The organism is Fluviispira sanaruensis, from assembly GCF_004295685.1.
Taxonomy (GTDB): domain Bacteria; phylum Bdellovibrionota_B; class Oligoflexia; order Silvanigrellales; family Silvanigrellaceae; genus Silvanigrella; species Silvanigrella sanaruensis.
On the sequence record NZ_AP019368.1, the window covers coordinates 834,973 to 892,643 of the forward strand.

A 57,671-nucleotide genomic window follows, 5' to 3' on the forward strand; every position below is an offset into this window, starting at 1 on the left:
TAAGCAATAAAATTATCATTGGATAATTTATATCTGCCGGATTTGCTTTCTCTGGATAACCAGCTTGTTTAAGTGCATTGTCAAACGTTTGTGGCGCAAAATTTCTGATTTCTGTCATACCAATCTTTGTTTTTAACACGTCATCACTTATTGTTTGTGTATCGTAATTATATCCTTTTTTTGCAAGATACTCTTTCAGATCTTTGCATTCTTTTTGGCAATTTTTTGTTTGGATAACAATGGGTGCATTTTGAATTGCTAAATCTAATGCAGGGTTACCAAACATTGTGATACCTTTGAAAATTGGAATATAAGTGAGAGCAGCAATTATGCAGGCACTCAACATGACTTTTTTTCTTCCAATTCTATCGGATAATCTTCCGAAGAAAATAAAAAAAGGAGTTGCTATGATGAGTGAAATTCCAATTATGATATATGCATATTGGAAATCAATCTTTAAGGTATTTTGTAAGAAGAAGAGAGCATAAAATTGTCCTGTATACCAAATGACTCCTTGACCTGCGGTCGCTCCAAATAAGGCCAATAAAACTAATTTTAAATTTGGAATTTTAGTAAAACTGTCTCTTAGAGGTGATTTTGAAAGTTTGCCAATGCTTTTCATTTTTAAAAATAAGGGTGATTCATTTAATTTTAATCTGATATAAACAGAAATAATGAGAAGAATTACTGAGATTAAAAATGGAATTCTCCAACCCCAACTTTTAAACTCGGACTCTCCTAATGACAGACGACAGGTTAAAATAACACTTAAGGATAATAAAAATCCTAAAGTCGCCGTCGTTTGAATCCAGCTGGTATAATAACCTCTGTTGTTTTTTTCAGAATGTTCGGCAACATAGGTGGCGGCTCCGCCATATTCCCCTCCAAGGGCAAGGCCTTGAGCAAGGCGCAATGTTGTTAACAAAATGGGAGCTAAAATACCGATGTCTTCGTAAGTGGGTAATAAGCCGACGAATGCAGTTGAAAGCCCCATAACAATAATGGTGATTAAAAATGTATATTTTCTACCGACAAGATCACCGACTCTGCCAAAGAAAAGAGCTCCAAAGGGTCTCACGGCAAAGCCTGCACCGAAAGTCGCAAGGCTTGCAAGAAATGCGGCTGTGTCATTACCTTTGGGAAAGAATAATCCACTAAAAAAAACGGCAAGACTTCCATATAAATAAAAATCATACCATTCAAAGACTGTTCCGAGTGAAGATGCTGTAATAACCATTCGGTCTGATTTTTTCATTTTTCTCCCCCAACGAAAGTTCTTTAATGATTATATACTATTCGACAAAAGTTCTTATACAGACAAGAAATGGTCAAAATTTAGGCAATTAAATATATTAAGAAAGTTAAATAGGCAAAAATTTTAAAAAGTAGATCATATGATCATTCCAAGCATTCATCTTCGAAGGCATTCAAAACCAGTTGAAGCAAGTACTATTCGAATTGACAAATAGATACCCAAAATGTAGATTCTGCTTGAAATGGTTTTTCATTTGAATTATTTTTTATATTAAATCTTATATATAGGTTGATTAAAAGTGAAAATTAAAAAGAAATTAGTTACAGTCAGTTTTATTTTATTTTTGCAGTCGTGTACTACATCTCGCCCTGAAATTAATAAAGCACAAATATTTCCTTTAAATAACTATAGCCAAAATATACAACGTTTTATTAACCCAAATTCTCCAGATTATAATATTCCACTTATTTCAAATAACGTAATTTTAGAAAAAGAAAACGCATATAAGGAACATTTTTTTGGGGAGCAATCCCCTTGGTCTGATTCCTTTGTCAGCGGTATACTAAATAAACAGAATACTGATAGTATTTATAGTGTTGAAAAATTTTTATTTCAAAAATATAGAGAAAACTGTGATACTGATAATCCAAAAAGTTTTGCAACTAATTTAAAACCATACACCTGCGATTGGTTTGATAATCAAATTCTAAGAAATATGGATCTAAATCAATTTGAGCAAAAATTGTTTTTTTACAAAAATAACAGAGCTATAGCAACAAACAATATCAGCGCAAGAACTTTTCCAACCAATTCACCTCTTTTTTATGATTATAGACTAGCAGGTGAGGGTTATCCTTTTGATATGTTGCAAGTTAGTTCTATTTGGGTAGGAACGCCTTTGTATATTGTTGGAAAATCGAAGGATAAAGAATGGTCACTTGTCCTCACAAATTCTGGTTTTGTTACTTGGGTGCCTAGTAATAAAATAGCTTTAGCTTCAGAAAAATTTATTTTTGAGTATCAAGAGAATGTAAAGAAACACGGTTTGCGCGTTGTAACTCAACCTCATAGTCCTATAATTAATAATTCTGGAAAAATTGAGCTGCGTGCTTATACGGGTAGCCTATTTCCTGGACAACAGCAAGAAGAAACAAACAAAGTATTTTTTCCAATTTCACTTGAAAATGGATATGCAAAATTTATTACTGCTAAAATTAATGAGGATAAAGTTTCAATCTTTCCTCTATCATCATCACCTAAAAACTTTGTAAATGTAATTCAGCCTCTGCTTGGGAGGCCTTATGGCTGGGGAGGATTATATTATTATAATGATTGCTCGCAGGAGTTAAGAAATATTTTTTCTGTTTTTGGTATATGGCTACCACGTAATTCAGCCTATCAGTATCAAGAAGGTAAAATGATTGATTTAAGTAATTATAGCACTCAAGAACGACTGGAAGCTCTCTCAAAATTAGGGCGAAAATTCGTTACTTTAGTTTATATCAAAGGTCACATAATGCTGTACATTGGAAATTTTAATAATGCTCCTTTGGTACATAATAATATTTGGGGACTTAAACCGGCAGACAATTCATACCGATCTATTATTGGACAATCTTCTTTAATCCCTTTATTGAGTTCTTATCCTGAAAATCCAGAATTAATATCAATTGCAGACGATAAATACCGTCCTAAGTTTATTATTACATATTTAGACGAACTCCCTAATAATGGCGATTCTGTTGCAAAGGTATTAAAGTAGTAAAATTGTCTCTGTTGCAAATTTTTCTTGGATTATTATTGGGGGTTCTACTTAATGATTTCAGCAACAGTTACTATATCTGGGATAGAGCTTCATCACATGTGTAAAAATGGCAATTTAAATTTAAAAGCCATTTGCCTATTTGGAAGCAATTTTGCTCCCTTGCAGGTTAATTGCGTCTGAAATATACTTTTTGAAATTCCATTCTAAGCTCCTTTGTTACTTTGATTTTTTTGCAACAGAACCTTCAAAATTAATCCTAAATAAAAAAAATTCTGTTTATATCAATTGCAAAATGTCTTATTTGGAAAGACGCTTTCAATTATTTTTAAAACATCAAGGAAAAAATAAATTAAGTTATTTAAAAATGTAAAGCATATGTTTTATCGTACTCACCTTCTTTTTTCCACTGAGCTAAAAATTTATTAAAATTTTCTATAAGAGTTGTTGCGTCTTGACGAGCTGCAACACCAAAATATTCGTCTTGCACATCGGTTTTTTTCGACTCCATCAATTTAGGAAATTTCTTTACAAGTATAATTGAGTGATTTGAATCTGTGACAATGATATCGATTTTTTTGTTTCTAAGTGCATTTATTATATCTGAAGTTTCATTGTATTTAAAAATGGTTGCATTTTTTAGATTTTTGGCAACATAGAAATCACTTGTATAACCAACTTTAACCCCTATTTTATATTTCTTATCGTTGAAATCTAGAATATTTTTAATATTTTTTAAAGCGGAATTTCCTTTTAAATACATATAACTTAAACCATCTTTAAAATATGGGTCGCTGAATAAGACAGATTTTTTTCTATCTTCAGTGATTGTCATTCCAGAAAAAATGAGGTCACATTTTTTTGTTATTAAAGCTGGAATTATTCCATCGAAACTATAATTGATAACCTCAAGTTTTGACTTCATAAATTTTGCAAAGTTTTTTGCTAAATCAATATCGAACCCTTCCCATCCATCTTTTGTATATACAGAGAAAGGAATAAATCCTCCTGAAGTACAAACCTTTAGAATTTTATCTTCATTGTTAGCAGCTTCATTTGCATTGCATGAAAATGAAAATAATAGACTTATAAGCGAAACAAAAGAAGCAATTTTAGCACATTTCAAATATGACATTTTTTATCCTTTTTTGTTAATAATTTGTAATGATGTGTAAATATGTGGAGAAATTTTTTCACATTCTTCCTTATTTAATTGGTGTAAATATTTATTATTTTCATAGCTATAAATAACAAGCTTTCCTATTATTTCGTGTGCCTGGCGAAATGCAATGCCCTTGTTTACGAGTTGCTCTAAGAGGTGGGTTGACCAGACATAACTGTTTTCGGTAGATTTCAACATAGCATCTTTTTGAAAATGCACTGTATTTAAAAAGTCGTTAAAAATATCTAAACAGTTTTTGATAGTTTCTACGGTGTCAAATAATCCTTCTTTGTCTTCTTGGAGATCTTTATTATAGCCAAGTGGAAGCGCTTTCATAACTGTTAAAATGCCCATAAGATTGCCATAGATTCTTCCAGTTTTACCTCTAATTAGTTCAGGTATATCCGGATTTTTTTTGTTTGGCATAAGCGAAGAACCTGTTGCATACGCGTCATCTAATTTTATGAAATTAAATTCTTCCGTTGCCCAAATTATCATATCTTCAGAAAATCTGGATAAATGAGTTATAATAATACTTGCAGAGCTCATAAATTCGATAATAAAATCTCTATCGCTTACAGCATCTATTGTATTTTCGATGATACCTGTAAAACCAAGTTTTTTGGCTGTGTACTCCCTGTCTATTGGCAAAGTAGTGCCTGCAAGTGCTCCTGCTCCTAAAGGTGAAAAATTCATTCTTTCATAGCAATCCGAAAGGCGAGAAGCATCTCTCAGGAACATACTTTGATATGCTTTAAAATAACTGCTTAAAGTGATCGGTTGGGCTTTTTGTAGATGAGTGTAGCCTGGAAGAATTGTGTCTTTATGAATGATAGAAAGATCTTCTAGTGAGTTTATCAAAGAATTTAATGTGATTTTTATTTTTTCAATCTCGTGTTTTAAATAGAGTCTTAGATCCAAGGCAACCTGATCATTTCTGCTTCTTCCAGTATGCAGTTTCTTTGCAATTTCGCCAATTTCTTTAAGTAAGCAGAGTTCAATATTCATATGAATGTCTTCTGCTTCTGGGCTAAATTCAATTTCATTTTTAAGTATTTTTGCGCTTATCTTCTTTAAACCATTAATAATAGAATGAGACTCAAATTCGGAAATTATACCTTGTTTTGCAAGCATTTCTGCATGAACTTGGCTGCCTAAAATGTCGAACTGAGCAAGTTTTTTATCAAATGAAATGGACTCATTAAAGTAAACTGCTTTTTGTGCAAGAGGTTTTTTAAATCTTCCTCCCCAGACGGGGGATGCATTTGTATTCATAGTTCAATCCTTTTTTTATTTTGAGGAGATTGAGTCAATTTTTTTAAAGCAAAACAGATTCTAAGAAACGTTGACGGTAAAAATGAATAAAAATCCATTTTTATGGATTTTTATGTAGTAACGAAAATTTTAGATAAGTGCAAGTTTTTATGCAAAAATTAATAAATTCAATTTTCTTAGTGCAATGAAATAAAAAAAGTATATAGATTCTAGTATATTGTATAGGTGGGAGAAAATGCTCTCGAGTGGCAGTCATTTCTCTTTTCTTTTAATTTGAGAAATGTTTTACTTAATGAGAATAGGTGAAACTGATGGGTTAGAAAGACTAAGTTATGAAAAATACAGGAAAAAAAGATGATGAGGTGATTTTGGATTTAATTCGTTCGGAAAAAATTGCCCATCAACAGGAACTCGTGGCAAAGCTTAAAAAATTGGGTTTATCCATTCCCCAATCCACATTATCCAGAAAGCTTAAAAAGCTAGGAGTTGTAAAGGTTCAAAATTGTTATAAAATATTGAATTCTAGCACAAAAACTCTTGTTCCTATTTTTGAAATAAAGGTGTCTCCACCCAATATTTTAATCCTCCACACATTGCCAGGACATGCGAATTCATTGGCTTTTCAACTGGATCAAAAAATTATGCACGGAACAAATAATATAGTGAAAAGCCGCTATGATTCACTCATGGGAACGATTGCAGGGGATGACACAGTCCTGGTTATTTCTGACGGGACAAAGAAAGGACTCGAAAAACTTCTCGAGGAAATTGAAATGGATTTCGAGGTAGAGCGCTTTCATGGAGAGACAAATTAACTTATTCTCTTCTTTTTCTTTTCATTAGGTATTCTGGTGGTTCGGCAGTTTTGGGATTGTCTGGCCATGCGTGCCTGGGATATCTACGCGATAATTCTTTTTTTACTTCAACATACCCTCGCTCCCAAAATCCTGCTAAATCCGTTGTTACTTGGACAGCCTGCATATTAGGGGCAAGTAAATGAACGACAAGTGGAACAGTTCCATTGCAGATTCTAGGTGTTTGTAAAGTACCAAAAAAATCCTGCAAGCGAGAAGCAACCCAAGGTGGTTTGTCTTCTTCATAATTAATTTTTACTTTGCGGCCTTTACCAATTATAATATGATTAGGAAATAAATCGTTTAGTAATCTTTTCGTTTCATGTGGTAAAAGATCATCTAAATACTCATCAAGATCTTTTTCTAGTATTTCATTATAACTTCTTTTATTTTCACAAATATGACATAATAAAAGCTCAAAATCTTCTTCTAAAAAATGGGCTGCATCGAGAGAATATCCAGCAGTTTTTGCAAGTGCTATACGCTTTGCTAAATAACGTAAATCTTTATCATCTTCAAAAGGCTTGGGCCAACTCAATGACAACTCTTTTAAAAGGATTTCTTCATACTTAGCTGTATGTTGTCTAATGGGACGCTCTTCTAAAATGAGTTTGCCATAATAAGTTTTTTTAGCAGCTCTCACTCTTTGCGCATTATCATCCCAAGTATATTCTTCATTCTCTTTGATAAAATATTCAGGTGCAGCAATAAGTATATCAGGATCAATCCCATGGCAAATTCTAACTTGGGTTGATTGTGCTTGTGACAAAGCTTGGGCAGATTCCTCTGCTTCAATTGCAATTAAAAATTCTGAATCTTGCACGATGCTTGAAGGTGATAAAATAGCTCCACCGCCTAGACATAAATTTAACTCTTTTTTTCCAGAATGATTTAAATTATTCCTGACCTGGCATACTCTATCTGGATATCCTGCCAATAAAATCAAACTTAAATCATTGTTACTTATATCTTTAAAACAATCTGTAAATTTAACTTTTGCAATTTGACAGATATGTCTAATAGACACCTCTATTTTTTTAATCCTAGCAATATCAAAATGACTGTTTGGAGATAATTTTTTAACTTTTTTTAAAAAATAATTTATTAAGATATTAAATTGAAATTCAAGGTCAGATACTCCAATATCAGTAGAGGAAATACCATTTTTTATGATAGAACCTTCATTGATAATTGAAACTATCACAATTGCTTGAGGTAGAATATTTTTACTTGCAGCTTCATATAATATTCTACCAAGCCTTGGGTGCAATGGGTATTTAGCGATTTCAGAACCTATTTCTGTTAAGTTATTGGAAGCATCAAAAGCAGAGAGAAAATTTAACAGTTGACTGCATGATTGCATGATATTTTGTGGAGGTGGATCGAACCACGGAAAAGAAAATGGTTCATTTAATTTATGCAAACTGAGTTTTTTTTCTAATATTTTAATTTCAAGGAGCGACTGGGTCAGATCCACTCTTTGAATTTCTGCCTTTTGAAAAGCGGGACGCATTTGAAAATCAAGCAAAGTAAAAAGTCTTTTTACACATCCGCTTTGCGTACGCCCTGCTCGACCGGCACGCTGAATACACGACGATTGACTGATGGGGAGAGTGTCCAGAGTTGGTAGGCCACTCCAACTTGCATGGCCCGCAATTTTAGCGAAACCAGTATCGACAACCCCAGTGACTCCATCTAGAGTAATAGAAGTTTCAGCGACGTTTGTAGATAAAATTATTTTTCGTCTCTCTGTTAGCTGAAAAACCTTTTGTTGATCATGCGGAGCGAGATCTGCTTTAAGTTGCAAAATAATTGCGTTGTATTTATGCGCAAGTTCTTCAATATTTTCTTGAGTTTTTTGTATCTCATAAGATCCTGTTAAAAAGACTAAAATATCGCCCGGACATTTTGGATCAATTAATAAACTTTCCACAGCATTAAAGATTAAAATAGGCAATTTTTTGTGCGCTGAATTTGGATCTAAATGTTGAATTTCGAGTGGATGGGTTCTGCCAATTGAAGTATGTGTCTTTGCATTCGGTAAATAATTTTGCAGGCCATAAGTATCAAGCGTTGCAGACATCACAATGAGTTTGAGATCGGGGCGAAGACTTTGCTGCAATAATTTAACGAGCATAAGTGCAAGATCTGTATGAGTATGTCTCTCATGAAATTCATCAATAATCACACAAGAGATATTTTTCAATTCAGGATCTTCTAAAATTAGACGAGAGAATATTCCACCTGTTATATATTTTACTTTGGTTGCTTGAGATTCTCGTTTGTCATAGCGTACTTGGTAGCCAATTGTCTCACCACATTCTTCTCCCAGCTCTTGCGCTACTCTTTCAGCGGAAAGGCGTGCAGCAAGTCTGCGTGGCTCAAGCACTAAAATAGTTTTATTTGTACGATTTAACAGGGCAGCGGGAATACGTGTGGTTTTTCCTGCTCCTGGGGTTGCCTGAATGATCAAAGTGTTTTCATTTTGAAAATCGGACACGATTGCAGGCAATATTTCATCGATAGGTAGAGATAATTTTTTTACAGACATAATTAATAACCCTAAACTGGAGAACGCAATCTATAAAATAAATCTTCAGAATTTTTTGCGGTTATCTCTGCCAGTTCTTCAGGTTTTAAATTTCGTAGTTTTGCTATGAATTCACAAGTATGAAGAATATGGGCCGGTTCATTGGTTTTTCCGCGCAACGGGACGGGGGATAAGTAAGGACTATCCGTTTCAATTAATATTTTGTCATGTGGAACATATTTTGCAACTTCATGAAGTTCAGAGGCATTTTTAAAAGTAACAATACCAGAAAATGACAAATAAAAATTTTCAGAAAGATAATCTTTTGCTTGCTCTAAAGTCCCAGTGAAACAATGAATAACGCCTTTTAATCCTTTTTGAGAATATTTTTTAATTCTTGAATAGACTTCATTGTGCGTTTCTCGCATGTGAACAACTATAGGTAAATTAGTATCAAGAGCAATTTGTAAAAAGTACTCAAAACACTCAATCTGTTTGTCTATCGGCGAAAGAGTGTAATGGCTATCTAGTCCAATTTCGCCAATGCCGACTATTTTTTTATTTGTTAATGCGACAGGACGTACTTTTTCAGCTTCTTCAATTGAAAATTCTTTTGCATCATGTGGCTGAATGCCAAGAGTAGCATATAATATATCAGATGTTTTAACTTGTTCTTGCGCTAAAATTATAGTTTGTGGATTGTAAGCAATATTTATTATTTTTTTCACTCCACAAGCTTTTGCACGCTCAATAATTTCTGGTAAATTATTTTTTAGTTTATCTGATACCAAGTGACAATGTGTGTCAATTAAATGCATGAATAATAAATCCTTTACTCAAAGGCAGCAATACCTGTGAGATGTTGTCCTACGATCAAGAGATGAATATCATTTGTGCCTTCATATGTATAAACTGACTCTAAATTACACATATGACGCATGCAATGGTATTCACCGCTGATACCATTTGCTCCTAAAATGTCCCGAGTGGTTCTAGCACAGTCTAGGGCAATTTGTACGTTATTTTGTTTACCCATGCTAATTTGAGCAGGTTTTACTTTTTTATTTTGCTTAAGTTTTGCAAGCTGCAGAGCAACTAAATTGCCTTTGGCAATTTCTGTCGACATAAGAGCTAATTTTCTTTGAATCAGTTGGAAAGATGCTAAAGGTTTTTTAAACATAATCCGTTCTTTGGTATAATGAATGGCTTCATTTAAGCAGTCTTCCGCTGCGCCAAGAACACCAAAGACAATGCCAAAACGTGCTTGGTTTAAGCACATCAATGCATTTTTTAATCCTTCCGTTTTTTCTAATAGATTCTCATTGGGTATTTGACAGTTATCAAAAAAGAGTGAGCCTGTTTTTGAAGCTCGTAGACTTAATTTATTTTTGATTTCAGGCGCTGAAAAACCTTTCGTGCCCTTTTCAACTAAAAAACCTCTTATTCCTTCATCCGTTTGTGCCCATACAATAGCAATATCTGCTATCGGTGCATTGGTGATCCAGGTTTTTGAACCATTGAGCACCCATGAGTCGCCAGATTTTTTTGCAAAAGTTTTCATACCTGCAGGATCAGAGCCAAAATCGGGTTCAGTTAAACCAAAGCAGCCGATAGTATCTCCAGTTGCCATTTTGGGAAGGAAATACTTTTTTTGTTCTTCAGATCCGAATGCGTAAATGGCATACATAGCAAGACTACTTTGTACACTTGCAAAACTTCTAAGCCCACTGTCTCCTCGTTCAAGTTCTTTCATTATGAGACCATATGAAATTTCATCAAGCCCTGCACAGCCATAGCCATGTAAGTTTGAACCGAGTAATCCGAGTTTGCCCATTTCTTTGATTATTTCTTTTGGAAAGTGCGCGTTTTCAAAATTTTCAGTGATATTTGGCATAAAAACATTTTGAACAAATTTATGGACTGTTTCTTTAATTAATAATTGTGATTCATCTAAATCTTGGAATGTATTTAAAAAATCTGTTGCAAGTGTATCCATGAAATCATCCTTTAAAATTTATTTTCTTAAACTTTCATACGCAAATATGACTTCTTCTTCATTAAATAATTTTACAGAAGTCTTTCCTAGATTTTTTGCTAATGAAAGAATATATGCGACTCCGGAATCTACATCTGAAGGAAAAATAGCATCTTGTTCAATACAATAAGATAAAATTCCCCACAACTGATTCACTTCATTTTTGGGATAATGCTTTTTATCTTTAATTTCTTCTCTTAAGCGAAAGCCATTTTGTTTTAAAAATGCATCAAGTAATTTTGAAGTTTTAACCATAACAGAACGTGAGATTCGGACAATGCGATGAACAAGTGAGGAAAATAAAAGTTGTAGACATTCAGAAAGATCTGATTCATTTAAATTCGAATTGTCTATGTCGAAACGATGGGTGGAGCAGACTTCTATTAAGTCGAAAATTTGACCTAAAACACGCACCCAATTGAGCATGAGAGCTTGAGCAACAAATTTCGAGCCAACGGATTTGACATGGGGTTTTCCAACAACGGTTTTGACATAAGTTGACGAGCAGTGGAGCAATCTTGGGGGACACATTATTGCCCAAGTTTGAATTTTAGGATTGATGGCTTGGTTAGAAAAGTACAAGTTAAATTCGGCTTCGAAATCTGAAGTTGAGCGCAGACCACGGATAAGATGTTCTATAGCATTTTCTTTGGCATAATCGGCAACCAGACCTTCTTGCGATGTGACAATAACCCTATCGCCTATATGGAAAGGAGGATCGAGTGCCCACCAATCTGAAAATGGATCGATGGAATGGGCTATCACACGTGCTCTGACTTCGGGTTTTAAGAGACTTTGTTTTGCTGGGTTGATTGCTGAAACAACATGTACGCAGTCAAAAACTTCAAGGGCAGAATCGAGTACAAATTGATGTCCATACGTCCAGGGGTCAAAGGATCCAGCATATACAGAAGATTTCATAATATTCTCTTCATTTTTAAATTCACGTTCAAAACAAGACAAAAATAAAGATTTGTCTTGATATGCCAAAGATGTGGCATGAGAAACCGCCGTAGGAATTAAACCCCGTCTTGCATAATTGAGCAAGGATTCAAAATAAAATATCATGGGTCAGAAAGCAAATTTAATTGAGACAAGATAAAGGTGATATATGAAAAAAATTCTTTTTTTTGAAAATAGCTCTTCATTGCAGAAAGCATTGAAAATTTTATTTTCAAATTCAGATGTATATCTGTTACATTTTGCTGAAAATAGAGAAAAATTCGAAACATGTTTAAAAGAGTCAATTTATGATTTAATAGTTTCACATATAGATCAAATATTTACGGATGGAAAAATAAATATAAAAAAGAAGAATTGGACGCATGAGAATATATTATTGATGTATGAAAACGGTGATGATATCTCTCAATTACAAAAAGATGGTTACGTTAATTTTATTGAGAAACCATTTAGTGGCGTTGATTTTAAGAATAAAGTAAATTTTTTACTTGCTATAGATGATATTATATCAACAAAAGAGTTTACAGCTTCGTCAAAAGATGTTGAAGGTTATATCAAAGAAAAAGTAGATAAATGGCTAATAGAAGTGGCTCCACAGTATGCAAAAGAAGTTATAAGAGAAGAAATATTAAAATTGATAAATTAACATGAGGTTAAAAAATATTTTTAACTCGATCTTTTATTTTTTAACTGCTATTTGAAATCTTATTGCATAATTATTTATTTGCGGATATTTTTAACAGTCCTGTTATTTATTTAAAACAAGTATAATTGCCAATCCTAAGGAAGAGCTTTAAGTTTTGTGAATTTAAAAAAAAGACATCAATTCGAGTATCTCTTTCTCCAGTATTTTCTTAAAGCGGAAATATTCATCTCGATGACTCTTATACGCAAAAATATTTTACAAGATATTCAGGAACTTTTATGGTTAGAAAATAAAGGAATTAAAGTTTACCCAAATTACAACAGATAAAAGTGAATTTATAGAATTGTTATATAATTTATTGAATGAAAAATACCAAGAAGAAGGCAGGAAGGAAATTTAATCTTTAAAATTATTCGGAGAGTATTCAACTGCATTGATACTATTTGATATTGAGAGGGTTAAAAATTTAAATTCATCTGTAAAAGATAATTCATTTTGTTTTTGGGGACATAAAAATTGTAAACAATTATTCTAGAGAAATTTCTCGCGTAAAAAGAAATCACTATATCTCTTCTTTATATTTAAGCATTCAGGGTAATGAGATTTTGCTCTTTGTTAATAATAATTAATCTTCTAAGCATTTTCTTAGATTCCCTTCATATTCCTTAAGAAGTTTTTCTGCTTGTTTTAGATCTTTTTTCTTAATATAAACGCAAGCTAGTTTTGCGTTTCCTTTGCATTTTAAAAGGGCTGTATGCGCTGTTTCATAGTCAACTTTACAAATATCTGAAACAATGTGAATGCTTCGATTGGTCAGTTTTTCATTTGTCGTCACAAGATCGACCATATAAGAATCGTAGACTCGATTTAAATGAATCATAAGGGTTGATGTAAACATATTGAGGAGAATTTTCTGAGCTGTACCTGCTTTCATGCGAGTTGATCCTGCAATAATTTCAGGTCCTGTATCAACGAAAAGTTTAATTTGTGCTTCCTTAAGCAGTGGAGAATGAGCTGTCGAAGCAATACCAATTGTAAATGAGCCGGCCAAATTTGCTTGCCGTAAAACACCTAATGTGTAAGGTGTCCTTCCACTCGCAGATAAGCAGATGACGATATCTTTACGATTTAATTTTAATTTTTTTGTTTCTTTTTCTCCATTGTCAATATCATCTTCTGCATCTTCAAGAGCTTCTGTGAGTGCTTTATGGCCACCGGCTATTAAGAATATTGTTTTTTCTTTCGGCCACGAAAAGGTTGGAAAAAGCTCTGAACACTCTTGTGCGGCTATTCGTCCAGAAGATCCTGCTCCAGCAAAAATAATTCGACCACCACCTTTGATGAGAGGCAGCGCTTTTGTAATTGCAACTTCCAAATCGCTCAATACATTTTCAATAATTGAAACTGCATTGAGTTGTGATTCTAAAATACATTGAAGGATATCTTTTGTTTCCCATAAGTCTATTTTATTATATCGATCTGATTTCTTTTCCGTATTCATATTTGTTACTTTACTATTTTAAATGTTTTTTTATTTTTCCGTTTTGCTGTATTCTCTCCATCAAGTTCAAGAATATACCTTCTCATTTGGATAGACAATTCATCCATAAAGTTTTGCGTAGCCAAAATACTTTTTTGAACTTTTTCATTGCCAAAAAGTTCAACCATTTGTCGAATAAACTCATCTGCAAAAGCGGTTTGTAGAAGTAAAAGACCTGAAATTTCTGTTATGAAAAGATCTTCGTGTACTTTAAAAGCTTTCAACACAGATTGTAGGTGATTTACTGAAATTGTTTGCCTCGAAGCTTCTTCATTAACTGAAAACCAAATAGACCAATTCCTTTGATCGGTCTGTTTGTGATAGGAAAGACACACCTGCATGTTCTCTTCATTTGAAAAAGTGAGGTAGGCCTTGTCATCGAGCGACATTCGTTCAAACACTTCAAGAATGTTGTGAATTTCTGGAGCCATGAAGTGCCTTCTTTTCTGCTGAATTTAAACTGCTTATCAGCGCTTCACGAATGGTTTGGCGTAAAAACTCTTTTGTAATCTCAATGGCGTCTTGAATAATTGATAAGTCTTCTTTTGTATAGGTATCTGTAGTGATATCAGAGTTTATGCAGCGGAAACATTGTTCTTGAATATTATATAAATAAGTCAATTTACTTGTATAAAGTTCATAACGTAAATCATAGGTTAAGTCGCTGTCATCGATGGGAGCGCAAATTTCCCCAGCAAGCTCTCTATAGAGCTCATAGGAAACATCCACTTTGATTGACGTTGTGCTGTTCTTCACCTCTAAAAACTCCTTGAATATCTAATACTTGTCCTCGCGATCCTTTTTGTGTTGAGGATATGTTTTAACTTCTTTTTAGATATCGGATTTTGCAGGGGCAGCTTTAGAAGAGAGTTTGCGGAATATAGTTTTTCAGAAAGCTTGTGCGGTGGATGGGACTGATACCACACTCTTGAATAATGGCTAGGTGCTTAGGAGTGCCGTAGCCTTTGTGGTTAGCAAAACCATAAATTGGATAAAAAGTATCTTGAGTTTCCATGCAGCTATCGCGATAAACTTTTGCTAATATACTTGAAAAGCCAACGCTGACAAACAGATCATCTGCTTTGATCACAGTAATTTGCATATTGTGAATATAACGTGAAGGAACTTTAATAGAATGGTTACCGTCCATTAATAAAATTGCTTGGCTAAAAATATTATTTTTATCTTTTATATTTAATTTCGTTACATGAAATAAAAGCTCAAGAGCACGTGAAGCAGCCAATTGGACTGAGTTCCAAATATTAAACTCATCCACTTCCTGCGAATTTACTTCTCCCAAAGCAAATGAAATACATTCAAAATCTGTTGAATTTTGCGAATTAAAGAGTTTTAATTCATTTTGAGTGCAATTTATATCTATCTTTTTATTTATAGTAGACTTATATATATTAAAAGGAGATGTAGGAGAATTATTATCTATTGGTAACGTAATTAAGGAATAATTATATTCTTTAATTATTTTTTCAAAACAGATTTTTCGTTTTTTTTCAGAGAGTTTTTTGCTATCTCGAATTTGTGCAAGCCATTCCTGTTCTTTAAAATGAATATTTTTATAAACATTTTTGCGCACCCACAGGCTTGCACAACTTACGACCGAACCTGCAACACAGCCGCGTCCAACTTCATCGATGGCTATTATTGCTGAAAATTCTTCCTTTGGCTCGAACTCACTGGAAAGAATTTTCAACAAAATATTTTCGTTTTTAAAACGTGTCGGAGTGAAAGTCATCGTGATTTTCAATTTGCTTCACTGTCATGCAATGCTTCGATTTGATTTAAAATCACTTTTTTAGGTTGGTTGCCAACGAGTTCTGCAACTTTTTGACCATCTTTAACAAATGCTAAAAAAGGGATGTTTCGGATGTTAAACTTTGCTGCAAGTTGTGGATTTTCTTCAACATTTACCTTGCAAACTTTAATTTTTTCAGGGTGTTCTTTTGCGATTTGCTCTAAAACGGGAGCAAGCGCAAGGCAAGGACCACACCAGTCAGCCCAAAAGTCGACGAGTACAGGAATTTTGCTTTCAAGGACTTCTGTTTGGAAGTTTTTATCGGTGATTTTTGATACTAAGTCGGACATGAATTACCCTTTCAGAAATTGGTTCAAAACATTTGAGAACCATACCCATAAGTTGTATCGGTTGGCGTAATTGGTCAAGAGGGAAAATTCCTCTATTCTAAATCGGCATGCCGATGTTCAACATTTACAAAAGGGAGCCGTTCCCGAAAAATACGTGCGAGCTCCTCGGAAATAGCGACACTCCGATGTTTTCCTCCTGTGCAGCCGATTCCGATTGAAAAATAATGTTTCCCTTCTTCCAAATAATTAGGATACATAAATTGAATTAATTCAACAACTTTATCGACAAAAAGAGGAACCCGTTCGTCTGAAAAAACATAATTTTTTACTGCAGGCTCAAGTCCTGTGAGTTCACGTAAATGAATTTCATAGTGCGGATTTTTAAAACAGCGAACGTCAAAAATTGTATCGAGATCTGTTGGTGTTCCATATTTAAAGCCAAAGGAGACTATATTTAGCAATAGATGTTTTTTATAATCAGAAATTGCAAAATGATTGTGAAGAAATTTTTTGAGATTTTGCGATGACATATTAGAGGTGTCTAGCATCTGATTGGCAAGATTTTTTATTGGTTCTAACGTAACTGCATCCAGTTTAATAGCCTCTAATAAGCTTAAATTTGGAGCATTTGCGTTTAAAGGATGCTGTCTGCGCGTTTCACGAAAACGTTTGATAACAATTTCATCAGATGCTTTTAAATAAAGTATTTGTAAATCACAAATAGTTGATAAAATTTCATAAATTTCTTGAAATGTATTTGGGATATCCGTGTCGCGGGAGTCAAGTGCGAGGGCTATGTATGGATTTTTAATCTTGTCTGATTTGATTGAATCTGTAAACGCTTTTAACAAGACGGAAGGTAAATTATCGATACAATAATATCCCATATCCTCGAGAGCATGGATTGCAATTGTTTTCCCCGAACCCGCAAGCCCAGAAATAATAACTAAACTTTTTTTATTTTGAGATTCAGTTAAATGAATTTCATTCATTTACCCCTCCAAGATTTGTAACACTTCAGCTAAACTCTTCGCCGATTTGAGCTTAAATCTTACCCGATCAATGCGCATAGTTCTGCATATATCAGCCATGATTTTTAAGGAAGAAATATATGGTTTTTTGGGGTTTTTAGGTGAAAGAATAACGAAAAATAGATAAGAAGGTTCGGAGTCGAGTGAGCTAAACTCTATGCCATGCGGGGCTAGAAAAAAATAAAGTTCAGTGTCAACTATTTTATTTAAAGAAGTATGCGGTATTGCAACTCCGAGATCCACACCTGTGCTTGCTTTCGCCTCTCTTTCTGAAAGACCTATAAATATTTCTTCTTCTTTAAGATTTTTTTTTACTTGAGAAATTTTAAAGGAAATTTCCTTTATCACGTCTTCTTTGTTGCGAGCTTCTAGGTAGAGCGGAGTTGATTGCTCTTTAATTAAATTGCGAAGTAATTCACTTGCCATGTTAAATTCACCTGCTTAACGAAGAAGTGCTTAAGAAAGGTGACCTCAAAGAAGTCGTACTGTTGATAGGTAAAAAATTCAATTCTGTCAATCCGAAGACGTGTGCTTAAAACATATTATATGATTTTTGATATTAAAAAAGAGGGTCAGTAAAACTGAACCCTCAATTTTAGATTTTGCTGAAAAGTTACTTTAACTGACTTTACGCACATGATCCTCAAAGTCAGAGACAAAATGAGTTTCAAATTTATCAAAAATATTTTCTGATTTTTGACTTCTAATTTTGCGTAATCTTAAATTTGTTGCACTGTAGTCTGACATTTCGCTCACTGAAGAAAATTCAGCACGTTTGTGTCGTGCTTTTTTAGTAACCTTTCTAAGAGAAGATTCTAACTTAGTGAGAACTTTATCAATACAATAACCGATATCGTTAGAATTTGCATTCACACATGTACTGAGTTTACCGGCAATAACAGATATTTTAACATGATGCTCAATTCCGTCTACACTAAAAAATGCTCGAACAGATGTTGTATTTGCTGAAAACTTTTCTATGCAATCTAGAATTTTTTCTTCAACATAGGATTGGATTAATTTTGATTTTGGGAAATTGACAAACTGCACGTCGACTCTCATGTAACCTCCTCTTTGGGATTTGGTAGGACATTTAAAATTTATCGGAAATTACCCGTCAAAAGTTAAGGACTACAGCAAGATATTGAACAATAAATGGTTTCAATATCTTGCTGAAAGCTAGCATGTAATGGATCGGAAGTCAAGTCTTTTTGGCTAAACGGTCAAAACCTTTGGATTCTTTTGGCTGAGGAAAGAATTCCTAAAGATTCTCTGTATTTAGAGATAGTGCGGCGAGCGATTTTAATGTTTTTTTCCATGAACATCTTTTCAACAATTTCTTGATCTGAAAGAGGTTTTGATTTGTCTTCATTTCTAATAAAATCAGCCACATGCTGTTTAATCGATTCATTTGCCAACTCTTTACCCGCATTGTTCTCGACTGAGGCGTTAAAAAAATACTTCAATTCAAAAATTCCTCGGGGTGAATAAAGATATTTACCTGATGTTGCTCGTGAAATTGTGCTTTCATGTAAAGTCAATTCTTGTGCCACTGTTTTTAGAGTCATTGGGGTGAGGAAATCAACTCCATATTCAAAAAAACTTTTCTGATATTTAAGAATTGTGTCAACAACTTTTAAAATAGTTTTATCTCTTTCTTCAAGAGATCTTACGAGCCATTTAGCTGATTTAATATTTTCAGAAATATATTTATACGTTTCCTTATTATTTTTTCTATCCATGCTTTCTTTAATTTCTTTGATCAGTTTTGTATATTTTTTTGAAAGTTTGAGTCTAGGTAAATCGTTTTCATTTAAACTACAAATCCACTCATTATCTCTTTTATAGACAAAAACATCCGGGATTATAATCTGATTTGTTTGAGTACCAAATTGCCTCGCAGGTCTTGGATCTAAATTTGCTTTTATAAAACGAAATGATTCTTTAACTTCTTCTAAAGTCAATTTTTCATTTTTGGCAATTTTTTGAAAATTCTGTTTTTGAAACTCTTCCCAGTATTCTGTAAGTATTTTTTCGACAATTTTTGATTTTTTCTCGAGTTTATTATACTGAAGCAATAGGCATTCTTGTAGATCTCGTGCGCCCACACCAGCGGGTTCGCATTTTTGTATAATTTCAAGAGCAAAAATAAGATCATCTTCATGGATAGAATGGTTTTCTGCTATAACGTTTAATTTTGTATTGAAAAATCCATTGTCATCAATATATTGAAGTACTATATGAATACATTCCTTTTCATAGGGGCTGAGACGTTGAGTGGATATTTGATTTTCAATAAAATCATGGATGGAGTTGACAGAGGAATTGTCCGGAAACTCTTTTCTTTGATTCGCTGAAGAAATTTCTTCAGATCTATTTATATCATTAAATTTTTCGAGAAAATCACTTTGATTAAATGATTTTTGCAAGGCATATTTCAATTCTTCATAATGATTTTTTTGTTCTCTTTTACTGGAATTTGAAATATCAACAAGACAAGGATTCTTTTCTAATTCTTCATTGACAAACTTTTCAAGCTCAATTCTTCCTAAAGTTAAAATTGTTATCGAATTTTTTAACTCAGCTGAAAGTGAAATTCTTTGTGATGTTTTAAGTCCTTGTTTGATTTCAAGCGCCATTCAATTACTCCGCTACCCAATTAGGTGCAATATATGTTCTGGAAGCCGATTTGCTTGTGCAAGTACAGCAGTTCCTGCAGCAACAAGAATTTTATTTTGGGTAAAACGCGCACTTTCGGAGCCATAATCAACATCCCGAATACGTGACTGTGCTGCGCTCAAATTTTCACTCCCTACATCGATTGATGCGATTGTTGAGTTCAATCGGCTTTGCAAAGCGCCAAACGTTGCACGTGCCTTAGTAATCTTTAGCATAGAGTCATCTAAATTTGAAAATATTTTTTCTGTGTCACTTCCGCCTAATTCATCTCCGCTTTCTCCTTCGATATTTAGTTCCTTTAAATTTGAAAGCGATTCATTTAATTCACTTAGATCTTCAAATTTTAACTTTATGGTTTCATTTTCATTATTTGTCGAACCATCAGCTTTTCTAAAATTAACTCCAACTTGTATAGCTATATCTTTTTGTCCCTCTTCTGAAAAAAGACTTTTGCCATTAAATTCAGTTTGATCTTTTATACGATTAATTTCCGAACCAAGTTCTTGAAATTCTTTATTAAGGTAACTTCTTTCTGTAGAACTGACAGTATCGCTCGCTGCTTGTGTGGTTAATTCACGCATGCGTATAATTAAATTATTGAGCTCACTTAATCCACCTTCACCTGTTTGAAGAAAAGAAATCCCATCCGAAGCATTTCTCTTAGCTTGAGCAAAGCCTCTTATTTTTGCCCGCATTGTTTCTGATATTGCAAGTCCTGCAGCATCATCCGATGATTTATTAATTCTTAACCCAGAAGCTAACTTTTCTATGCTATCGCTTAATTGTTCTTCATTTTCATTTAAGCGTCTTTGTGCAATCAAGCTTTCAATATTTGATTTAATTCTTAATCCCATGGCTTTAATTCCTTATAATTCATTTTTTTAATTAACGAAGGAGTGATAAAGCCATTTCTGGGCGCTGATTTGCTTGAGATAAAACAGCAAGTCCTGCTTGACTCAGAATGCGGCTTTGCGTCATTTTTGCTGTTTCTTCAGCAAAATCTGCGTCACGAATGCGGCTATTTGCTGCCATCATATTTTCAGTTGAAACAGAAATATTGCTTATAGCGCTGTTTAAACGTGATTGTGTTGCACCAAGAGTTGCGCGGGTATTTGCAACCATATAAAGACCAGCATCAATTATGCTTAAGTTTTCTGCGATTTTTTCTCTATCATCACCTGCTAAAGATGATTCTTTAATTCCTAATGTTTCACTGGTAATTCCCTCTGGAGCATCACCGAGTTGTAACTTTAAAATATCATTAGCTGTTCCGTTATATCCGACTTGTAAAATAACTCCATTTTCAGAAGTTTGAGGCCCTAACAATTTTCGTCCATTAAATTCTGTAGTGTCTGAAATACGATCAATTTCTTCCATTAAATTTTGATATTCTTTATCAAGAAAACCTCTTTCTTGCATACCAACAGTGTCCGAAGCGGACTGCACAGTGAGTTCTCTCATTCTTATTAAGATATTGCTAGTTTCATTAAGACCACCTTCAGCAACTTGGACAAGAGATACTCCATCATTAGCGTTGCGTTTTGCTTGCATTAAGCCTCTTGTTTTTGCTCTTAATCCTTCAGATATTGCAAGTCCAGCAGCATCATCAGATGATTTATTTATTCTTAAACCAGATGATAATTTTTCCATGCTTGAATTCATATCTGCATTATTATTGGAAAGAAATCTTTGTGCGGAAAGTGATTCTACGTTGGTGCGAATGCGAAGTCCCATGACTTTTCCTCCTTGATGGTCCAAGATTTGTGTGTTTGAGACACAAACGACCGTTCGCAATACCAACCTTGGTACTTTGCGAACTTATAGGTCATTCCTCTGTAATCCGTGAGGTTTCCGTGACCTATGAGGGAAATATCGAGGGTATTTACAGGAACTTAATAGGTATTTTTATATAAATTAAAAAATATATATTAATTATAGTAATAACAATGATTTATATTTTTGTAGTCTTAAGGAGTTCATTTATAATTTGTTTGCTTGAGATAAGGAAGGGAATGAAATAACTAAGCGTTTTTACTTGAACTTACAAACTTCTTGTAAAATTCTTGACTTTATATCAATGATCTGGTTCTCTTTGCCATGTTCTAGTGTGTTTTTTACGTGAAATTCAGGGGTATTATAATGAACCGTCTTGACTCGATTAGTTTTGGTAAAATTGTGCAAATACGTGAACACCTTCTCAAACTTCAAGCGGGCGGAAAAAAAGTATACCGTCTTGAATCTGGTGATCCAAGTTTTTCAATAGCTCCACATATCACAGATGCAATTAATAAAGCTCTTAAAGATGGTAAAACTCATTATATTCCGAATGATGGTATTCCAGATTTGCGTAAAGCTCTTGCGCAAAAATTACATTTTCAAAATAATATTAAAGTAACAGAAAATGATATTTACGTTACAAATGGTGCAATGCATGCATTATTTGTTGTCTTTCAGTGTATGCTAGCGCAAGGCGATGAAGTTATTGTTCCTGAACCTCTATGGACAGAAATTGGTGACAATATACGTCTTGCTGGCGGTGTTACAGTATCTGTTCCTCTCACTAGAGAGAAAAATTATCAATATTCATATGAAGATATTTTAAATAAAATTACACCTAAAACAAAAGCAATATTTGTAAACTCTCCACAAAATCCATCGGGAGCGATTGTTCCAAAAGAAGAACTGAGAAAAATTGCCAATCTAGCTGCTGAACGTGGACTTTGGTTAGTTGCAGATGAAGCATATGAAGATCTTGTCTATGAAGGAGAACACTATTCTCCAGCAAGTGGACTTCATGGTTATGATAAAGCTGTTTCTCTCTATTCCTTTTCAAAAACTCATGCGATGAGCGGATTAAGAGTTGGTTATATCGTAACTACCAATCCTATTTTAAAAGAGCGCATTCCAAAGTTGTTACGTTGTACAGTCAACGGGATTAATAGCATTTCTCAATGGGGAGCATTGGCAGCTGTGACAGGTCCACGTGACCATTTAAATTATATGCTATCCGAATACAAAATCCGTCGTGAAATTATGTACAATGCTGCTGCAGCTATTCCAGGTTTAATTCCATTTAAACCACAAGGAGCATTTTATTTATGGTGCGACGTTGAACCTGTATTATTAGAAAAATTAAAAATCAAATCGGTTTCTCAGCTTTCAGACTTTTTAGCTGAATGTGGCATAGGCAGTGCTCCTGGCGATTGCTTTGGAGAAAGCTGTGCCAATGGTATTCGCTTTGCATTCAGTTGCAGCACTGAAATGGTCACAGAAGGTTCAGCAGCGCTTAAAGAATTTCTCACTCGCAGATAATTCCGCATAAAAAGCTTTATCGTTCGATAAAGCTTTTTTTCTATGTAAGTTAAATATTTTAAATTAAAATCAATTGATTTTTTCTATAGATATTATATCCTCAAGTTCAGTTGAATTTTTACCTTTAGGGTGTCATGAATAACTAATCTTTCCTTATAAATTTAATTACTTGCAAAATAAAAATAAATAATACAAAATGGAGAATATATGTCTTCACTTATTTGTGTACATGACCTAGCAAAAAGTTTCCCTGACGGAACTCTGCTTTTTCGCAATTTTAATTTTAATCTTGGTAAAGAAAAAGTGGGAATTATTGGGAAAAACGGCATTGGTAAAAGCACATTATTGAGAATTCTTGCTGGAGAAATGGAATACTCAGCAGGTTCTATTGTCATTGAAGGAAAATTATCCTATTTACCACAAAAAATACAAGATTTTTCAAAATTTTCAATTGCTCAAATACTGAACGTAGAAAAAAAATTAAACGCGCTGCAAAAAGCAGATATTGGAAAAGCTACAATAGATGATTTAAATGAAATTGATGATGATTGGGATTTTATGACTCATCTTCAAGCTATTTTAAAATCTCTTGAGCTTGAGGATATCGATCTACAACGGTTAGGTGAAAGCATAAGTGGAGGAGAGCTTATGCGTTTTTTATATGCTCGACTTCTCTTAGAAAATCCTGATATTATTCTTTTCGATGAACCGACAAATAATTTAGACAGTGCAGGGAAAAATCATTTCTATAAAGCATTGAGCTCTTCACGACTTGGGTACTTAATCGTAAGTCATGATCGTGAATTGTTAAATAAGATGGATCGCATTTTTGAAATTTCAAATCTTGGTCTAAGAACATATCAAGGCAATTATGATTTTTACTTAGAAGAGCGGAATAAAGAAAATGAAGCAGCTTTACATAAAGTTACATTTGCCGAGGAGAGATTTAAAAAACAAATTATAATGGAACATATTTTATCGGAGAAACAAGAAAAGAGAAATGCCCAAGGGAAAAAAAATATACCTAATTTGGGCTTGCCCAAAATTGTCTTGGGAAGAATGAAAGAGAATGCGCAAAATACCACATCGCGTTTAAAAGATATCCATGCAGATAAGACAAAGGAATACTCAGAAGCTGTTCAGAGGGAAAAGGCAGAGTTAAGGGATGAATTTAAAATAAAAATTGACATCAAAAAATCAAATATTCCAAGCACAAAAGAAATGATTATGTGCCAGAATTTGAATTATAGATTTTCAAATGCGAATCATTCGTTGTGGAAAGAAAATATCAACTTTGCAGTTATAGGCAATAAACGAGTCCATTTAACTGGCCGTAATGGATCTGGAAAATCAACTTTATTAAAATTAATCACTCAACAAATTTTCCCAAAAGTAGGTGATATTAAAATTGGTTCTTTAAAATTTGCCTTGCTGGATCAGGGGACTTCTTTTCTGCACGATGAACTGAGTATCTTGGAAAATTTACAAAAATTTGCCATGGAGCACTTTGTAGAGCATGAATTGCGAGTGAAAGCGGGACGATTTTTATTCTATGGCGATTCTGTTTTTAAAAAAGTAAAATATTTAAGCGGTGGTGAAAGAGTGAGGCTTGCTCTAGCTTGTTTATTGGCTATGAATAACGCTCCTGATATTTTTATTCTAGATGAACCGACCAATAATTTGGACATTGAATCGATAGAAATATTAACAGAATGTTTGAATAAATTTAGCGGAGTCTTATTCGTAGTCTCACATGATAAAAACTTTATATCTGACATAAAGATTAACATGGCTATCTCTTTGTGAATTCAAGGATTGAAATTTTATTTGTAGAATAATTTATTTATGAAGGAGGAAAGGTGTGGTCTAGGCATTTATATAAATAATTAATATTTTACTATCCTAAAATTCAATCTTTATCTTTTTTTAACTTCTTATAATATACTTATATCCTATATCTTGTAAAAATTTAATTTTATCGTTACTTACTTTGCCAACATATGCAATAGGCTCAGCTGTCTTTGGAATTAAATTTATTAAATTAACTAATAGACTGAAGTCTAGAGAAAAACTATGAGGATTAAAACCAAAAATAGGGAAGTATGGAGCATCTGTTTCAAGTACAGTTAAAAGTTCTTGTTTAGATAGAATAAGAAAAAAAATCGAGAAGTGGAAGTCACGGCCAATCTCGGTGAAATATTGAATTTTAAATTTATCAAAGCCTTTACAATATAATATAATACCATTAAATCCTAATAAAATTGACTCATAAATATCGTATTCGCTTGAATAAAAACCACTGCGTACGACAAAATTTTCATCGCTTTTGCAGATCATAAGATCTTTCCAGTCAGACGATAATTCTGATGTAAAAAGTGTAAAAATCTTTTCATCGATTGAGCTTTGAAAGCTTAAATTATTTATAGAAAAAAGTGGACGAAATTCAGAGTCAGGAATAATCTTTGGAATTATTTTACAATTTTGATTATTTAAAGAATCTTCTTCTAACATAATTTGGGCAAATGAATTTAAATTTTTTTTATTCATTGAATATATTTCGCATTGCTCTTTTAATTCAGTCAATGGTATATAATTTTCTTTTATTTTTGTTATGTTTTTTTGCTGTAAAATAAAAAAATCGAGCATTTATATCCTACTTTTGATTTTTCCATTTCTCTAACGTAGCTAAAGCATTTGCAGATGTTATGGAGTTTTTTGCAATTTCTATTCCCTCAAATATAGTATTGCATTTTTCAGCACACCAGAGAATAGCAGCTGTATTGATAATGACTGCATCCATAATGGCTGGATGCGCATCATTTTTGAGGACATCTAATAATATCTTTGTATTATATTCAATATCTTTACCAATGAGATCTTTTATTTTATGCGTTTTTATTCCAAACTCTGCCGGCTTTAAAACTTCATGAGTTATTTTTCCATTTTCAAGCTTGGCAATATAAGTAGCGCTACAAACGGAAATTTCATCTAAACCATCTTCTCCATGTGCAACTAATGCTCGTTTTCTCCCTAAGTTTTTTAAACAATTTATGATAAGTGGAAGAGAGTCTTTACTATAAACTCCAACAAGTTGTCCTGTTAATTTCATTGGATTTGCAAGGGGATAAACAAGATCTATGATGGTTTTAAAACCAAGCGTTTTTCGAATATGCGCAAGGTGTTTAAGATTTGGATAATATATATTTGAAGGTAAAAATGCGATATTAAATTTTTTAATATTTTCATAAGCTACTTTTAAAGTAGTTGCAGGAGTCAGATCTAGCGTTTTTAAGACATCACTACTTCCTGATTTACTTGAGATACTTTTCCCAGCAAATTTTGCTATATTTGCGCCTGCTCCAGCAGCAACAATAGCAGCAGTTGTAGAAATATTTACAGTGGAAGTGTGATCGCCTCCTGTACCACCACAATCGACAACACTTTCCAGTTCATGCGAATCTAAAATTGGATTTTTATCACGAATTGCACTGAGTATTGCAATAATAATTTCTTCGGTTAATGTTATAAAACGAAAACCTGTTAGCACTGCAGCCACACGCATATCAGATAAAGTTCCATCTATCATGCTATGAACCAGAGCCGATGTTTCATCTTTAGAAAATCCGCGACCAGCAAAGACCTGTTCCATAATAGGAGAAAAATTTTTATCAATAATCATTATTCATCTCTTTTATATCTATGGGGTTCGTAGGATAGGGTTTCGAAACAGAGAGTAAAGTTTTTGCAAATTTATTATCTTTAATTCCTGATAAATTCAAAAATTGATTTATTTCTAAGTAACAATTAACAGGCGCTTCTAATGAAAGAACATGCGCACATTTTTCTACCCAAACTGACCGGATATTGAAAATACATTTAGTAAGAACAATTGGTATTTGATTAGATAAAAGCTGATCCTCACGCCCCCATAATAATAAAACTGGGCATTTAATTTTTCCCAAAAAGCTATCCATAAAATGTTCAGGTTTTGATAGCTTAAGCAGATCTTTTACATGGTCACTTTTTAAATTGCGAAAGAGTGCTCTTTTTGCAGTTTCACTTAGAAAAAGAGCTCCAGTATATGGAAAAGCTTTCATAATACCAGGATAAAGGGTTTGAAATTTTTTCCAACTTAAATAAGTTAATGTATCTCTTAAAGCAAATAAATTAATTTTTAGTCCTGCAGGATTCATGAGGATCACTTTATTTATCAGTTTACATTCAGTTGCAGCAATATGGAGTGAAATCCATCCACCTAAACTTAAACCACATATATCTACTTTTTCATTCGTTATGCTTTTAATGAGTTCAACAACGGATTGAGAATGCTGTAAAAAATCCATGACTGGATTATTGGCTTTACTAAAACCTGACATATGAAAAAGATCAGGCATAATAATTCTTCGCTTATTATCTAGCATCTGTGCTAATATCCACCAACTTTGAGCGCTGCTACCAAGTCCATGAATAAATATTAAAGGATCGAGATCAGATTTAGGATTGCTGTCGTAATAATGCATTTCACCAAATTGTGTGGGTATAACATACGATCGAAAACCAATTGCATTTAAATATTTTTTGAATGCAGCTGAAACGCTTTTATCTAACTGTAACTCTGTTGATTTTATAACATCAAAATCTTCAACTTTTCTCGCTGGTCTAACAACATATTTGAGTAAATTGAGCCTTAAAAAGCGATTCAGTTTTGTATTCTTAGAAAGAGTATTCAAACTTAATCCTAGGGGACTCATTAGTTTATTTATCCTATTTCTTTGAGGAGCTCTTGCTCTAGTTCCAAAGCAATTGTTTGGAGACGGGAAAGCTCCGGACCTTCCAGAGTGATGCGAGCAAGAGGCTCTGTTCCACTATATCTTAATAGAATTCTTCCTGAATCACCCAATTCTTTTTCAAATTCTCTTAATAATGAAGTTGTTGCCTTGAGTGTACGAATTGGAGGTTTTGCTGTTACTTTAACATTTCGTGTGATTTGTGGTAGTTTTTGCATGACAGAGGTTAACTCTGAAATGCTTTTTCCAGATCGACACATCATTTCCAAAACCTTTAAACATCCTACAATCGCGTCACCAGTTGTACTTGAATCGAGAAAAAGCAAATGACCAGACTGTTCTCCACCTAGTACAAGTTTACGATTAAGCATTTCTTCAACGACATTTCTATCTCCTACATTTGTTCTGTAGACTTGAATTCCTGCATTTTGCATAGCAATATCGAAACCTTTGTTACTCATTATAGTAACACAGACACCATTATTTAGTAGTTGATTTTGTGCTTTCATTTCGAGTGCACACATTGCGAGAATATTATCACCGTCTAAGATGTTACCTTTTTCATCTACGACAATGAGTCTATCGGCATCGCCATCAAGGGCAAAACCAATATCAGCGCGTAAATTTAAAACTTCGAGTCGTAATTTTTCAGGATGAAGTGCACCACTTTCAAAATTAATATTAAAGCCATTTGGATCGTTATTAATACAAATCACTTCTGCTCCAAGTTCACTAAAAACTTTTGGAGCCACTTTATAACCAGCTCCATGTGCACAATCCAATACTATTCTTTTTCCATCAAGTTTTAAATTTTTTGGAAATCTTTCTTTTAAAAAAACTGCGTATTGTCCGATTGCATCGTCAATTCGTTTTGCCCTGCCCATAAGATCGGAAGTTACAAGATGATTTTCAAGATTAGGATCGTCAATGAGCATTTCGATGAATTCTTCATCTGCATCAGGGAGTTTAAATCCATTGTGATCAAAAAGTTTAATACCATTGTCATGATAAGGATTGTGGCTGGCAGAGATCATCACTCCTGCATCAGCTCTCATCCCTCTTGTCAAATATGCAATACCAGGAGTTGGTAATGGGCCTACGAAAAGAACATCAACTCCTACGCTGCAAAGTCCAGATGAAAAGAGACCTTCTATCATATATCCGCTCACACGCGTGTCTTTACCAATAATCACTTTTGGGCGTTTTGCTCTTTTTTTGAGAGCTATGCCGAAAGATTGAGCGATTTTTAAAATATTCATTGGAGTCATCGACCCAAAATTTGCTTCGCCTCTTATACCATCTGTTCCAAAATATTTAGCCATAGAAAAAAAACCTTTAAGGATTGAGATGTACTGATATTGTATCTGGATTCATTTTAACGAGTGTTACATTATCTGGTATTTTTAATATCACACGTTTGTCTTGCCAGCCTGTTTCAAGATCCGCAGTGTCTAAAATGACTCGGACATCGGAAGGATCTAAATTTTTTAAAATATCTTTTTCGCCAGAAACTTCAATATCAACGACTCTTGGACGTATTTGCAATTTTGAAATTATATTTTTTGAAGCACCGGTGAATTCGATTGGTACAGCCCTAAATATGCGATTGTATTTCCGTGGAGATAATGTAACAGTGACTTTAACATTTTTTTCGAGTGCATTGAGTGAAGAATTATCTTCTAGTTCAACATTTGCTTCTGTAGAAAGTGTGCTTTTTATGCCTTCAATAATTATTGGGATTGTGAACAAACTTTGTGTTCTAGCAAGCTCTTGGCGAGCTCCAGTAACTTTTATCTGTGAAGGCAGCACTGTGACTTTTTCTATAGTCAATCCTGGTTGTGGCTCACCTTTTAATACTGCTTGAACTGGAATTACTTTTTCTTGCAATTTATCAATATCTACGTCTATAAAAGGACGATCAATAAATATCGCATAATGTTTAGGAAGATTTGGAAAACTTTCTTTTGTGACTTTTACTCGCACTCTTCCAGGAGTTTCGCTTAATATATCAATTTCTCCGGTCAATTCTGTATCGGTCGGTGAAACTGAAAAAAGTGAATTTTGTTGTTTGATAGTAACATCTAGGGTACGTTCAGAAGAACCTAATATAATCATGCTAGGTGCTGTTATGAGTTTTATTTTAGCAACTTTTTCAAAACTCATATCTTTATCTGTTCTTACAATAGAAAATAAAACAATAGCAAAAACGACGGAAATTACTTTTAACCAAAAATTATTTATAACCATTTTAAATATTAATTTAAATATTGAGCTTTGTTCTTGATTTCCACTTGGCATTATTTCTTCTCATCCTTATCTTTTTCACTTACAATAGACTTTTCTTTGTTATTATTTTGTTCTAATGGAGGATTGAGTGGAATACCACCAATTGAAACATCTCTAGGTGGTGTAGATTTCGGAATAGGTGGATCGAATCTATCCTCAGGAGCTAAATCATTTAAAGCTTTTAATGCGGAATTTATTTTACTAGTCTGTGTCGTCTTTATTTCGTTTTCTTGATTATTTGCGTCGACATTTTCTTCTGAATTTGTATAAAAACTTTCTTCATTTTCTTCTTTTTTAATATTTAAAGTGGGAGATATATTTATATTGCTTGTAATAAATTTAATTTCAGACGATGTTATGTCTTTTATTTTTGAATTTTTTGGAAATTTAATGTGAATATTGCGTGGAGCATTTGCTGCGAGTTTATTTTCTTGTTCGATTTGTTGTAGTGCAAGACTTTCAAGAGAAGATACTTTTTTTTGATTGGTTATTTTTTCGTTATTTTTTCGTTTATCACCATCTAAGCCTGTGGATAAAGGCTTCGTATGCAAGAGTGCTGATTTGATTTTATTTGATAATTTATAATATTTAAAAATCACTTTATTTTCAATCCAATAAACAATATTTGACTTTTGCCCTCGAGGTATAAGTAAAACCGAAAGCATTTTACGTGCCGCTTCAACAGAACTCTGTTTTTGTAAATTACCTTCCCAAGCAATCGAAATATTTCCAGTTTCTTCGCTGACAACTAACACAACAGCATCGGTTTCTTCTGAAATTCCAACGGCGGCACTGTGGCGAGTTCCCATTTTCTTAGAAAAACGGGGGTTTTTTGAAAGCGGCAACTGCGCAGAAGCGCAATTGATTCGAGTCTTTTGAATGATGACTGCGCCATCGTGCAAAGGAGAGAATGATTGAAATATGCTGCTTAAAAGTTGTTCAGAAACAATAGCATCTAATTTTACGCTGTGGTCATAGAGCTTATCAAGGCCAACGGATCGCTCGAAGACTATGAGTGCTCCGATACGCTCATGACTCAATGACTTTGCAGCATTTGTCACTTCCTCAATAATATGAGTTCCAGAGAGCACATCGAGACCTGTGACAAAAGGCCCACGACCAACTCGTGTGAGTAAACGTCTGATATCATCTTGAAAGAGAACGATAACTACAATTATAAAAGACGCATAAAATTTACTGATAATCCAATGAATGGTTTCGAATTGGAGAGAACTTGAAATAACAAATGCAATAAAAATAACGAGCATTCCGATTAGGACTTGTGCAGCTCGCGTGCCTTTTAAAATAGAAATAATATTATAAAAAAGAGTTGCAACAATAGCTATATCGACTATTGATCTCCAAGATAAAATTGTTTTTATACTTTCTAAGAAATTCATTCCTTCCCATTACATTTTATCCACAGCTATACCTTGTGGGGGGTTAAAATTGAAAACATCATCCGAAATGGGCCTCAGTGAGTAATTAGAAAACACAAGACGGATTCGATTCCCATTGAGCTGAACAATACGAAGTTCTTGGATTAATCCAGTCTTCACCTGAACTCTAGCGTATAAAACTTTTTGTTGTTTGTCTCCTTTCGGAACCAATTTCAAAAGAATATAATCATTGTTTTTTTCTGGAGGGATGTCAGATTCAAGCGATGACATATTTGCCGAGTGATTCAATTTTTTTGCTTCTTCATCGGTCCATTCAGACACGAAATAATATTTTTTAATTTGAGCGAGGTTTGTCAATATATTGATAAATCCAAGTTCTTGTGCAGAATTTTTTAAATATTGAGCATGTTTTAGGCTTTCAATGTATTTCCAAAAGTCTTTTCCATTGGAAACATAAAGTTCATTTCTAGGCTTTAGAATTTCATAGCGGAAAGAAACAGGTTTTTTTATGTATAATAATCCGCTCGATTCAGTCACTTTATTACGCAGCATTGAGAAAGAACTCTGAGTAAATTCGACTTGAAATAATTTCTGTTTGGATGCTTCATTTAGAACATTTTGCATTAATTTGTCAAAATTTAGCTCTGTTTTTGCTTTTATCTTAATGTCTGCGCAGAATACTTGAGTGCTAATCAGGAATGAAAAAATAAAAAAACACTGGATTATTTTTTTTATCATTGTTTCTCTCAATTCTTTATAAAAGTAATTTTTCTACATCTTGTATCGTTCTAGCAATACAAAAATAGTGAGATGGCTTGTCAATCATATTAATATTTGAAATTTCTTCTAGCCAGTTCAAAAAGGGCGAATAAAAATTAAGAAAATCAATTATTATAACTGTTTTTTGAGGAGTGTTGCTTGCGTTAAATTGGATTGTTGTTAAAAATTCATCTAAACTGCCAAAGCCTCCAGGTAAAATGCATAGCACATCAGAGTGAAAAATTAAAAGTTTTTTTCTTTCTTCTAATGTCTCGCAAATAAAATTTTCAGTGAGTTTTTCAAAATGCCCCTCTTTTTTTATAAACTCATTTGTAATGATCCCACAGATTTCACCATTTTCTGCAAAAACACCTTCAGCAAGTTGCCTCATCATCCCTTGGTTACCACCACCATAAACTGTCTTAAAATTATTTTTTGCAAGAAATGAACCAAAGTTAAATGCGAATTTTAGAAATTCATCAGGTATATTATTTTTTGCAGAACAAAAAACTCCTATAGCAGATTTTTTCATATTTATAACCTTTTTGAAAAGTATTTATTAGAATTTTATCTCAAACATACCAGCATACCAAGATCTTTTATTATTATCTTGGAATGTGTATGGAAGAAATTGATAGTCAAAAATTAAATCTTTGTCACTCGTTTTTTTATGCACAGCATCAACTTGTTGAACTCTGTAAAAAACGGCACCAGAAATGATTGTTCCTACAAGAGCACCAACAATAACATCACTTACATTATGTGCATGATCGTTTACTCGAGTAGAAGCTATCCATGCAGCAGTTGTATAAGCAGCGGCGGTATAGCTCCAACTTAGAATTGGATTGTTTGTGTACTTAAGCATAAGACCACTTGTGTAAGTTGCAAAAGTAAACGCATGTGATGCATGCCCGCTAAAGAAACTAAATTGATTATCTTCAGCAGGCTTAATTCCTGAACTCACCTCTGTATCATAAAATGGACGTTTTCTTTGAAAAGTTGTTTTGGCTGTTGATGTTGCTATTTCGTTTAATAAATGCGCGTGTAGAAACCCCCTTAATTGTGTTCCCAATGAAAAATCATCGTTGCTTAATTTTAAGACACCAAAAATGGCGGCTGTGACACCAAGACCAATAGGAAGTAAGGTTGAGCGAGAGAGTGTTGTTGGCAAGTTTGTTTTCTTTGCACTTTCCGAATGAAAGGGCCACAGGCTTAGACCTTGATGTGTGTAACTTACACTTATTGCTTCAATGAGACCAGCTTCGAGGGGCAATGTGATCAGATCTTGCTTTAAATCACCAGGATTAAAGTGATTCCAGCTGAGTGGAGCAATAACTTTTTCTTGCGGTGGAAGATCTGGTGGAGAAAACATATTTATGACTTTTCAATTTTATGAGTTCTGTAAAACGTGTTTATTCTATTAAACCATTCTGTACTATTTTCTTGAATATTTCTGCGTGTCAAAAAAAGAAAAAGAATGCCAGCAGCAATCGTTAAGATATTTAAAATTTGTCCCATTGTAACATATTGCCACCATTGGAGTTGTCCAAGACGAGAGAGTGGTTCCCAAGTGAATGTTGTTAAACTATAATAATTTAATTGAGGGTCAGCGGCTCTAAAGTATTCAACAATAAATCTATAAAAACCGTAGAAAATAACAAAACAAGCAGAAAGTGTTCCTTCCTTTTGTTTGAATCTTGAAATTATAAAGAGCGTTAAAAATAACCCCCATCCTTCAGCTAAACTTTGATAAATTTGACTGGGATGGCGTGGCAGTGGTCCTCCATCTGGAAATATAATCGCCCAAGGGACATGGCTTGCAATAGGACGGCCCCATAGTTCACCATTAAAAAAGTTTCCTATGCGTCCCATACCAATTCCAATTGGGACAACCAGAGCAAGTTTGTCTGAAAGATGAAAGAACGGAATTTTATATTTTCTACAAAAAATTAATAAAGCTAAAGAAACACCTACAATTCCACCGTGAAATGAAAGACCTCCTTCCCATGTCGCAATTGCATCAAGTGGGTGATCTTTATAAAGGTCCCAATTATATATAAACACATATGCTGATCTGGCACCAATAAGCATGCCAAATATACAAGCAAGAATTAAATTCATTAACATATTTTCTGTCATCATCAGACTTTTCTTTTTAATCCAATGCATACAAGAAAAATAGACAGCCATAAATGCAACGAGATACATTGTGCTATACCAACGTAGTCCCCAATGAATATTCAATTTTTGCAATGTAAAAAGTATAATAAAAATTCCTAACACATATATTAGGATCGTTTCAAAATATTCGTATCGTGTCAATAATTTATTTAGTTTTAACTTGTTTTCATTTTGATCTGAATTTGTTATCAGTTTTTTTGTGGAAGATATTTTTTTTCGTGTTAAAAAGAGACTTGAGCCAAAAAATATTACTAAAAGGGAAGCACCCCATATTGTTGTGACCCAATTAAAATTAATATTCATGACTTGAAAAACATAGGGGCTTAAGTCAAATCTCCAGTATTCATAGGATGGGTTCATGACACTCAATCTCCTCTTGAAAGCATTAAGGATTATCGTACACTAAGCAATCTGTATGACACTAGGTTGTTTTGAGCAAGCAAACAAGGCATGAGGAAAATGCATGTTTTTGGAGTTCATATGAAAAAGATTATATTTATATTTTTATTTATTTTCATCTTAGGTTGTGTGCCTATTGTCATTGGTGCAAGCTTTGTTGTGTGGCAAGTTTATGCGGGTAATTATGCAGATTTTGAGAAGTCAAAAATTATAGATATTTTATCGAAAGAAACTGTTCTATACTATGCGGATGGACAATCACAACTTGGTAGTTTATTCGGACAAGAACATCGTATCTATGTGCCTGTCGATCTTGTTCCGCAAGTTATGAAAGATGCAATAGTATCTGCAGAAGATGAAGATTTTTATACAAATATTGGAATTGATCCTAAAGGAATATTAAGAGCTGCTGTTCACAATATATTATTCAGAACAAGACAAGGTGCATCTACAATAACTCAGCAAACTGTTAAAAACCTTTTTGGGCGTAAAGAAACTGATATTTATATTAAATTTCAAGAAATGATAAACGCTTTTAAACTGGAAAAAATGTATTCGAAAGATCAAATCCTTGAATTTTATTTAAATCAATTTCATGTCACTGGAAATGGTCGAGGAGTTGGTGTTGCAGCAAAATATTATTTCAATAAAAATGTTGAAGATCTTACTTTGATAGAAGCGGCATTCATTGCTGGAAGTGTCAAGGCGCCTGAAAAATACAATCCATTTACAAAAATAACAGTAGATGGGCAAGAAAAAGCAAGAAATGAAGCACGTATTCGGAAAAATTATGTTTTAAATAGAATGTTTAAAAATCAAAAAATCACTCAACAACAACTTGAAGAATCTATAAAAGAACCTGTACCTTTTAATCAAGGCCGTTTTCAATTTAATGAACTCGCTGTTAATCAAATCATTTCAAAACAACTTGCTCGTCCAGAAGTTTTGCAAGCGATAGGAGCAAACTCTGTTGATGAAGTTGGCACGATGGGTTTGCATATAACAACAACTTTAGACAAAAATATTCAAAATGCTGCACAATATGGTTTAAGACAAAACTTGAGTCGAATTCAATTGATTTTAAATGGATTTAGCACTGAGCCCCAATCAAATTTTATTAATATTCAAAAACCTGAAGAGTTCGGTTTCTATGTGGGAAAAATTGAAAGTATTGATCGAATTGAAGATGCTGAGAAAATAAAAATTAGTTTTGGTATACCATCCTGTGTAGTAAACACAGAATCGATTAATCGTGTCTCGCTAATAACAGATTTATCTTTTCGTAAAGGTTTAAAAAAATCAAGAGATGCTTTTTTATCCTCTTTGCATATTGGACAGTATGTATTAACAAGTATTAAAAGTATCACTCCAGAAGGGATTATATTTTGTGATTTAGAAGCACGCCCGCGTGTGCAAGGAGCTGTTATTGTTCTTGACAAAGGACGGATAACGGCTATGGCGGGGGGCTTTTCTTCCAGTGAATACAATCGAGCAGTTTTTGCAGAACGTCAACCGGGTTCATCATTTAAGATACCAGTTTATTATGCAGCACAACAGCTTGGATGGACAATTTTAGATCCCTTATCTAACATGCGTGATGTGTTTACTTGGCAAGGAGGATTTTACTTTCCAAGACCAGATCATGCACCAAATACATTAGAAACAACAATATTAGGAGCTGGGGCAAAATCAGAAAACTTAGCAAGTATTTGGATATTACGGCATCTCACTGACAAATTAAATTATGATCAATTTTTAGATTTATTAAATTTTCTTGGTATTACTGGTAATGGAATGACTAAAGAACAATCATTAAGTCTCATTGCCAAAAAATTTAATGCAACTCCAGACAATGAATATTATTTAAAAAGTGGGATCTTAGAAAAAATAAAATCAGATCTTCTAACCGATTTATCTGTGCTTGGGAATAATAGATTAAAAGTTTTCTTAAGAACCTTGCATTTTGGCAATGGTTTTGAAAAACAGGAACAAATAATCGCAGAAGATAAAGAACTCACACCGAAAGAAAAAGATCTTAGATTAAATTTATTGAAAAATAACTTGCTTAGATTTAATAAACTTGCAGCTCAAGCAAAAACAGCAATTGAAACCTTAAAAGATATAAACTCAGGTTCAGCAATTACAGAAGTTGATCGTGGTTTACTATTATCGTTTGCTAAAACTGAAGAAGGTGTACTGGTATTTCAACCACAAGATCCGTGGAAACCAGAAGTCACATCCGCTCTTGTTACCAGTGTGAAAACAACTCCTTTAAATATTGATGCATTATTATCTTTTATTCGTTTAAATAATTCGGTATTAAATACAAATAATGTTCTGATCGATGGTGTGGTTCCTTTAGCATTAATTGACACAATTAATTCATATTTAGCTAAATATTGGAAAGATTTACAAGATGCATCAGCATTTGAAAAACTCTTTTGGAATGCTGATTTTAGATATTCATTAGGCATGTACTATACAGCAAATATGTCAAATGCAATGGGAATTCAGCAACCGCTTAAGTGGGTCCAATCCTTTCCACTCGGTTCAAATGATGTCACTTTATCCGATCTTGCTTTAATGTATCAAACTTTTCTTACAGGTAAGACATATCGTTACTTTAATTCTGTTCAGCCAAATCAACTTGTATTAATTAAAAGAATAGAAGATTCTAATGGAAATTTACTTTGGGAAGCAAAAGCGAAAGAATATCAATTTGCCGATAGCTTTTATTCTCCACCAATAATGAACGTACTTCGTGGAACAGTCACTGCTGGTACTGCATATGTTCTCAATAATGAAATTATTTTAAGATCAAACGATGAAGTGATTGACAAACAACTGCAAGCAGCAAAAATAAGAGTTCCTGTTTTCGGTAAAACAGGAACAACAAATGATTATAAAAATGGTACATATATAGGATTTATTCCATATCCAACAACGAATGGGGATGTTCTGAATCCAGAAAATGCTTATACCATCGCTTCTTATATTGGCTACGATACAAATGAACCCATGATACGCAAAGGGTATCGAGTATATGGTGGAGGTGCAATTCCTGCTTGGCAAGAGATTGCGTTAGCTATCATTAAAAATCAAAATTTTGCTGAGAAATTAGATTGGAAATACTGGGTAGAAAAAAATGCTCATGCTGTGCCTTTTGAATTTGGCTCAAATTTAAGTCAAGTGATTGTACCTATTAATTCTGGAATTTCCGTGTCCGCGCAAGAACCAGATGATGACAGCACCGGTCAGAAAAATCCTTATGCCAACGATTATTCTGAAACAGGACAAAGATTATTTAGGCTTGCCATAGCAGGTTCAAGTTCAGATAATATTTTTATTCCTAAAAGGAAAGTTTCTTTTTATACCCCAATTCCACCACCACAAAATATAAATGTTAATACGAATGTGAGTGATGCAAATGAATCAACTGTTTCTTTAAATAATAATAAGCCAGTTATGCCTGAACCGATTTCAAAGCCTACTGATAAATCATCGCATTTGAACTCTGATGAAAGTCCTCTCAATTCTGCTGATGATGATGAATTGCCAAAAGCTAAGGTCGGAGCAAAAAATTATGAAGACGATATTCCTCAAGCGCCGCCATCTTTAAAAAATCATTGAGTTGAGCGCATTTTGTTTATCAAATTCCCCCAATATGAAAGAATTTGTTTGAGTTCTTTCATATCGATTGGCTTTGCAAGATAGCCTTCCATGCCAGCGTCTAGGCAGACTTGTCCTTCAGCACCCCTTGCATGAGCTGTCATTGCCAATATTTTTGGCCGTGAATTGCTTTTTGGATATTTTTTTATAATCTGCCGCGTTGCTTCAAGTCCATCCATATCAGGCATTTGGACATCCATAAAAATAATATCATATTGAGAACGTGTGAGCGCTTCGAGTACCTCATTGCCATTTGCAACGATGTCACAAACATAGCCAAACTTTTTCAAAATATTTGTTATTAATTTTTGATTTACTACGTTATCTTCTGCAACTAATATTTTTAAAGGAAAGATATCTCCAACTTTTTGCTCTTCTGCTTTCTGTGGAGTATTTGTACCAGAAAATTTTTGCGTAGATGCTTCTTGCAAAATATCATATAAAATAGAATACCGATAAGGTTTAAATATATTGCCAAAATAGCCATTTGGAATGATTTTATCTTCAGGAGAATAATGGCTTGAGTTTTTAAATACGGAGATAAATAATATCTTATTATCTGAATATTTTTCAATCAACACTTCTCTTACTTTATTTTTATCGAAATCTTCAATACTGACAAGAACAAATGTTGGCGGGATTTGTGTAGGAATTTCTTGTGCTTCTTGTATATTTTCAGCCGTAAAAGCTTCTAAACCCCAATACTCACATCTAAGCCGTAAAGATTTCTGTAATTTCTTATTTTTTTCTAAAATATAAATAACTTTTTTTTCAAATATTTTTTGATTGGGTAAATTACATAGACTCGGATCAATTTTATATTTTTCAGAGTCAATATTTTCTGTAAGGACATTGAAACTAAAAGTGGAACCTTTCTCAATTTCGCTTTTGACACTTATTTGTCCATGCATCATTTCTGTTAACCTTTTAGCTATACTTAGACCTAGACCCGTACCACCGTATTTCCGGGTCGAAGAATCATCAACTTGTGAGAAAGTCTGAAATATTTTGGATATATTTTTCTTGGAAATTCCACTGCCTGTATCCTCCACATCGAACATAAGATTGATTTTATCAGAATCATCTATTTTTGCTCCCACTGAAATATAAGTAAATCCATTTTTTGTGAATTTAATTGCATTGTCTGTTAAATGCGTAAGTATTTGTTGAATACGAGTGAGATCTCCAACAACTTTTAATGGAACTTTAGCATCGATATGATAAATAATTTCAGTTTCTTGACTTGCTGCCGCAGGAGCTAAAAGCTCTAAAACATTTTCGACACAGGAATTTATTTCAAATGGAATATGTTCTAGTTCAAGTTTATTTGCTTCTATTTTTGAAAAATCCAATATTTCATTGATAATAACGAGCAGATTATTTCCACATGCACGTAGAATTTCTAAGTAACCTCTTTGTTCTTGATTTAATTTTGTATCGACGAGCAAACTTGCAGATCCTAAGATACCGTTGAGTGGAGTCCTCAGTTCATGACTCATATTTGCTAAGAATTCTCCTTTTATTCGTGTTGTTTCTTTCATGGATTCTGCCACTTTTGAAATGTCAACACTCTTAATTTCCATTTCGTCCTTAAGCGCTTCAAGGCGTGAATATTCAAAGCGAAAAGCAGTATAGGAATGTAAGAAAGCGATAAGATAAATATATGTTCTTAAGAAGCTTTCAACAAAATCAAATGAGTTGTTTTTGAAAAATATTTGAAAATTTATAAGAAAAATAATAGGAATAGTTAAGTAAATAATCGCAGTCTTCCATGGTTCGAGTCGTTCTATTTTTATGTTATATTTTATTTTGCTATTGATTAATGTGATAAAAATTATTATAAGTGGAATTTGCTCCGTTAAGATATTTAGTTTTTTATAGAGTACATTATCGCTTAAAGATAAAATAACAGTCATCCAGCTAAAAAAGGCTAATAAAGCAACTATTTTTGAATAAAGTAAATAATTCTTTCTTCCACTTTGGTGGACTAGTTTAAATAAAAAATAAGTAATTGTAATAATCCATGCATTTACAGTGTCAATATAGAATATAAAATCATCACTGAAAGTATTTTTATCAATTGTTAAAATATAAATAGAAATTAAAGAAATGATTACTAGTATTCTCTTTTTAATTAAAAAATATGGAATTTTCCAGAATCTACTATCGCTATCAATCATTCACTCATCCTTTATCAAGCAGCTTTTTTGTTTCCCCATTTTTTTAATGCTTCTTCTAAGATTTTGATTTGAATAGGTTTAGTTAAATAATCATCCATGCCCGCACTTAGACATCTTTCTTTATCACCGCTCATAGCATTCGCAGTGAGAGCAAGAATTATTGGTTTTGGTTGAATAGTATCATTTGCTTTTATTTGCCTCGATGCTTCAAGCCCATCCATAACAGGCATTTGCAAATCCATAATGATAATATCAAAATTTTCCTTCAGAGCAGCCTCAACAGCAAGCGCACCATTTTCTACAAGCGTGACATTATGTCCCATCTTTTTTAAAATACTCATAATAAGTTTTTGGTTAACAAGATTATCTTCTGCAACTAGTATTTTATATGTAACTTTTTCAACGTCGTTTAATATAATTTGTGCTTGTACAGGCATTTTAGTACCCTCTTGTTTAACTTGAGATTGAGCAAAATCTGTTTGCTCCTTTTGCGGCACCCATTTTTCAATTTTTTCTACGAGTGCTTTGATTTGAATTGGTTTTGTTAAATAATCATCCATACCTGCTTCTAGGCATCTTTCTTTATCTCCAGGCATGGCGTTGGCAGTTAAAGCCAAAATAATAGGTCTTTCTTTTCCTTTAGCATTGATAATAATATTTCTTGTTGCATCAAGGCCATCCATAACAGGCATTTGTAAGTCCATCAAAATGAGATCGTAATGAGCTTGTTTTTCGGCTTCAACAGCTAGGGCGCCATTTTCTGCAAGAGTGGCATTGTGTCCTAATTTTTTCAATATACTCATAATCAACTTTTGATTTACAGGGTTGTCTTCAGCTACTAATATTTTAAGAGGATTAGAAGTTGTCATTAATAAATTTTTAACATGAGTATTTTGTTGCATATCATTTATGATTTTTATTGTTTCTTCGACTTTAACTTGAGGTTTTTTTTCTAGAATTGACTTCATTGATCTCGCAAGATAATCGGTTTTTAATGGTTTTGTGATAGTTTTATTTGCAATGAGATGAAGATTAGGTGCTGAATATTTACCTAAATTAATAAGTGCAATAGAAGGTATTTTTCCAGTAGGATTAATTTGATTGCCCTTTAAAAACATACTTGCTTTTTTGCTTTCATTCACAATGTCAACAATCAAAATTTGAAATTCTTCGATCCCACTGAGATGTTGTGCTTCTTCAAAGGTTCTCACGATTTTTGCGAGCATTTTCCATTGTCTAAAGCGGCGCATTAAAATATAACGCATTGTTGGATTTTCAGAGATCGCAAGGCATTTAACTCCATGTAAAAAATCAATGTTAAAATTCATTTGCGGTAAATTTTTTCCTACTTTGCATTTAAGGGTAAAAACAAAGCGAGTGCCTTTTCCAACAATACTTTCAGCCCAAATTTTACCACCCATAAGTTCAATCAATTGTGCAGAAATGGCCAAGCCTAATCCAGTACCGCCATATTTTCTCGATATAGAAGCATCCGTCTGAGAATAGGCTTTAAATAATTTTTTAATTTTAGTTGCAGGTATTCCAACTCCCGTATCTTTTACTTCAAAAAGTAATTCAACTTCATCTTCGTTGATATTATCGATCAAAGTAACGCCAATAAATACTTCTCCAGAATCCGTAAATTTAAGAGCATTATTGCTAAAATTTAAAAGTATTTGTCCTATCCTCTTTTGATCGCCAATGATAGATTGAGGTACTGTCGGTTCAATAAAGTAGGTAAGATCAAGCCCTTTTTCAAAACTTTTCGGGCTGACGACATCTATGACGCTTTCAACAAGGTTTGAAATGTCTATTTCTTCTTTACTCAGAACAATATTTCCTGAGATTAAGTTTGGAAGGTCAAGCACTTCGTCGATTAATTTCATGAGGTTTTTGCTACTAATCGTGATCATACCAAGTAATCGTTGTTGTTCGTCTGTTATATCAGAGTTGCTCAGTAATTCTGCATGGCCAATAATTCCATTCACCGGAGTTCTGATTTCATGACTCATAGTAGCTAGAAAGTTTTCTTTTGCAATTTGAGCTTTTTGCGCTTCTATGTGCATCATGCTCAGCTCACCCATTTTTCTGGCAAGACCGATGGAAATCTTTTGAATATTTTTAAATTCACATGATAAATGGCTATAGTTTCTTAAGCTCAAAACGAAGTAGCAAATAAATAATGTTATTTCTCCTGAAATATTATTAGATTTAATACTTGGGTTTAAAATTTGTCCAAGTTGAAAACATGCTCCAATATAACAAGTAAATAAAATAATTATGATGTGTGAATTATTTGTTTTAGATTGAGCTAAATTTTGTAATTCGTTAAGTAATATAATAATAGGTAAAAAAATTGCAATGCAGAGAGATGTATTTACATTGTTAATGAATAATTGTGAAATTAAAAGTGATGTTATGATGAATAGAGAGTGTTTTTCTTTCGATATTGCTGTTCTATCTTGTTCTAGCTTTTCTTCAATGGTCCTTCTTTTTAGAAAAATAATAGATGAATTAAAGGCAATTGAATACCAAATAAATATATGCAATAAGTTAGTAATTATGGAATTTTCATTTTGTATTATATTCGATATCTTTATTACATAAATTAATGAAATAGCGATTACAACAAATGTAACTGAGAGAATGTTTGTAATACTAAATGACTTCTTGGAAAAATTATATTTCAAATTTAGAAAGGTGACTATGGTTATGATTACAATGAGACTACTAAAAAAAATAGATGAAATAATCATTTCTGATTGATTATTTAAAAAACTCAAATTTAAAAATAAGCCACAAGCAATAGCGGCTGTAGATGTGAATAAGATTATAATGTATTTGGTTTTATCTTCGAGTTTATTTAAAACTCGATTAATATTAGCAAACATTTCTATTGAATCCTTTTAAGCGTTCAATATTTATGTGCTTTGTATCGGTTCGTGTGTTCCATAAGCGTGTTTTTTTTAAGCACTGTTATAATTTTGACACAGAAGAATTTAAAAATATTGATGTTTTTTAGTCCTTATTCGATGAGATACAGTCGTGAGATTTGTTGGAGGTCGATTTTGGATAAAATAATCTATAAATTCATTTTTATGCATGGCAAGGAAATCGAGTATGTAGTCGATTTAAATCGGATAGAAGGGGATAAATCGCAAAATTCTCTTGAAAATGTTGATTGGACGGATCTTGATTTTAATAAATGCTCTGTTTGTCCTCTCAGTTCTCAAAGCATTAAAAAATGTCCAGCAGCTATCGACGTGCAACAGATGATGACTGAGTTCCGCGATGTATTGTCTACTGATATAGTTAAAGTTTCTGTCGAATCACAACATAGATTTTATTTTAAAGAATGTGATGCACAAACAGGGCTAAAAGCTTTGGTTGGTCTTGTGATGGCCACTAGCAGTTGTCCTATTTTAAAACAATTTAAGGGTCTAGCATTTTATCATTTGCCCTTTGCTTCCATCGAGGAAACATCATTTAGAGCCATTTCATCCTATCTATTAAAACAATTTTTTATAGCAAAAAATAATGGTGTTGCAGATTGGGAATTAAATAATTTCTCAAAATTTTATGACACGGCGCAAAATGTGAATGAAAGCTTTTTTCAACGAATAAAAGTAGCAAGTAAAGCAGATGCAAATTTGAATGCGATAGTGGCATTTTCTTCGCAATCCATGATTTTATCAATAACGTTTGATGACTTACTGGAAGAACTTAGGAAGCAAATGATGGAATAGCTTAATTGAGAGATAAAATGTTGAGTAACTCTTTAATTAAAAATTTTTTAAAATGTGATATAGTTGCTGATGTCTTTTTTGGATTTTGGATTGCATTTTTAATAAAAACTGTATTTAGCTAGACTGAGATTTAATTTTACGCAAAGCCTGTATTGACAATATAATTTTCACCTTCTTGAATGCATTTTTGAACTTTAGTTAGCAACTCTCCAGGTTTTTTTAGGGTGGCGGAAGCCTGTGGACAATTGATTGAAAGCTGTGCTCCCTCTTTGAATTGGAATTTTGAGTGAAATACAATTCCAGAAGAAGTCAATTGAGTTATTTTTATATCAAGAACGATTGGCATATTCGTAATCGTTGCGCTGAGATCCAGTTTTGCAGCGGCAGGGGCAGCAGGTTGTGCTGGCTTCGTTGCTGCAGTTGGTGTTGCTTTGGCTGCCGCTGTTGCAGGTTGAACCGCAACTGGTTTTGCTGGGCCAGGAGTATTTACTACTGCTTTGGGGGGCTGCGCGATTGGAGCTGCTGCGTGTTTTGCTGGTATGGGTGCTTGCGCAGGAGAAGCTTGAGGTGGTGTTAATGGGGGAATTTGTCCTTCGCCTCCAACTACAAGTTTTTTGATTTTTGTTTTTAATACTTGGATATCAACGGTTTTGTGGATAAAATCATCTGGTTTGAGTTCATCGATTTTTGTTTGGTCGAGTTCACCTTTTTTACCACTGAAAAATATCACTTTAATGCTTTGCGTCTTTTTCAATTGATTAATAAATTCTAGGGTTTGGTACCCATCAAAATTTGGCATGAGAACGTCAAGAATGACGAGATCAATTTTTTGATCTCCCAGTATTTTTAAAGCGTCGATTCCACTTTTAGCATCGATAGGTGTATATCCGAGTGATTTTATAATTCCTTTTAAAAAGAGTCGCGTTTCGACTGCATCATCGACGATTAAGACGCTTTTGCCACTCACAACAAACTCCTCTTAAGTTTTTTCAATTTCTATTATTTTATTTTTTAGAACATCCACAGCTTTTTTTGTAGCAGCAACAATCTTTTCATATAAAGGCTGTGCATTCTCGAGCTTTTTATCAAACCCCATATCTTCAAGAACTTGGCAATCTTCTGCTAAAGCCGCTAAGCCAATCAAACGTGAACTCGATTTTAATGTATGAGCTGAGCGTTCGATGACAGGAGCATCTTTTTTTTTCATAGCTTCAGTTAATTCAGCTACGCGTTCTGGTAAATTTTCTAAGTAAACAGACATGAGCTGAACAATTAAAAGACGATCAGCATAGGCTTCATCCCCGTTACCAAGTTCTTTCATGTTATTAATGACTTCTTCATCTAAAAAAGGAAAGTTTGCTTGATTATTCATAATTATTTTGGAATAACCCCTCTGTATTTAATTTCAACAGTTGATTCGGCAGCTAATTTATCGATTTCAGTTATTTTTTGTTGAACACGTTCAAACTTAGGGTCAATTTTTAATATACTTTGACAGACTTTTTTAGCTCTTTCATATTCTTTCATTGTAATAAGGCATAAAACTTTATTAAACATAATTTTGACGTCATTGGGTGTGATTTTTAATGCGAGATTATAATAATTAACTGATTCTTCGAATTTCCCCATTTCTTTATAGCAAATACCGATACTATTTAAGAAACTCGGGTTATTTGGATCTTGCTCATTTGCCCTTTGTAAAAAATCAAGTGCTTTGTCTTTCTTTTTTTGCGATAGGAAATTTCTTCCGACTTGTGCATAGAGTTTAGGATAGACGATTTTCATATTAACTGCGCGCATTAAAAAATTTTCAGCTTCTTCATACAGTTCACAGCGTGTTAATATATTTGCTGATTCTTCATAACGCATTGGATTTTTAGGGTTTATATTTATGGCTTGTTCAAAGGCTTTTAAGGCTGCTTGTTTTTGATCTGTCGCAAGTAAACAGATTCCATATTCTATATAAGCTTGTACATGATTTTTATTATTTTGCATGGCAAATTTGAGGTTTTTAACAGCGTCATCATTGTTACCTAAAGCTCTATTGCATCGTGAAATTCCGACAAATGCTCGAGCTGAGGTTAAATTTTTCATTGAAATATTTTTATACCAACCCAGGGCCTGTTCGTATTCTCCATTCATATAAAGATCGCGCGCTATTTCATAATCAACTTCAATATTTTCTCCTTCACGGTAGCGCATAAGTGTTTGAGAAATTTGTGTTGAAAGGTCTTTCATGACGAAAGGCATTTTTAAAAATCCATCAGGATTTGCTTCAGGAAAGCGGAGACGATCTTCTTTTGACTGTTCTGTGCCAACGATCATAAAGGGAACTCTTTTAATTTCTAAATTTTCGTGCATTTCCATAAGAAATTCATATCCGCCAAGTTGGCGCATATCTTTTTCACAAATAACAAAACCATATTCTTTTTCTTGTAAAAGTTTGAGTGCTTCGCCTTCGCTTGTCCCTTCTGTGACATTCTTGAAACCTAAAGTTTTTAATGTTTTAACAATAGTTTCACGGGAGGCAGGGGTGTCATCAACAACCAAAAATGTCATATCTGGAGATAATTCAATAACAGTTGATGCCATAAGAATTTAACCCGCAAAAATAGAGTATTTTTCTTATTCTATCATAATTTTTTAAGGATGAGATCAACTGGAGTGTCAACTCCTTTGTTTTTGTTGCATTCTCGACAAGCGGGGACAACATTTCCAGGAGTTGTTGTGCCACCGCGTGCTAATGGAACAATGTGATCCATTGTCAATTCTTTGAAAGGAAATTTTTTTCCACAATATGCACATAGACCAGGAGCACATTTTTGTTGCCACCAGCGGCTTTTCTTAGCGCCTTTGACCTTAGCTTTTTCTCTTTTTATATGTTCTTCATCAGCAAATATATAACTATTTAAATTCATTTTTTGTCTCAAGCAGCTTTTGAAGGAGAAGGATCACTACTATCATTTTCTCCTCTGAGTATTTTTGATGTGGGGAGCTTAATTGTAAAAATGGAACCAACTCCAAGTTCAGACTCCAAGAGCAATTCGCCCCCATGTTCCACTACAATATTTTTAACAATACTCAAACCCAAACCTGTGCCTTCGCCTTTAGGTTTTGTCGTGAAGAAGCTATCGAAAATTTTTATTTTAATATCCTCTGGAATACCTGTTCCTGTATCACTGATTGATATATATAAATAACCTTGATTAATAAATACTTTGATAGAGAGATCTTTTTTAGCTTGATCTTTCATTGCATCACAAGCATTGCTCATTAGATTCATTAAGACTTGTTCAAATTTATTTGGAAAGCATTTAATTACAATTTTATGAGGATGATTATCTAGATCATTGATAACATTTATCCCTAAATTCCTTAGTTTTTGCTTTACCATAAATAAACTATTTTCTATTAATGAATTAATTTCAATATATTCTTCTTTTTCTGAATGATCATTTCTTGAATAGTTTCTTAGATGATCAACAAGTTTTTTTATTTTACCACAAGCTTTATTTATTTGATATATATGATCGTTGAGTTCTTCTTTGGTTAATGAGTTTTTTTCGTCGAAATCATCTTTTAAATCTTCACACGTAAGTTGTATTATTCCAAGAGGACCTCTGATATCATGAACAACAGTTGCGGACAATTCTCCCAAGGCTGTGAGTTTAGAAGTGTGTAACATTTGTTCACTAAGATAATGATTTTCTTTTTTTAGTAGAACTGATGATAAAGATCTTCTAACTATAGGTAATATATCTTTTTGTACCGAAAATGGTTTTTCTAAAAAATTGTAACAACCTTGCCGAATAGCTCGATTGACAATTTTATTACTGAGATGCCCAGTCATAATTATAATAGGTGCTTCCTGATTTTTTTCTTTAATAAAGTTCAGTAAAGTAAACCCATCACCATCGGGTAATTTTAAATCCAATAGAAAAAGGTCAATTAATTTAGCGTTATCAGTTATATAATTTCGAGCCTCTGCTAAAGTTGATAATATATGTGTTTCATAATTAAGCACACTGAATTCTTTGTTTATAACTTTACTAATATACTCATCATCTTCAACTACAAGTATATTGAGCTTAGCATCATCCATTCAGAAAACCTTCTTATAGAATTCTAAGAGTCATTAAACTTAAGGCTTATCGGGTTTGAGAGTAAGATCATTTAGTGAGATCATGGGTTGAAAAAAATTGCCACTGCGGACATATTCGAACCAAGGTAACAACTCAGGTTTGCGATTTGTTATATACTCATAAGCATTTGAGCAAGTTTTAGCTATCCAATGCTCAATCACTAATTTCCTCTCTAAATCAGATAAAAGATGGTTTTCGGAACTTTTTTCAAAAAATTCACGCAAAGCTTGTAAAATAATTCCAGCACAGACTGAAACATTAAGGGACTCCATGAATCCATACATTTCAACTGAGATATAAGCATCTGCATGATTTTGCCACTCAGGAGAAACACCATGCAATTCACTGCCAAAAATGAGGGCTATTTTTTTATCACCCATGAATTCTTTAAAAGCAGTGCTATCAAACTGATTGCTTGAAAATGATGGAATTTTTTCGCTATAATGTTGAGCTGTTCGCGAAAAATCCGGTAAGGAAACAAGTATGATTTTATAGCCATTTTGTTTCAAAATATGTGAGCATTTTTCAATAGACACAAGCCTTTTAGGCATGAGCCACTGACTTGCGCCCCTATCAATCGTATCTGCAGTGCGAAATCGCATTTCTTGATTTGAATAAAGAAAGAAAAGATCAAGGAAACCAAATGCATCGATTGTTCTTAATATTGCACTTATATTGTGAGCATGATGGGTGTTTTCAAAAACTGTTAATACTTTTCTGCTTCTTTTCCCAGCTACTTTTTCCATTTTTGCCAAACGTGGCTCAGTCATAAAGCCACGTAATGCAGCATCAATTTTTCCGAAATCATTTTTCAGATGCTCTGGAATGAAGTATTGTGTTGATGAATCATAAGAAGCTGTTGGACCCGTCCAAATCATTTTTTTCCTTTCTCCTCTTTAAAAAAAAGCGAGGATATTTATGTCTATCCATAATGTACGTTTATTCACAACAAAAACTTTCATTCCAGGTAATCCTGCACCTAGAGGTGCTGCACTCAATACAAAAGGTTGGTTGCAAGAAGCAGCCTTACGTATGCTTCTCAACAATTTAGACAGAGAAGTTGCAGAAAACCCTGAAGAGCTTGTGGTTTATGGGGGGCGTGGTAAAGCGGCTCGCTCGCTTCCTGATTTCCATAACATCACAAAAGCATTGCAAGAGTTAGATAATGATGAAAGTTTATTGATTCAAAGTGGCAGTCCGGTTGCGCGCATAAAGACTTGGGAAAATGCTCCAAGGGTCATGATTGCAAACAGTAATTTAGTTGGAAATTGGGCAAATTGGGATCACTTTGATGAGCTCGAGAAAAAAGGTCTCATGATGTACGGACAGATGACTGCTGGAAGCTGGATATATATTGGTTCACAGGGGATTGTGCAGGGAACTTTTGAGACTTTTAATGAAGCTTTTCATCAGCATTATCAGGGTAAAAGTAAAGGTAAATTTATATTTTCTGCAGGTCTTGGCGGCATGGGAGGGGCTCAGCCATTGGCTGCCGTTTTAACGGGAGCTTGTTTTCTAGGGGTAGAAGTGGATAGAAAACGCGCAGAAATGCGTTTGAAATCTAGGTATCTCGATGAAATATATGACGATATTGATTCTGCAATGGCATCGCTCAACAATCATTTAGAAAGAGGCTTAGCTAAAAGTATTGCTATTATTGGTAATGTTGTTGATATTTTACCGAAATTACTCGAGAGAAAAGATTTTAAACCGAGTCTTGTAACAGATCAAACGTCAGCACATGATCCCATTTATGGCTATGTACCTCAAGGATACTCTCTAGAAAAAGTCGAAAAATTAAGAAAATCGAACCCCAAACTCGTTGAAAAAGATGTGCTCACAAGTATTGCGAAACATGTAAATTGTTTGTTGGAATTAAAGGGGCGAGGGATTCCAACTTTTGATTATGGAAATAATATTAGAGCGATGGCAGAAAAAGCGGGAATTCAAAATGCTTTTCAAATCAGAGGGTTTGTTCCGGAATACATTCGCCCGCTCTTTTGTAAAGGCAAGGGTCCCTTTCGTTTCGCTATGCTGAGTGGAGAGTTAAGTGATCTCAAAAAAGCAGATGCCGCACTGCTTAATTTATTTTCAGATTATGAAGAAATCCAACGCTGGCTCAAGGTTGCCTCTGAAAGAATTTCTGTTCAAGGATTGCCTGCCAGAATTTTGTGGTTAGGGTATGGTGATAGATTAAAAGCAGGGTTACTCTTGAATCAGATGGTAAAAAATGGAGAAATAAGTTGTCCCATTGTGATTGGCAGAGATCATCTTGACTGCGGCAGTGTGGCATCTCCTTATCGTGAAACAGAGGGGATGAAAGACGGAAGTGATGCTGTGGCGGATTGGGCTCTTTTAAATGCATTTGGGAATATTGCCAGCGGAGCTTCTTGGGTGAGTTTTCATCACGGAGGAGGAGTTGGTATGGGTTATTCTCTTCATGCGGGAATGGTTATCGTAGCAGATGGAAGTGATGGGGCTTCTGAACGTTTAAAACGTGTCTTAACTTTTGATCCTGCTATGGGTATTTTTCGCCATGCAGATGCGGGTTATGAAACTGCACAAAACATTGCATATGAGCAAATGTCTGGTAAAGTTGAAGAAAACTCTCCTCATTATTATCCACGTGTCCTTAAGGACTGAGGTGAATTATGGCTGCAAAAATTTGGTCGACAAAAAAGCATAAAAAAATTCTTTTTAAAAACTCTCCATGCGTCGTTACTTTAAAAGATTGGGATTCTTTAGAAAATGACAGTCTATCTCAAAAGGGATTGTCCGTAATAAAGAATTGTGATGTGCTAATTAATGATGGAATTATTTCTGATATAGGTGAAGATCTTTTAAATAAAAGTGATAATTTAGGCGAAATTGAAGTCGTTGATTCTTCTAAATATGTTATTATTCCTGGTTTGATTGATTGTCACAGTCACCCTATTTTTGCTGGAAGCCGGGCGAATGAAACAGTGCTTAAATCGCAGGGAATGACTTATGAAGAAATATCTGCAAAGGGTGGTGGCATAGTTGCTACGATGAAAGCCACTCGGAAAGTTACAACACAAGAACTCTCTGAACTTTATAAATTAAATGCAATAGACTCTCTTGCGCGTGGAATTGTCATATTAGAAGCAAAAACAGGTTATGGTTTAAATCCAGTGCAAGAAAGAAAAATGCTTGAAGCACTTTATGAAGCTCATTCTGGCAAAGATGCAAACGAATTACCTCTCTTGTGCCCGACATATTTGGGGCCTCATGCTGCAAGTCCAGAGTACAGAGGTTTAGATAATTATATTCAAGCTCTGGTAGAAGATTTACCAAATATTGCAGCACTCGGTGAAGAGGCTGTTAAAAAGGGAATATCTTTTCCACTAGCTGCAGATATTTTTCTTGAAAGAAACTACTTTACCAAGGAACAATCCGAACGTTGGTTAGGAGCAGCTCTTCAGCATGGGCTTGATGTTCATATTCATTCAGATGAGTTTTCTCGCAGTGGGGGTGCTGAATTAGCTGCAGAACTAGCACGCAGACTTGAACAAACAGCGAGTAAAAGAAGACAAAGAGGTCGTGTTTTGACTGTCGATCACTGCCAATATTCAACAGAGTCAGATTTAGGCCGGCTTGCTTTACTTGGAGTAGGAGCTGTTGCTTTACCAACAACAAGTTTCTTTAGTAAAATACCTTATGTCGATGCAAAACGTTTTAGGGCGTCTGGAATTAAAGTCGCTATAGGATCGGATTTTAATCCTGGCAGTTCTCCTATGAACAATATCTGGTTCTCGAGTTATTTGGCTTTATCACAATGCGGATTTTCGTTAGCAGAAGTTATTGCTGGCGTAACAATAAATGCTGCATTTGCCTTAGGATTGGAAAGAATATATGGCTCGCTTGAAATTGGTAAAAAAGCAGCTCTCGTTGCTTTTGATGGAAATTGTGTTGAAGATTTTTATAGTTCTCTTTTAGGCGATCATGTTCGGCATGTTGTTATTTAAAAGATTATATATTTAAAGAATCAATGAGGGGTGAAGAGAAAACTCTATGGGGATCATTTTCGTTTAAAATAGATGCGGCTCGATCCCAATCCGAATTGTCATCATCTTTGTTTTTGAAAGATGTAGATATTATATTTCGGATCATATTTTTATTAACCCAAGCTGAACTTTGATTATAAGCCCAACCCTTTGACCATTCGACACGGACTGTTGCATAAGGTTCACAATAATTTGTATAGATCCATTCTTCTAATTCTGTATAGAAATGATTGGCAAAGGGTGTGCCAGGTAGTGTTAAAACGTTTATCCATATACCAACATTCCAATCAGGATGTGAGTCTACTTTATGAATTGAAGATAAAATTGGAGAAGTATCTGTTAAGTTCCTGGCATTGTCTAACCCTGTTACTCTAATTTCCAGTGGACCATTAATCGGATATTTACTTTGAGCTCTGTATTTGTCAATAAGATAATTATACTGCTTATAGAGATCATTTAATACTTTTTGAATATTTTCTCTTTTGGTTATGACAACATATCCATTTGCAGTGACTTTCATTGTGGAAGGTCTAATATACAAAAGTAAATTTTTAGACCAGCCCCATAAATCAAAGCTATTCGAATACTCTAATCCTGCGGCGGTCACATAATACATCAATTTTCCAAACTGAGGTGTAATGCCTGTATGTCCAGCAACAATTGATTGTATCATTTTCGACATATTTTCGCTGATATTATCTGAAAAAGGATAATTGTAAGGATTGTTGACTTCTCGAGAATATTCAGGCTTTTTCTCATTCGTAATACTCCAAACTTTTAACCAAGGCTTATCGGTAAATGGATACCAAATAATTTCAGCTCTACCTGATTTATTTATAAAATGTGAAAAATTAAATTTTGAAGTCAGGGGATCACCAAAAATTTCAGCAGCTGGTATTCCAATAATACTTTGGCAGCGAATTCTCTGATTTTTTTCAACTCGTAATGTGACCTCGGTAATAAAAGCTCTGCCAAGATGGACAAGAAAAGCTTGGCATTGTGGGTGTGATCTTAGAAATTTTTTTAAAATATATTGATCACTTGCTGCATCCCAAACAATTGCTGTTAAGGAATCTATCTGGTTACTGAGTGAGCCATAGTTGTGGTGCGAAGAATGACTGTCTTCATCCACTAGCGATACAGCGCTGCCATGGCCATTTATTGCTAAGACTCCTCCTAGAGTGAGTTCGCCTGGAGCGGGTAAACAGGAGAAACCGAGATCATATTCTTCAAGTTGTGTAGCAAGCGCTTCCATCGTGATTCCAGTTTGGGCTGTGACATGGAATGGGTAATGGAATTTGTCGATAGTTACATTGTTAAGGTAAAGTTTGGTGTCAACTAAAATAATATTACTTGTTAGATCGCTATTGTTTGCAAGAGTGAGAGGAGACCAATTGTGTTGTTTTCCTTTCGGGCGCACTTTAAAATTATTTTTTTTTGCCCAATTGATTATCGTAATTATTTCGTCGCTATTTTTTGGCGCACACGTCCATAAAGCTTTTGCTTTTAACTCACCAGACCAATTTTCAAATTTTTCAAGATATACATTTATATTTTGTGGAAAATTGGGTAATGATAATGCATTTGCAATATTTATTTTAAAAAATGGAATTGTATTTATACTTGTCCCAATAGCTGCTGCTTTTGTGATATTAGATAAAAATTTTCTGCGGGTAGAAGTAATTTTAATATTTTTATTTTTCATAATATTTTCTCATAAATTTAGGACATCCAGATACAAGATTATAAGTTTTTTCTCGATTTAAAAACTGAATAACGTCATCGCCATAAATTGTAAAATGTGGTTTAAAAACTGTTCCCCAATAAGAAATGACAGATAAACTATGGCTTTTTATGACTCTATAAAAATCACAAATTTGCGGTAGAGAATGAATGCCAATATAAAAAATATCATTTTTTTCTACATCAACAACGGTTCCATTTGTAATTGTAAATGAAGATGAGCATGATTTACCAGAGTCTTTACAAACCCACATCATATAACCAGCCCCAAATAAAAGATCAATTCGTATACTGCTTTTGTTGTTGTTTGAAAATTCTTCAGAATAATTTGATTCATTAGAATAAGAGTATGCTGGATAGAAAAATAATAGAGTCAAAATAAAATATAAATAATACTTACTCATAAAATCTCCAAATAAATTTTTTGAAAAATACAGCTTAAATAAATTTTTATCAAGTATTTTTTTGCGTATTTTATTAAAATGAGATTTGTTGCATTTTTTTCGAATTCCAATTATTTCAAAATTTGTATCTAGAAATTTAATCAATTAATTTGAAATTATAAAGATAAATAAAGAAAAAAATTATTTTAAACATGGATTTTTATATTTCTTTTTTCAATTATTTCTAATTCAAGATTATTAATTAAAGTTGAAATTTGAGTTAAATGAAATTTAGAGAACCAATTTTTATATTCATGAAGAATGAGTTTTCCCTGATCTGAGTTTTCGCAATCGAGAAGGATTGAGTTTTTATTTGATATATCTTTTAAAATAAGATTGAATTCATTTTTATTATCAAGTATATAAATGAGGTAGTTTTTTCTCTAATAATCATCCTCGATTCTTTTTTTTTCTTTAATATGTTGAGTTATATCAGTTGCACAAATTATCTATTTTTCAGGGTTTTTGTCTTTATTAAAAATTTATGAATAAGAAAGTTTAAGGGTTATTTTTCCAAAAATTTCAACATAGGCATTGGAAATGGCATTATTTAGCGCATTAAAAAATTCTCTAAACTCTTAAACTATCATATTCATAGAAAAATGATAATTATTTTCTGATAAAAATATTGATTATGGCTTCCATTAGATGCTTTTCTTCAAATTTTTCAAGAAAAATACCAAGTTTTTCGTTCTGCAAATCTCGCTCTAGATTAGCATTTGAAATAGTTGTATGGAATATCACTGGAGCCGATTTTTCTTTATTTTGTCTCTTATACTCTCTGACCATATCAATCCCATTCATATAAGGCATTTCAATGTCAGAAATAATTAAATCATATTTATTCTGATTTTTTAAAAGTAAATCTAAGCCATCTTTTCCGTTTTTTGCTAAATCAATTTCAATTTCATATTTTTCCATAAGTTTTTTTAAAAGGAGTTGATAGACAGAAGAGTCTTCTACAATGAGTGCTTTTTTCTCAGAGAAATTATAATCTGTAATTTTATCTTTTGCCACTTCTCCTGGATTAAAACCGAAAGAGATAATATATTTTTCAATATCAAAAATATATCTATAGCAATCTTTTTCCTTAATAAGTCCACTTACAAATAAGTCTTTGCTTTGTTCCCAAATTTGTGGGGGAGGGAGGATATTTTCATTTTTTTGCATCTGTATTTTCTTTGTTTGATCGGCAATTATTCCGATATAAATATTTAAAATATTGCATATTATTATTCTCTTTTTTGTTTTTCTAGGTTTTTTAAGCTTTGGGATCTCATTCGCATAGTTTTTGAGCTCACTTGAAGCTTGTAAATGTAAAATTTCCAATACAGGAACTGGTATAGAATTCATATCGACAATAAATTTAAAAGGCTTAATTTCTCCTGGGATTTGTGTAAATTTGTCAAGCTCTATTACTGAGGAAATTTTTTGAACATTTAAGCAAAAGTTGATTTCTTGATTTTCATTTATGATTGAAAATGGTAATATTAATATATTTTTATCTTCATTGATATTTTTTTCATTCATATTAACGATCTCATTAGAGTGTTGAATTCCTCTTCGTCTAAAAAATAGGTTGGAACATTATTTAAGTTGATTATTTGTCCTGGAACTAAAGCATTTTTTTCATATAAATACTTTTGAACTTTGTCACATTTTAAAGTAAATAAGTTATTATTTGAAAATGCAATGGCTACTATTTTTTCTTTATCTTTTTTCTTTTTATTTTTACATTCTTCAATTTCTATCACAGGAAGTATTTTCCCTCTAATATTTATTATTCCTAAATGATTTTTAATTTTCTCTGGATATGGAGCAATTTCGATAGCGTCGACGATCTCATGCACATGTTTTATATCTAAAGCATAATGCATATTATTAATGCTTAATTTCACGAGTGTGCAATACTCGATTGTTGCCACTTCGCTTTGAATTTTCAAATTTGTCAAGGAAGTATTTTGATTTGAAAATAATTTATTGATATTATTCATGCTGACACCATTGACCTAAATTTTTGCCAAAAGACTTTTTTGTAATTCTATCGCATAATTTAGTCAGTGAAATAACAAATGTTGATTCACCAGTGGCCAAAATTGAAACACCTGAAATATATGGAAGTTCAGGAGAAATTGAAGGGTACTCTTTCACCACAATTTCTGCATTTGAGATAAACTCTCCTACTTGAACTGCAGCAATTTTTCCTGCATAACTTATAATGCATAAAGGAATTTTTTCTTTATAATTAAATATTTCTTTGTCTTTTTTTAAGTGTTTATATAAATAATCTTCGATATTAAAGCATTTAATAAAATCATTTCCACGTTTATAATAGGTTTCATTTCCATTTTTCACAATTTCATTTGGCAAAACATTTTTAAGTTCAAAAACATCATTATTTAATATGGCAAATTGATAACCATTTGCTTTGGCTATGATGACAGGAACAACGGACATACCGAGAGGTAATCTTAAAATAAAATCAGTTCCCTTATTTATTTCAGTTTTTATGGAAAGATTGCCGCCAAGGCTTTCTACATAGCTTTTGACAGCTTCGAGTCCAATACCGCGTCCTGAAATATCGCTGATCTTTTCTGCAGTACTGAAACCAGGTAAAAAAATTAAATTTAAAATTTCTTCTTTAGAAGTGATGTTTTTAACATCCATCCCTTTTTTAATTGCAGAATTTAAGACTTTTTGTTCATCAATGCCTCTCCCATCATCGCTTACTTTAATAATTGCTTCATTCGCGATAATTTGTACAGAT

The 57,671-nt window shown here is 33.3% G+C and carries 50 protein-coding genes (2 of these 50 only partly in view); 9 read left to right on the forward strand and 41 right to left on the reverse strand.

The window, feature by feature from the left end; genetic code table 11:
• On the reverse strand, nucleotides 1–1,255 hold the 5' portion of the coding sequence (locus EZS29_RS03635; RefSeq protein WP_130606662.1) for an MFS transporter. 281 nt of this gene lie to the left of the window's left edge; 1,255 of the gene's 1,536 nt are visible here — the first part of the coding sequence; its start codon is at nucleotides 1,253–1,255; its stop codon lies off the left edge, out of view.
• A gap of 298 nt (nucleotides 1,256–1,553) precedes the next feature.
• Between EZS29_RS03635 and EZS29_RS03640 the strand changes: the two genes are divergently transcribed.
• On the forward strand, nucleotides 1,554–3,017 hold the full coding sequence (locus tag EZS29_RS03640; RefSeq protein ID WP_130606664.1) for a C40 family peptidase: 1,464 nt from the start codon (nucleotides 1,554–1,556) through the stop codon (nucleotides 3,015–3,017).
• A 361-nt stretch (nucleotides 3,018–3,378) separates the two neighbouring features.
• Here the strand turns inward: EZS29_RS03640 and EZS29_RS03645 are convergent, their stop codons facing one another.
• Together EZS29_RS03645 and argH are read right to left on the reverse strand one after the other, a co-directional pair.
• Nucleotides 3,379–4,152 carry a transporter substrate-binding domain-containing protein gene (locus tag EZS29_RS03645; protein WP_130606666.1) on the reverse strand — a complete coding sequence of 258 codons (774 nt, stop codon included), beginning with the start codon at nucleotides 4,150–4,152 and terminating at the stop codon, nucleotides 3,379–3,381.
• Nucleotides 4,153–4,155: 3 nt separating this feature from the next.
• Complete coding sequence (argH, locus tag EZS29_RS03650; RefSeq protein ID WP_130606668.1) at nucleotides 4,156–5,454, reverse strand: argininosuccinate lyase; 1,299 nt, start codon at nucleotides 5,452–5,454, stop codon at nucleotides 4,156–4,158.
• A gap of 332 nt (nucleotides 5,455–5,786) precedes the next feature.
• Here argH and EZS29_RS03655 point away from each other — a divergent pair, with 332 nt between their 5' ends.
• The gene (locus EZS29_RS03655) at nucleotides 5,787–6,269 is read left to right on the forward strand and encodes an arginine repressor (RefSeq protein ID WP_130606670.1); all 483 of its coding nucleotides are present in this window, start codon (nucleotides 5,787–5,789) and stop codon (nucleotides 6,267–6,269) included.
• Nucleotide 6,270: 1 nt separating this feature from the next.
• On the opposite strand, the gene hrpB is transcribed toward EZS29_RS03655, so the two are convergent.
• From hrpB to coaD, 4 genes are read right to left on the reverse strand one after another with little or no spacing between them, the layout of a single operon-like run.
• Nucleotides 6,271–8,859 carry an ATP-dependent helicase HrpB gene (hrpB, locus tag EZS29_RS03660; RefSeq protein WP_130606672.1) on the reverse strand — a complete coding sequence of 863 codons (2,589 nt, stop codon included), beginning with the start codon at nucleotides 8,857–8,859 and terminating at the stop codon, nucleotides 6,271–6,273.
• Between the two features lie 11 nt (nucleotides 8,860–8,870).
• Nucleotides 8,871–9,656, reverse strand: a complete 786-nt coding sequence (locus EZS29_RS03665; RefSeq protein WP_130606674.1) for a TatD family hydrolase — start codon at nucleotides 9,654–9,656, stop codon at nucleotides 8,871–8,873.
• Nucleotides 9,657–9,670: 14 nt separating this feature from the next.
• On the reverse strand, nucleotides 9,671–10,834 hold the full coding sequence (locus EZS29_RS03670; RefSeq protein ID WP_130606676.1) for an acyl-CoA dehydrogenase family protein: 1,164 nt from the start codon (nucleotides 10,832–10,834) through the stop codon (nucleotides 9,671–9,673).
• Nucleotides 10,835–10,852: 18 nt separating this feature from the next.
• A complete protein-coding gene (coaD, locus tag EZS29_RS03675; protein ID WP_172603758.1) occupies nucleotides 10,853–11,794 on the reverse strand; it encodes a pantetheine-phosphate adenylyltransferase in 942 nt (313 codons plus the stop codon).
• Nucleotides 11,795–11,984: 190 nt separating this feature from the next.
• On the opposite strand from coaD, the gene EZS29_RS03680 reads away from it, so the two are divergent.
• Complete coding sequence (locus tag EZS29_RS03680) at nucleotides 11,985–12,482, forward strand: DNA-binding transcriptional response regulator (protein WP_130606680.1); 498 nt, start codon at nucleotides 11,985–11,987, stop codon at nucleotides 12,480–12,482.
• A gap of 625 nt (nucleotides 12,483–13,107) precedes the next feature.
• On the opposite strand, the gene EZS29_RS03685 is transcribed toward EZS29_RS03680, so the two are convergent.
• The 11 genes from EZS29_RS03685 to EZS29_RS03735 form a co-directional block, all read right to left on the reverse strand.
• Nucleotides 13,108–13,983, reverse strand: a complete 876-nt coding sequence (locus EZS29_RS03685) for an N-acetylmuramic acid 6-phosphate etherase (RefSeq protein ID WP_130606682.1) — start codon at nucleotides 13,981–13,983, stop codon at nucleotides 13,108–13,110.
• Nucleotides 13,984–13,988: 5 nt separating this feature from the next.
• Nucleotides 13,989–14,453, reverse strand: coding sequence for a hypothetical protein (locus tag EZS29_RS03690; protein ID WP_130606684.1), 465 nt, complete (start codon nucleotides 14,451–14,453; stop codon nucleotides 13,989–13,991).
• Nucleotides 14,425–14,778 (reverse strand): hypothetical protein, encoded by a 354-nt coding sequence (locus EZS29_RS03695; protein WP_130606686.1) that lies wholly within the window; start codon nucleotides 14,776–14,778, stop codon nucleotides 14,425–14,427. The genes EZS29_RS03690 and EZS29_RS03695 overlap by 29 nt, the downstream gene beginning before the upstream one ends.
• A 103-nt stretch (nucleotides 14,779–14,881) precedes the next feature.
• Nucleotides 14,882–15,772 carry a ribonuclease HII gene (locus EZS29_RS03700; protein WP_130606688.1) on the reverse strand — a complete coding sequence of 297 codons (891 nt, stop codon included), beginning with the start codon at nucleotides 15,770–15,772 and terminating at the stop codon, nucleotides 14,882–14,884.
• A gap of 8 nt (nucleotides 15,773–15,780) precedes the next feature.
• Complete coding sequence (gene trxA, locus EZS29_RS03705; protein ID WP_130606691.1) at nucleotides 15,781–16,122, reverse strand: thioredoxin; 342 nt, start codon at nucleotides 16,120–16,122, stop codon at nucleotides 15,781–15,783.
• A gap of 92 nt (nucleotides 16,123–16,214) precedes the next feature.
• Complete coding sequence (rapZ, locus tag EZS29_RS03710) at nucleotides 16,215–17,114, reverse strand: RNase adapter RapZ (RefSeq protein WP_130606693.1); 900 nt, start codon at nucleotides 17,112–17,114, stop codon at nucleotides 16,215–16,217.
• The gene (locus EZS29_RS03715; protein WP_130606695.1) at nucleotides 17,115–17,579 is read right to left on the reverse strand and encodes a PTS sugar transporter subunit IIA; all 465 of its coding nucleotides are present in this window, start codon (nucleotides 17,577–17,579) and stop codon (nucleotides 17,115–17,117) included.
• Between the two features lie 192 nt (nucleotides 17,580–17,771).
• The gene (locus tag EZS29_RS03720; RefSeq protein ID WP_130606697.1) at nucleotides 17,772–18,215 is read right to left on the reverse strand and encodes an HPF/RaiA family ribosome-associated protein; all 444 of its coding nucleotides are present in this window, start codon (nucleotides 18,213–18,215) and stop codon (nucleotides 17,772–17,774) included.
• A 161-nt stretch (nucleotides 18,216–18,376) separates the two neighbouring features.
• The gene (gene rpoN / locus EZS29_RS03725) at nucleotides 18,377–19,792 is read right to left on the reverse strand and encodes an RNA polymerase factor sigma-54 (protein WP_130606699.1); all 1,416 of its coding nucleotides are present in this window, start codon (nucleotides 19,790–19,792) and stop codon (nucleotides 18,377–18,379) included.
• A 12-nt stretch (nucleotides 19,793–19,804) separates the two neighbouring features.
• A complete protein-coding gene (locus EZS29_RS03730) occupies nucleotides 19,805–20,686 on the reverse strand; it encodes a flagellin N-terminal helical domain-containing protein (RefSeq protein ID WP_130606701.1) in 882 nt (293 codons plus the stop codon).
• Between the two features lie 31 nt (nucleotides 20,687–20,717).
• Nucleotides 20,718–21,566 (reverse strand): flagellin N-terminal helical domain-containing protein, encoded by an 849-nt coding sequence (locus EZS29_RS03735; RefSeq protein ID WP_130606703.1) that lies wholly within the window; start codon nucleotides 21,564–21,566, stop codon nucleotides 20,718–20,720.
• A 405-nt stretch (nucleotides 21,567–21,971) separates the two neighbouring features.
• Between EZS29_RS03735 and EZS29_RS03740 the strand changes: the two genes are divergently transcribed.
• Nucleotides 21,972–23,144 (forward strand): pyridoxal phosphate-dependent aminotransferase, encoded by a 1,173-nt coding sequence (locus tag EZS29_RS03740; RefSeq protein ID WP_130606705.1) that lies wholly within the window; start codon nucleotides 21,972–21,974, stop codon nucleotides 23,142–23,144.
• 207 nt (nucleotides 23,145–23,351) lie between these two features.
• Nucleotides 23,352–24,950, forward strand: coding sequence for an ABC-F family ATP-binding cassette domain-containing protein (locus EZS29_RS03745; protein WP_130606707.1), 1,599 nt, complete (start codon nucleotides 23,352–23,354; stop codon nucleotides 24,948–24,950).
• A gap of 120 nt (nucleotides 24,951–25,070) precedes the next feature.
• Here EZS29_RS03745 and EZS29_RS03750 read toward each other — a convergent pair whose 3' ends face one another.
• The 10 genes from EZS29_RS03750 to lgt are packed head-to-tail and all read right to left on the reverse strand — an operon-like array spanning nucleotide 25,071 to nucleotide 34,917.
• Entirely contained in the window at nucleotides 25,071–25,790 is a 720-nt protein-coding gene (locus EZS29_RS03750; RefSeq protein ID WP_130606709.1) for a hypothetical protein, read from the reverse strand.
• A gap of 7 nt (nucleotides 25,791–25,797) precedes the next feature.
• Nucleotides 25,798–26,823, reverse strand: coding sequence for an anthranilate phosphoribosyltransferase (trpD, locus tag EZS29_RS03755; RefSeq protein ID WP_130606711.1), 1,026 nt, complete (start codon nucleotides 26,821–26,823; stop codon nucleotides 25,798–25,800).
• The gene (locus EZS29_RS03760; protein WP_130606713.1) at nucleotides 26,813–27,895 is read right to left on the reverse strand and encodes an alpha/beta fold hydrolase; all 1,083 of its coding nucleotides are present in this window, start codon (nucleotides 27,893–27,895) and stop codon (nucleotides 26,813–26,815) included. The genes trpD and EZS29_RS03760 overlap by 11 nt, the downstream gene beginning before the upstream one ends.
• Nucleotides 27,896–27,903: 8 nt before the next feature.
• Nucleotides 27,904–29,253 (reverse strand): phosphoglucosamine mutase, encoded by a 1,350-nt coding sequence (glmM, locus tag EZS29_RS03765; RefSeq protein ID WP_130606715.1) that lies wholly within the window; start codon nucleotides 29,251–29,253, stop codon nucleotides 27,904–27,906.
• 13 nt (nucleotides 29,254–29,266) lie between these two features.
• Nucleotides 29,267–30,229 (reverse strand): CdaR family protein, encoded by a 963-nt coding sequence (locus tag EZS29_RS03770; RefSeq protein ID WP_130606717.1) that lies wholly within the window; start codon nucleotides 30,227–30,229, stop codon nucleotides 29,267–29,269.
• A complete protein-coding gene (cdaA, locus tag EZS29_RS03775) occupies nucleotides 30,229–31,617 on the reverse strand; it encodes a diadenylate cyclase CdaA (protein WP_130606719.1) in 1,389 nt (462 codons plus the stop codon). Before cdaA ends, EZS29_RS03770 begins: the two co-directional genes overlap by 1 nt.
• A 9-nt stretch (nucleotides 31,618–31,626) precedes the next feature.
• Nucleotides 31,627–32,355 carry a LolA family protein gene (locus EZS29_RS03780; RefSeq protein WP_130606721.1) on the reverse strand — a complete coding sequence of 243 codons (729 nt, stop codon included), beginning with the start codon at nucleotides 32,353–32,355 and terminating at the stop codon, nucleotides 31,627–31,629.
• 16 nt (nucleotides 32,356–32,371) lie between these two features.
• A complete protein-coding gene (locus EZS29_RS03785) occupies nucleotides 32,372–32,908 on the reverse strand; it encodes an LOG family protein (RefSeq protein WP_130606723.1) in 537 nt (178 codons plus the stop codon).
• Between the two features lie 27 nt (nucleotides 32,909–32,935).
• Nucleotides 32,936–33,748: a phosphatase PAP2 family protein gene (locus EZS29_RS03790; RefSeq protein WP_130606725.1), complete on the reverse strand. Its 813-nt coding sequence runs from the start codon at nucleotides 33,746–33,748 to the stop codon at nucleotides 32,936–32,938.
• Nucleotides 33,749–33,750: 2 nt separating this feature from the next.
• Nucleotides 33,751–34,917: a prolipoprotein diacylglyceryl transferase gene (gene lgt, locus EZS29_RS03795; RefSeq protein WP_130606727.1), complete on the reverse strand. Its 1,167-nt coding sequence runs from the start codon at nucleotides 34,915–34,917 to the stop codon at nucleotides 33,751–33,753.
• Between the two features lie 120 nt (nucleotides 34,918–35,037).
• Here lgt and EZS29_RS03800 point away from each other — a divergent pair, with 120 nt between their 5' ends.
• On the forward strand, nucleotides 35,038–38,586 hold the full coding sequence (locus tag EZS29_RS03800) for a transglycosylase domain-containing protein (RefSeq protein WP_172603759.1): 3,549 nt from the start codon (nucleotides 35,038–35,040) through the stop codon (nucleotides 38,584–38,586).
• On the opposite strand, the gene EZS29_RS03805 is transcribed toward EZS29_RS03800, so the two are convergent.
• Nucleotides 38,580–40,805, reverse strand: coding sequence for a response regulator (locus tag EZS29_RS03805; protein ID WP_130606731.1), 2,226 nt, complete (start codon nucleotides 40,803–40,805; stop codon nucleotides 38,580–38,582). The genes EZS29_RS03800 and EZS29_RS03805 overlap by 7 nt on opposite strands.
• A gap of 14 nt (nucleotides 40,806–40,819) precedes the next feature.
• Nucleotides 40,820–43,696 (reverse strand): response regulator, encoded by a 2,877-nt coding sequence (locus EZS29_RS03810; protein WP_130606733.1) that lies wholly within the window; start codon nucleotides 43,694–43,696, stop codon nucleotides 40,820–40,822.
• 177 nt (nucleotides 43,697–43,873) lie between these two features.
• Here EZS29_RS03810 and EZS29_RS03815 point away from each other — a divergent pair, with 177 nt between their 5' ends.
• Entirely contained in the window at nucleotides 43,874–44,551 is a 678-nt protein-coding gene (locus EZS29_RS03815; RefSeq protein WP_130606735.1) for a DUF6901 family protein, read from the forward strand.
• Nucleotides 44,552–44,687: 136 nt separating this feature from the next.
• Here the strand turns inward: EZS29_RS03815 and EZS29_RS03820 are convergent, their stop codons facing one another.
• From EZS29_RS03820 to EZS29_RS03845, 6 genes are read right to left on the reverse strand one after another with little or no spacing between them, the layout of a single operon-like run.
• A complete protein-coding gene (locus EZS29_RS03820) occupies nucleotides 44,688–45,518 on the reverse strand; it encodes a response regulator (protein WP_130606737.1) in 831 nt (276 codons plus the stop codon).
• Nucleotides 45,519–45,530: 12 nt separating this feature from the next.
• Nucleotides 45,531–45,923 carry an Hpt domain-containing protein gene (locus EZS29_RS03825; protein WP_130606739.1) on the reverse strand — a complete coding sequence of 131 codons (393 nt, stop codon included), beginning with the start codon at nucleotides 45,921–45,923 and terminating at the stop codon, nucleotides 45,531–45,533.
• Between the two features lie 2 nt (nucleotides 45,924–45,925).
• Nucleotides 45,926–47,143 carry a tetratricopeptide repeat protein gene (locus tag EZS29_RS03830; RefSeq protein ID WP_130606741.1) on the reverse strand — a complete coding sequence of 406 codons (1,218 nt, stop codon included), beginning with the start codon at nucleotides 47,141–47,143 and terminating at the stop codon, nucleotides 45,926–45,928.
• A gap of 41 nt (nucleotides 47,144–47,184) precedes the next feature.
• Entirely contained in the window at nucleotides 47,185–47,469 is a 285-nt protein-coding gene (locus tag EZS29_RS03835; RefSeq protein ID WP_130606743.1) for an HNH endonuclease, read from the reverse strand.
• Nucleotides 47,470–47,477: 8 nt separating this feature from the next.
• Nucleotides 47,478–48,653 (reverse strand): hybrid sensor histidine kinase/response regulator, encoded by a 1,176-nt coding sequence (locus EZS29_RS03840; RefSeq protein WP_130606745.1) that lies wholly within the window; start codon nucleotides 48,651–48,653, stop codon nucleotides 47,478–47,480.
• A gap of 39 nt (nucleotides 48,654–48,692) precedes the next feature.
• Nucleotides 48,693–49,571 (reverse strand): TrmH family RNA methyltransferase, encoded by an 879-nt coding sequence (locus EZS29_RS03845; RefSeq protein WP_130606747.1) that lies wholly within the window; start codon nucleotides 49,569–49,571, stop codon nucleotides 48,693–48,695.
• Nucleotides 49,572–49,611: 40 nt separating this feature from the next.
• On the opposite strand from EZS29_RS03845, the gene hutU reads away from it, so the two are divergent.
• Both hutU and EZS29_RS03855 read left to right on the forward strand, forming a co-directional pair.
• Nucleotides 49,612–51,336, forward strand: a complete 1,725-nt coding sequence (hutU, locus tag EZS29_RS03850; protein WP_130606749.1) for a urocanate hydratase — start codon at nucleotides 49,612–49,614, stop codon at nucleotides 51,334–51,336.
• A gap of 8 nt (nucleotides 51,337–51,344) precedes the next feature.
• Complete coding sequence (locus EZS29_RS03855; RefSeq protein WP_130606751.1) at nucleotides 51,345–52,679, forward strand: amidohydrolase family protein; 1,335 nt, start codon at nucleotides 51,345–51,347, stop codon at nucleotides 52,677–52,679.
• Nucleotides 52,680–52,683: 4 nt separating this feature from the next.
• On the opposite strand, the gene EZS29_RS03860 is transcribed toward EZS29_RS03855, so the two are convergent.
• From EZS29_RS03860 to EZS29_RS03880, 5 genes are all read right to left on the reverse strand, one after another.
• Nucleotides 52,684–54,423 carry a cholesterol oxidase substrate-binding domain-containing protein gene (locus EZS29_RS03860; protein ID WP_130606754.1) on the reverse strand — a complete coding sequence of 580 codons (1,740 nt, stop codon included), beginning with the start codon at nucleotides 54,421–54,423 and terminating at the stop codon, nucleotides 52,684–52,686.
• On the reverse strand, nucleotides 54,413–54,865 hold the full coding sequence (locus tag EZS29_RS03865) for a hypothetical protein (protein ID WP_130606756.1): 453 nt from the start codon (nucleotides 54,863–54,865) through the stop codon (nucleotides 54,413–54,415). Before EZS29_RS03865 ends, EZS29_RS03860 begins: the two co-directional genes overlap by 11 nt.
• Before the next feature lie 648 nt (nucleotides 54,866–55,513).
• Nucleotides 55,514–56,434 (reverse strand): response regulator, encoded by a 921-nt coding sequence (locus tag EZS29_RS03870; RefSeq protein ID WP_130606758.1) that lies wholly within the window; start codon nucleotides 56,432–56,434, stop codon nucleotides 55,514–55,516.
• Entirely contained in the window at nucleotides 56,431–56,898 is a 468-nt protein-coding gene (locus EZS29_RS03875; protein ID WP_130606760.1) for a chemotaxis protein CheW, read from the reverse strand. The genes EZS29_RS03870 and EZS29_RS03875 overlap by 4 nt, the downstream gene beginning before the upstream one ends.
• Nucleotides 56,891–57,671, reverse strand: the final stretch of a protein-coding gene (locus EZS29_RS03880) for a chemotaxis protein CheA (RefSeq protein WP_130606762.1). The gene runs 944 nt beyond the window's last position; only the last 781 of its 1,725 coding nucleotides appear in the window; its start codon lies off the right edge, out of view; it ends in the stop codon at nucleotides 56,891–56,893. Before EZS29_RS03880 ends, EZS29_RS03875 begins: the two co-directional genes overlap by 8 nt.

What these genes read in the sequence shown, in the direction of transcription:
- EZS29_RS03715 (WP_130606695.1), bottom strand. Translation starts at nt 17,579, where the DNA reads ATGGCAAGTGAATTACTTCGCAATTTAATTAAAGAGCAATCAACTCCG.
- EZS29_RS03645 (WP_130606666.1), bottom strand. Translation starts at nt 4,152, where the DNA reads ATGTCATATTTGAAATGTGCTAAAATTGCTTCTTTTGTTTCGCTTATA.
- EZS29_RS03800 (WP_172603759.1), top strand. Translation starts at nt 35,038, where the DNA reads ATGAAAAAGATTATATTTATATTTTTATTTATTTTCATCTTAGGTTGT.
- rapZ (WP_130606693.1), bottom strand. Translation starts at nt 17,114, where the DNA reads ATGAATGAAATTCATTTAACTGAATCTCAAAATAAAAAAAGTTTAGTT.
- EZS29_RS03690 (WP_130606684.1), bottom strand. Translation starts at nt 14,453, where the DNA reads ATGGCTCCAGAAATTCACAACATTCTTGAAGTGTTTGAACGAATGTCG.
- EZS29_RS03770 (WP_130606717.1), bottom strand. Translation starts at nt 30,229, where the DNA reads ATGCCAAGTGGAAATCAAGAACAAAGCTCAATATTTAAATTAATATTT.
- EZS29_RS03830 (WP_130606741.1), bottom strand. Translation starts at nt 47,143, where the DNA reads ATGGCATCAACTGTTATTGAATTATCTCCAGATATGACATTTTTGGTT.
- EZS29_RS03760 (WP_130606713.1), bottom strand. Translation starts at nt 27,895, where the DNA reads ATGAGTCCCCTAGGATTAAGTTTGAATACTCTTTCTAAGAATACAAAA.
- EZS29_RS03655 (WP_130606670.1), top strand. Translation starts at nt 5,787, where the DNA reads ATGAAAAATACAGGAAAAAAAGATGATGAGGTGATTTTGGATTTAATT.
- EZS29_RS03790 (WP_130606725.1), bottom strand. Translation starts at nt 33,748, where the DNA reads ATGTTTTCTCCACCAGATCTTCCACCGCAAGAAAAAGTTATTGCTCCA.
- rpoN (WP_130606699.1), bottom strand. Translation starts at nt 19,792, where the DNA reads ATGGCGCTTGAAATCAAACAAGGACTTAAAACATCACAAAGAATTTCA.
- EZS29_RS03700 (WP_130606688.1), bottom strand. Translation starts at nt 15,772, where the DNA reads ATGACTTTCACTCCGACACGTTTTAAAAACGAAAATATTTTGTTGAAA.
- EZS29_RS03665 (WP_130606674.1), bottom strand. Translation starts at nt 9,656, where the DNA reads ATGCATTTAATTGACACACATTGTCACTTGGTATCAGATAAACTAAAA.
- EZS29_RS03810 (WP_130606733.1), bottom strand. Translation starts at nt 43,696, where the DNA reads ATGTTTGCTAATATTAATCGAGTTTTAAATAAACTCGAAGATAAAACC.
- EZS29_RS03860 (WP_130606754.1), bottom strand. Translation starts at nt 54,423, where the DNA reads ATGAAAAATAAAAATATTAAAATTACTTCTACCCGCAGAAAATTTTTA.
- EZS29_RS03840 (WP_130606745.1), bottom strand. Translation starts at nt 48,653, where the DNA reads ATGGATGATGCTAAGCTCAATATACTTGTAGTTGAAGATGATGAGTAT.
- EZS29_RS03720 (WP_130606697.1), bottom strand. Translation starts at nt 18,215, where the DNA reads ATGAGAGTCGACGTGCAGTTTGTCAATTTCCCAAAATCAAAATTAATC.
- EZS29_RS03780 (WP_130606721.1), bottom strand. Translation starts at nt 32,355, where the DNA reads ATGATAAAAAAAATAATCCAGTGTTTTTTTATTTTTTCATTCCTGATT.
- EZS29_RS03670 (WP_130606676.1), bottom strand. Translation starts at nt 10,834, where the DNA reads ATGGATACACTTGCAACAGATTTTTTAAATACATTCCAAGATTTAGAT.
- lgt (WP_130606727.1), bottom strand. Translation starts at nt 34,917, where the DNA reads ATGAACCCATCCTATGAATACTGGAGATTTGACTTAAGCCCCTATGTT.
- EZS29_RS03835 (WP_130606743.1), bottom strand. Translation starts at nt 47,469, where the DNA reads ATGAATTTAAATAGTTATATATTTGCTGATGAAGAACATATAAAAAGA.
- EZS29_RS03855 (WP_130606751.1), top strand. Translation starts at nt 51,345, where the DNA reads ATGGCTGCAAAAATTTGGTCGACAAAAAAGCATAAAAAAATTCTTTTT.
- trxA (WP_130606691.1), bottom strand. Translation starts at nt 16,122, where the DNA reads ATGTCCGACTTAGTATCAAAAATCACCGATAAAAACTTCCAAACAGAA.
- trpD (WP_130606711.1), bottom strand. Translation starts at nt 26,823, where the DNA reads ATGATTATTGATAAAAATTTTTCTCCTATTATGGAACAGGTCTTTGCT.
- EZS29_RS03750 (WP_130606709.1), bottom strand. Translation starts at nt 25,790, where the DNA reads ATGCTCGATTTTTTTATTTTACAGCAAAAAAACATAACAAAAATAAAA.
- EZS29_RS03685 (WP_130606682.1), bottom strand. Translation starts at nt 13,983, where the DNA reads ATGAATACGGAAAAGAAATCAGATCGATATAATAAAATAGACTTATGG.
- EZS29_RS03680 (WP_130606680.1), top strand. Translation starts at nt 11,985, where the DNA reads ATGAAAAAAATTCTTTTTTTTGAAAATAGCTCTTCATTGCAGAAAGCA.
- EZS29_RS03785 (WP_130606723.1), bottom strand. Translation starts at nt 32,908, where the DNA reads ATGAAAAAATCTGCTATAGGAGTTTTTTGTTCTGCAAAAAATAATATA.
- EZS29_RS03865 (WP_130606756.1), bottom strand. Translation starts at nt 54,865, where the DNA reads ATGAGTAAGTATTATTTATATTTTATTTTGACTCTATTATTTTTCTAT.
- EZS29_RS03875 (WP_130606760.1), bottom strand. Translation starts at nt 56,898, where the DNA reads ATGAATAATATCAATAAATTATTTTCAAATCAAAATACTTCCTTGACA.
- EZS29_RS03845 (WP_130606747.1), bottom strand. Translation starts at nt 49,571, where the DNA reads ATGATTTGGACGGGTCCAACAGCTTCTTATGATTCATCAACACAATAC.
- EZS29_RS03825 (WP_130606739.1), bottom strand. Translation starts at nt 45,923, where the DNA reads ATGAATAATCAAGCAAACTTTCCTTTTTTAGATGAAGAAGTCATTAAT.
- hutU (WP_130606749.1), top strand. Translation starts at nt 49,612, where the DNA reads ATGTCTATCCATAATGTACGTTTATTCACAACAAAAACTTTCATTCCA.
- EZS29_RS03735 (WP_130606703.1), bottom strand. Translation starts at nt 21,566, where the DNA reads ATGGGACTTCGCATTCGCACCAACGTAGAATCACTTTCCGCACAAAGA.
- cdaA (WP_130606719.1), bottom strand. Translation starts at nt 31,617, where the DNA reads ATGAATTTCTTAGAAAGTATAAAAACAATTTTATCTTGGAGATCAATA.
- EZS29_RS03730 (WP_130606701.1), bottom strand. Translation starts at nt 20,686, where the DNA reads ATGGGATTAAGAATTAAATCAAATATTGAAAGCTTGATTGCACAAAGA.
- glmM (WP_130606715.1), bottom strand. Translation starts at nt 29,253, where the DNA reads ATGGCTAAATATTTTGGAACAGATGGTATAAGAGGCGAAGCAAATTTT.
- EZS29_RS03805 (WP_130606731.1), bottom strand. Translation starts at nt 40,805, where the DNA reads ATGATTGATAGCGATAGTAGATTCTGGAAAATTCCATATTTTTTAATT.
- EZS29_RS03740 (WP_130606705.1), top strand. Translation starts at nt 21,972, where the DNA reads ATGAACCGTCTTGACTCGATTAGTTTTGGTAAAATTGTGCAAATACGT.
- EZS29_RS03870 (WP_130606758.1), bottom strand. Translation starts at nt 56,434, where the DNA reads ATGAATGAAAAAAATATCAATGAAGATAAAAATATATTAATATTACCA.
- hrpB (WP_130606672.1), bottom strand. Translation starts at nt 8,859, where the DNA reads ATGTCTGTAAAAAAATTATCTCTACCTATCGATGAAATATTGCCTGCA.
- coaD (WP_172603758.1), bottom strand. Translation starts at nt 11,794, where the DNA reads ATGAAATCTTCTGTATATGCTGGATCCTTTGACCCCTGGACGTATGGA.
- argH (WP_130606668.1), bottom strand. Translation starts at nt 5,454, where the DNA reads ATGAATACAAATGCATCCCCCGTCTGGGGAGGAAGATTTAAAAAACCT.
- EZS29_RS03745 (WP_130606707.1), top strand. Translation starts at nt 23,352, where the DNA reads ATGTCTTCACTTATTTGTGTACATGACCTAGCAAAAAGTTTCCCTGAC.